General features: G+C 71.0%; 49 protein-coding genes and 1 other RNA gene (2 of these 50 only partly in view). 24 read left to right on the top strand and 26 right to left on the bottom strand.

The genetic code is table 11. From position 1 onward, the window contains the following. Both ABD844_RS10225 and ABD844_RS10220 read left to right on the top strand, forming a co-directional pair. Positions 1–1,722 carry the 3' portion of a M6 family metalloprotease domain-containing protein gene (locus ABD844_RS10225; protein ID WP_344875358.1) on the top strand. 372 nt of this gene lie to the left of the window's left edge, so only the last 1,722 of its 2,094 coding nucleotides appear in the window; its start codon lies off the left edge, out of view; its stop codon occupies positions 1,720–1,722. 70 nt (positions 1,723–1,792) lie between these two features. Next, positions 1,793–4,321: an NB-ARC domain-containing protein gene (locus ABD844_RS10220; RefSeq protein WP_344875356.1), complete on the top strand. Its 2,529-nt coding sequence runs from the start codon at positions 1,793–1,795 to the stop codon at positions 4,319–4,321. A 4-nt stretch (positions 4,322–4,325) separates the two neighbouring features. On the opposite strand, the gene ABD844_RS10215 is transcribed toward ABD844_RS10220, so the two are convergent. Then, positions 4,326–5,198 (bottom strand): hypothetical protein, encoded by an 873-nt coding sequence (locus ABD844_RS10215; protein WP_344875354.1) that lies wholly within the window; start codon positions 5,196–5,198, stop codon positions 4,326–4,328. 64 nt (positions 5,199–5,262) lie between these two features. On the opposite strand from ABD844_RS10215, the gene ABD844_RS10210 reads away from it, so the two are divergent. Next, on the top strand, positions 5,263–6,054 hold the full coding sequence (locus ABD844_RS10210; protein WP_344875352.1) for a tyrosine-protein phosphatase: 792 nt from the start codon (positions 5,263–5,265) through the stop codon (positions 6,052–6,054). 25 nt (positions 6,055–6,079) lie between these two features. Here ABD844_RS10210 and ABD844_RS10205 read toward each other — a convergent pair whose 3' ends face one another. Both ABD844_RS10205 and ABD844_RS10200 read right to left on the bottom strand, forming a co-directional pair. Further along, a complete protein-coding gene (locus tag ABD844_RS10205; RefSeq protein WP_344875350.1) occupies positions 6,080–7,120 on the bottom strand; it encodes a Gfo/Idh/MocA family oxidoreductase in 1,041 nt (346 codons plus the stop codon). Positions 7,121–7,163: 43 nt separating this feature from the next. Further along, on the bottom strand, positions 7,164–8,063 hold the full coding sequence (locus ABD844_RS10200) for a proteasome assembly chaperone family protein (protein ID WP_344875348.1): 900 nt from the start codon (positions 8,061–8,063) through the stop codon (positions 7,164–7,166). A 94-nt stretch (positions 8,064–8,157) separates the two neighbouring features. On the opposite strand from ABD844_RS10200, the gene ABD844_RS10195 reads away from it, so the two are divergent. Together ABD844_RS10195 and ABD844_RS10190 are read left to right on the top strand one after the other, a co-directional pair. After that, complete coding sequence (locus ABD844_RS10195; protein ID WP_344875346.1) at positions 8,158–8,550, top strand: ankyrin repeat domain-containing protein; 393 nt, start codon at positions 8,158–8,160, stop codon at positions 8,548–8,550. A gap of 209 nt (positions 8,551–8,759) precedes the next feature. Further along, entirely contained in the window at positions 8,760–9,626 is an 867-nt protein-coding gene (locus tag ABD844_RS10190) for a terpene synthase family protein (RefSeq protein WP_344875344.1), read from the top strand. Between the two features lie 13 nt (positions 9,627–9,639). On the opposite strand, the gene ABD844_RS10185 is transcribed toward ABD844_RS10190, so the two are convergent. Beyond that, complete coding sequence (locus ABD844_RS10185; protein WP_344875342.1) at positions 9,640–11,748, bottom strand: ATP-binding protein; 2,109 nt, start codon at positions 11,746–11,748, stop codon at positions 9,640–9,642. Positions 11,749–11,993: 245 nt separating this feature from the next. Here ABD844_RS10185 and ABD844_RS10180 point away from each other — a divergent pair, with 245 nt between their 5' ends. Further along, positions 11,994–12,443: a GNAT family N-acetyltransferase gene (locus ABD844_RS10180; protein ID WP_344875340.1), complete on the top strand. Its 450-nt coding sequence runs from the start codon at positions 11,994–11,996 to the stop codon at positions 12,441–12,443. A 22-nt stretch (positions 12,444–12,465) separates the two neighbouring features. Here the strand turns inward: ABD844_RS10180 and ABD844_RS10175 are convergent, their stop codons facing one another. Continuing rightward, positions 12,466–14,145 (bottom strand): glycerol-3-phosphate dehydrogenase/oxidase, encoded by a 1,680-nt coding sequence (locus ABD844_RS10175; protein ID WP_344875366.1) that lies wholly within the window; start codon positions 14,143–14,145, stop codon positions 12,466–12,468. Positions 14,146–14,244: 99 nt separating this feature from the next. Here ABD844_RS10175 and ABD844_RS10170 point away from each other — a divergent pair, with 99 nt between their 5' ends. Together ABD844_RS10170 and glpK are read left to right on the top strand one after the other, a co-directional pair. Then, positions 14,245–15,051, top strand: a complete 807-nt coding sequence (locus ABD844_RS10170) for an MIP/aquaporin family protein (RefSeq protein ID WP_344875338.1) — start codon at positions 14,245–14,247, stop codon at positions 15,049–15,051. A 55-nt stretch (positions 15,052–15,106) separates the two neighbouring features. Further along, entirely contained in the window at positions 15,107–16,618 is a 1,512-nt protein-coding gene (gene glpK / locus ABD844_RS10165; RefSeq protein ID WP_344875336.1) for a glycerol kinase GlpK, read from the top strand. Between the two features lie 35 nt (positions 16,619–16,653). On the opposite strand, the gene ABD844_RS10160 is transcribed toward glpK, so the two are convergent. From ABD844_RS10160 to ABD844_RS10145, 4 genes are all read right to left on the bottom strand, one after another. Further along, positions 16,654–17,502: an ABC transporter permease gene (locus ABD844_RS10160; protein WP_344875334.1), complete on the bottom strand. Its 849-nt coding sequence runs from the start codon at positions 17,500–17,502 to the stop codon at positions 16,654–16,656. After that, a complete protein-coding gene (locus ABD844_RS10155) occupies positions 17,499–20,228 on the bottom strand; it encodes an alpha/beta fold hydrolase (protein WP_344875332.1) in 2,730 nt (909 codons plus the stop codon). Before ABD844_RS10155 ends, ABD844_RS10160 begins: the two co-directional genes overlap by 4 nt. Positions 20,229–20,415: 187 nt before the next feature. Next, positions 20,416–20,865 carry a nuclear transport factor 2 family protein gene (locus ABD844_RS10150; RefSeq protein WP_344875330.1) on the bottom strand — a complete coding sequence of 150 codons (450 nt, stop codon included), beginning with the start codon at positions 20,863–20,865 and terminating at the stop codon, positions 20,416–20,418. A 128-nt stretch (positions 20,866–20,993) separates the two neighbouring features. Continuing rightward, positions 20,994–21,401: a PaaI family thioesterase gene (locus ABD844_RS10145; RefSeq protein ID WP_344875328.1), complete on the bottom strand. Its 408-nt coding sequence runs from the start codon at positions 21,399–21,401 to the stop codon at positions 20,994–20,996. Between the two features lie 160 nt (positions 21,402–21,561). Between ABD844_RS10145 and ABD844_RS10140 the strand changes: the two genes are divergently transcribed. The 3 genes from ABD844_RS10140 to ABD844_RS10130 all read left to right on the top strand — a co-directional run bounded on the left by ABD844_RS10140 (position 21,562) and on the right by ABD844_RS10130 (position 23,944). Continuing rightward, complete coding sequence (locus ABD844_RS10140) at positions 21,562–21,777, top strand: hypothetical protein (protein ID WP_344875326.1); 216 nt, start codon at positions 21,562–21,564, stop codon at positions 21,775–21,777. Between the two features lie 134 nt (positions 21,778–21,911). Next, positions 21,912–22,733, top strand: coding sequence for a class I SAM-dependent methyltransferase (locus ABD844_RS10135; protein ID WP_344875324.1), 822 nt, complete (start codon positions 21,912–21,914; stop codon positions 22,731–22,733). Between the two features lie 17 nt (positions 22,734–22,750). After that, entirely contained in the window at positions 22,751–23,944 is a 1,194-nt protein-coding gene (locus tag ABD844_RS10130; protein WP_344875322.1) for a hypothetical protein, read from the top strand. 27 nt (positions 23,945–23,971) lie between these two features. Here the strand turns inward: ABD844_RS10130 and ABD844_RS10125 are convergent, their stop codons facing one another. Next, a complete protein-coding gene (locus ABD844_RS10125) occupies positions 23,972–25,018 on the bottom strand; it encodes a copper resistance D family protein (protein WP_344875320.1) in 1,047 nt (348 codons plus the stop codon). Continuing rightward, a complete protein-coding gene (locus ABD844_RS10120; protein ID WP_344875318.1) occupies positions 25,015–25,686 on the bottom strand; it encodes a copper resistance CopC family protein in 672 nt (223 codons plus the stop codon). Before ABD844_RS10120 ends, ABD844_RS10125 begins: the two co-directional genes overlap by 4 nt. 51 nt (positions 25,687–25,737) lie before the next feature. Here ABD844_RS10120 and ABD844_RS10115 point away from each other — a divergent pair, with 51 nt between their 5' ends. After that, positions 25,738–26,508, top strand: a complete 771-nt coding sequence (locus ABD844_RS10115; RefSeq protein ID WP_344875316.1) for a class I SAM-dependent methyltransferase — start codon at positions 25,738–25,740, stop codon at positions 26,506–26,508. Here the strand turns inward: ABD844_RS10115 and ABD844_RS10110 are convergent. From ABD844_RS10110 to ABD844_RS10100, 3 genes are all read right to left on the bottom strand, one after another. Then, positions 26,465–27,454 carry an AurF N-oxygenase family protein gene (locus ABD844_RS10110; RefSeq protein WP_344875314.1) on the bottom strand — a complete coding sequence of 330 codons (990 nt, stop codon included), beginning with the start codon at positions 27,452–27,454 and terminating at the stop codon, positions 26,465–26,467. The genes ABD844_RS10115 and ABD844_RS10110 overlap by 44 nt on opposite strands. Before the next feature lie 67 nt (positions 27,455–27,521). Further along, positions 27,522–28,121 carry a TetR/AcrR family transcriptional regulator gene (locus ABD844_RS10105; RefSeq protein WP_344875312.1) on the bottom strand — a complete coding sequence of 200 codons (600 nt, stop codon included), beginning with the start codon at positions 28,119–28,121 and terminating at the stop codon, positions 27,522–27,524. Positions 28,122–28,291: 170 nt separating this feature from the next. Next, positions 28,292–29,629 carry a sensor histidine kinase gene (locus ABD844_RS10100; RefSeq protein WP_344875310.1) on the bottom strand — a complete coding sequence of 446 codons (1,338 nt, stop codon included), beginning with the start codon at positions 29,627–29,629 and terminating at the stop codon, positions 28,292–28,294. 146 nt (positions 29,630–29,775) lie between these two features. Here ABD844_RS10100 and ABD844_RS10095 point away from each other — a divergent pair, with 146 nt between their 5' ends. From ABD844_RS10095 to ABD844_RS10085, 3 genes are read left to right on the top strand one after another with little or no spacing between them, the layout of a single operon-like run. Next, the gene (locus ABD844_RS10095; RefSeq protein WP_344875308.1) at positions 29,776–30,942 is read left to right on the top strand and encodes an acyl-CoA dehydrogenase family protein; all 1,167 of its coding nucleotides are present in this window, start codon (positions 29,776–29,778) and stop codon (positions 30,940–30,942) included. Next, entirely contained in the window at positions 30,939–31,994 is a 1,056-nt protein-coding gene (locus ABD844_RS10090; RefSeq protein WP_344875306.1) for an acyl-CoA dehydrogenase family protein, read from the top strand. Before ABD844_RS10095 ends, ABD844_RS10090 begins: the two co-directional genes overlap by 4 nt. Next, positions 31,994–33,502, top strand: coding sequence for an AMP-binding protein (locus tag ABD844_RS10085; protein WP_344875304.1), 1,509 nt, complete (start codon positions 31,994–31,996; stop codon positions 33,500–33,502). Before ABD844_RS10090 ends, ABD844_RS10085 begins: the two co-directional genes overlap by 1 nt. Here ABD844_RS10085 and ABD844_RS10080 read toward each other — a convergent pair. The 4 genes from ABD844_RS10080 to ABD844_RS10065 all read right to left on the bottom strand — a co-directional run bounded on the left by ABD844_RS10080 (position 33,463) and on the right by ABD844_RS10065 (position 37,529). Then, complete coding sequence (locus tag ABD844_RS10080) at positions 33,463–34,584, bottom strand: C45 family autoproteolytic acyltransferase/hydrolase (protein WP_344875302.1); 1,122 nt, start codon at positions 34,582–34,584, stop codon at positions 33,463–33,465. The two genes, ABD844_RS10085 and ABD844_RS10080, sit on opposite strands and share 40 nt — an antisense overlap. A gap of 111 nt (positions 34,585–34,695) precedes the next feature. Further along, a complete protein-coding gene (locus ABD844_RS10075) occupies positions 34,696–35,649 on the bottom strand; it encodes a helix-turn-helix transcriptional regulator (RefSeq protein ID WP_344875300.1) in 954 nt (317 codons plus the stop codon). A 73-nt stretch (positions 35,650–35,722) separates the two neighbouring features. Further along, entirely contained in the window at positions 35,723–36,070 is a 348-nt protein-coding gene (locus tag ABD844_RS10070; RefSeq protein WP_344875298.1) for a VOC family protein, read from the bottom strand. A gap of 22 nt (positions 36,071–36,092) precedes the next feature. Beyond that, positions 36,093–37,529 carry an Nramp family divalent metal transporter gene (locus ABD844_RS10065; RefSeq protein ID WP_344875296.1) on the bottom strand — a complete coding sequence of 479 codons (1,437 nt, stop codon included), beginning with the start codon at positions 37,527–37,529 and terminating at the stop codon, positions 36,093–36,095. Between the two features lie 723 nt (positions 37,530–38,252). Here ABD844_RS10065 and ABD844_RS10060 point away from each other — a divergent pair. After that, a complete protein-coding gene (locus tag ABD844_RS10060; RefSeq protein WP_344875294.1) occupies positions 38,253–38,648 on the top strand; it encodes an SSI family serine proteinase inhibitor in 396 nt (131 codons plus the stop codon). A 440-nt stretch (positions 38,649–39,088) separates the two neighbouring features. On the opposite strand, the gene ABD844_RS10055 is transcribed toward ABD844_RS10060, so the two are convergent. From ABD844_RS10055 to ABD844_RS10045, 3 genes are all read right to left on the bottom strand, one after another. Further along, positions 39,089–40,186: a M20 family metallopeptidase gene (locus ABD844_RS10055; RefSeq protein ID WP_344875292.1), complete on the bottom strand. Its 1,098-nt coding sequence runs from the start codon at positions 40,184–40,186 to the stop codon at positions 39,089–39,091. A 49-nt stretch (positions 40,187–40,235) separates the two neighbouring features. Next, the gene (locus ABD844_RS10050) at positions 40,236–41,264 is read right to left on the bottom strand and encodes a dipeptidase (protein ID WP_344875290.1); all 1,029 of its coding nucleotides are present in this window, start codon (positions 41,262–41,264) and stop codon (positions 40,236–40,238) included. Positions 41,265–41,359: 95 nt separating this feature from the next. Beyond that, a complete protein-coding gene (locus tag ABD844_RS10045) occupies positions 41,360–42,820 on the bottom strand; it encodes a flavin-containing monooxygenase (protein ID WP_344875288.1) in 1,461 nt (486 codons plus the stop codon). A gap of 106 nt (positions 42,821–42,926) precedes the next feature. Between ABD844_RS10045 and ABD844_RS10040 the strand changes: the two genes are divergently transcribed. The 4 genes from ABD844_RS10040 (at position 42,927) to rnpB (ending at position 46,239) form a co-directional block, all read left to right on the top strand. Continuing rightward, complete coding sequence (locus tag ABD844_RS10040) at positions 42,927–43,727, top strand: Nif3-like dinuclear metal center hexameric protein (protein WP_344875286.1); 801 nt, start codon at positions 42,927–42,929, stop codon at positions 43,725–43,727. 2 nt (positions 43,728–43,729) lie between these two features. After that, positions 43,730–44,470: a zinc ribbon domain-containing protein gene (locus ABD844_RS10035; protein WP_344875284.1), complete on the top strand. Its 741-nt coding sequence runs from the start codon at positions 43,730–43,732 to the stop codon at positions 44,468–44,470. Beyond that, a complete protein-coding gene (locus ABD844_RS10030) occupies positions 44,467–45,765 on the top strand; it encodes a bifunctional RNase H/acid phosphatase (protein WP_344875282.1) in 1,299 nt (432 codons plus the stop codon). Before ABD844_RS10035 ends, ABD844_RS10030 begins: the two co-directional genes overlap by 4 nt. A gap of 79 nt (positions 45,766–45,844) precedes the next feature. Continuing rightward, positions 45,845–46,239: RNase P RNA component class A (gene rnpB / locus ABD844_RS10025), an RNA gene on the top strand. Between the two features lie 386 nt (positions 46,240–46,625). Here the strand turns inward: rnpB and ABD844_RS10020 are convergent. After that, complete coding sequence (locus ABD844_RS10020) at positions 46,626–47,918, bottom strand: serine hydrolase domain-containing protein (RefSeq protein ID WP_344875280.1); 1,293 nt, start codon at positions 47,916–47,918, stop codon at positions 46,626–46,628. Positions 47,919–48,116: 198 nt separating this feature from the next. Here ABD844_RS10020 and ABD844_RS10015 point away from each other — a divergent pair, with 198 nt between their 5' ends. The 3 genes from ABD844_RS10015 (at position 48,117) to ABD844_RS10005 (ending at position 50,485) form a co-directional block, all read left to right on the top strand. Then, positions 48,117–48,287, top strand: a complete 171-nt coding sequence (locus ABD844_RS10015; RefSeq protein ID WP_344875278.1) for a helix-turn-helix domain-containing protein — start codon at positions 48,117–48,119, stop codon at positions 48,285–48,287. A gap of 376 nt (positions 48,288–48,663) precedes the next feature. Further along, a complete protein-coding gene (locus tag ABD844_RS10010) occupies positions 48,664–49,728 on the top strand; it encodes a serine hydrolase domain-containing protein (RefSeq protein ID WP_344875276.1) in 1,065 nt (354 codons plus the stop codon). Positions 49,729–49,861: 133 nt separating this feature from the next. Beyond that, positions 49,862–50,485, top strand: a complete 624-nt coding sequence (locus ABD844_RS10005) for a dihydrofolate reductase family protein (RefSeq protein ID WP_344875274.1) — start codon at positions 49,862–49,864, stop codon at positions 50,483–50,485. On the opposite strand, the gene ABD844_RS10000 is transcribed toward ABD844_RS10005, so the two are convergent. The 4 genes from ABD844_RS10000 to ABD844_RS09985 form a co-directional block, all read right to left on the bottom strand. After that, positions 50,482–51,123 (bottom strand): class I SAM-dependent methyltransferase, encoded by a 642-nt coding sequence (locus ABD844_RS10000; protein ID WP_344875272.1) that lies wholly within the window; start codon positions 51,121–51,123, stop codon positions 50,482–50,484. The genes ABD844_RS10005 and ABD844_RS10000 overlap by 4 nt on opposite strands. 123 nt (positions 51,124–51,246) lie before the next feature. After that, on the bottom strand, positions 51,247–53,490 hold the full coding sequence (locus tag ABD844_RS09995; protein ID WP_344875270.1) for a SulP family inorganic anion transporter: 2,244 nt from the start codon (positions 53,488–53,490) through the stop codon (positions 51,247–51,249). A gap of 78 nt (positions 53,491–53,568) precedes the next feature. Further along, a complete protein-coding gene (locus ABD844_RS09990) occupies positions 53,569–55,377 on the bottom strand; it encodes a hypothetical protein (protein WP_344875268.1) in 1,809 nt (602 codons plus the stop codon). 184 nt (positions 55,378–55,561) lie between these two features. Then, the gene (locus ABD844_RS09985) at positions 55,562–56,110 is read right to left on the bottom strand and encodes a YbhB/YbcL family Raf kinase inhibitor-like protein (RefSeq protein ID WP_344875266.1); all 549 of its coding nucleotides are present in this window, start codon (positions 56,108–56,110) and stop codon (positions 55,562–55,564) included. Between the two features lie 978 nt (positions 56,111–57,088). Here ABD844_RS09985 and ABD844_RS09980 point away from each other — a divergent pair. Further along, positions 57,089–57,153 carry the beginning of a PH domain-containing protein gene (locus tag ABD844_RS09980; RefSeq protein WP_344875263.1) on the top strand. The gene runs 439 nt beyond the window's last position, so the window shows 65 of its 504 coding nt (coding positions 1–65); its start codon is at positions 57,089–57,091; its stop codon lies beyond the right edge, outside the window.

Genomic DNA, 57,153 nt, shown 5'->3' with positions numbered 1-57,153 from the left:
ACCCAGCCGCAGGGCTCGACGATCTACGCCAACCCCAGCGCCCAGGCCCACGACATCCCGCGCGACCAGGTCGCCAAGTTCTACCAGGACTTCCTCAACACCCCGAACGACCTCAACAAGGGGCACACCATCCACGAATACTGGATGGAGGACTCCGGCGGCCGGATCGGCGTGGATCTGACCGGGTTCGGCCCGTACACGATGCCGGGCAAGGACCACGAGTACGCGATGGAGTACCAGCGCGGGTCGTGCCCGGCCGGCGACGCGTGCAACAAGAACCTGCGGACCGACGGCAACAGCGCGTGGCTCGCCGCCGTCGGCCCCGACGTGGCCGCCCAGTACGACTTCGTCTTCTACCTCAGCGCCGGCCAGGACGAGTCGTCCACCTGGCAGGAGTTCGGGATGATGAAGTTCCCGACCAAGGAGTCGGTGCCCGACGAGTGGGGCCCACCCGACCCCGCGCTGCCCAACTGGTCGCCCACCCGCTACGTCGAGTGGAGCTCCTGGCAGGCCGGGTCCAACTTCTGGCCCAACGCCCGCTTCGGCGTCGACTCGGTGCAGGCCGAGAGCTCGGGAATGGCCGTCTACGCCCACGAGCTGAGCCACATCTTCGGCATCGCCGACAACTACAACAACCCGTACGGGGTGCCGCCACGCCGGGCGTACACCGGCATCTGGGAGATGCTCAGCCGCGGCAGCTTCAACGGACCGGGCGGCCCGCACTCGCGCTGGCTGATCCCGCCCACCGCGGGCGCGTCCATGGGCGCGCAGCACATGCTCCGCAACAAGATCAAGCTGAACATGGTGGACGAGCAGAACGTCCTGCGGCTCTCCCGCGAGGCGCTCGCCGAGTCGGGCCTGGTCACCGCGAAGGTGCTGGCCCGCGTGGTGCAGCCGGGCAAGAACGAGCTGTCCGGCATCAACATCACCATGAACGAGGACAAGAGCGGGTGCCAGGCCGACGACCCGCTGTGCGACGGCGGTCGCTACAACAACTACACGGTCGAGGTCGTGGACCGGATGGGCAGCGACTCCTTCACCCCCGACTCGGGCGTCCTGTTGGCCAAGACCAAAGACGTCGACAGCGCCCCGTTCGAGTGGGTGATCGACGCCAACCCGCAGGACATCGGCATGACCGACTACGTGCTGCCCGACGGGACCAAGGTGCCGATCACGATCGGCGACTACCGCCAGCTCTCCGACGCCCTCTTCCACGCCGGCGCCGACTCCGGCAGCGAGTACGAGTACGTCGACGAGGCCAACCGCCTGCACTTCTACATCACCGACCTGCACCGCAACCGTGACGGCGAGCTGTCGTACACGGTCGCGGTCCGCTCGCTGGACGGCGCGGGACCGCAGCGGCGCGGCGTCAAGGTGCTGCCGTCGGTCGGCGTGCCCGCCGGCGACAACCAGTCCACCTGCAAGTTCCCGCTGCTCAACACCGGCAGGGCGGCCCCGGCACAGGGTCAGCACCCGGAGGACGTCAGCGCGTACCTGAACTCCGACCTCTACCGGCTCAAGGCCGAGGTCGAGGGCGACGGCTGGACGGTCCGGCTGCCCAACGCGCTGGCCTCCGTCGCGTTCGGCAAGCAGGCGCTCGTGAGCGTCGACGCCGTACGCGCGGCCGGAGCCGACCGGCTGGCCCGGGTCAAGCTCACCGCCACCTCGGAGAGCGACCCGAGCAAGACGGTCACCGCCACGTGCCATGTGATCGGCCGTTGAACGAAAGATGGGGTACGGCTGGCGCAGGCCGTACCCCATCGGCTTGTATTACCCCCGAAGGGGGTTTGCTTTGACAGGGGACCGGCTGCCGGACAAACCACGACGACGCAGGAAGATGTCATGGGCCGCGCCCGTGTCGGCCGGTCTGGCGGCCGCCGCCGCGAGCGTGCTGGCGGCCTCGGTCGAGTGGGACCTCCCGCCGGTGGCCAAGATCGGCGTGACCGCGGCCGCGGCGGTCCTCGTGGGGTTGACCACCTGGGCGACCACCGAGTCACGCGGTGCCAAGCCCCAGCCCCGATTAGAGTCAGGCGCGCTCTCGCCCGACCACTGGCCGCCCGTCCCCGAGCACTTCACCGGCCGCGCCGAGGCGCTGGCCGAGCTGCGTGAGGTGTTCGCCGCCCGCAAGAAGTCCTCCGACCTGTCGCCGCCTCTCGTGGTCTCCGTGTACGGGCGCGGCGGCGTCGGCAAGTCGGCCCTCATGACCAGGTTCGGGCAGGAGGTCGCGAACTCGTTCCACGACGGCCGCCTCTACGCCGACCTGCGCGGCGGCGTGGACGCGCCCGTACGGCCCGAGGAGGTGCTGATCGGCTTCCTGCGTGCTCTCGACGTCCGGCTGACCACCGACCCCGGTGGTCTGGAGGAGCTGCGCAAGCTCTGGCTGACCTGGACCAAGGGCCGCCGGATCCTCATCGGCCTGGACAACGCCCACGACGCCCAGCAGGTCAAACCGCTCATCCCGGCCGAGCCCGGCTGCGCGGTGCTGGTGACCTCGCGCGCCCCGCTGTTCCTGAACGGCACCCACGACACGCGGCTCGGCGTGTTCAGCGAGGCGCACGGGGTGGAACTGGTGGCCCGGCTGGCGGGCGGCGCCAGGGTCGTGGACGACCTGGAGGCCACCAAGGAGGTCGTGCGGCTGTGCGACTACCTGCCGCTGGCGATCAACATCTGCGGCGGCCGGCTGGCCACCCGCGAGCAGTGGACGATGCGCGAGATGGCGGGCCGGCTGGCCGACACGCGCCGCCGGCTCGACCTGCTCGAGGTCGCGCCCACGGTGGACAAGAGCGTGCGCGCCTCCGTACAGCTCAGCTACGACGACTGCACCGGCATGCAACGCCGCCTGCTGCGCCTGCTCAGCGCGCTGACCGCGCCCGACGTGCCCGGCTGGGTGGCCGGCGAGCTGCTCGACATCTCCGGCCTCGACGGCGCCGACCAGCTCGAAGCGCTCATCGACGCCCAGCTCGCCGAGTGCTCTGGCACCGACCAGACCGGCGCCATGCGCTACCGGCTGCATGACCTGGTCAGGGTGTTCGCCGCCGAGCTGGCCGGCCAGGACGAGGAGGAGCGGCGCAGGGCCGCGATCGAGCGCGTCCTTTCCGGCTACCGCCGCCGCGCCGAGGAGGCCGCCCAGAACCGCTGGCCGCAGGACTGGAGCAGGGCCGGCCGCCCGTCGGTCAGGGGCGGGCAGGTCACGGCCGCCAACTGGCTCAACGCCGAGCGGCTCGCCCTCGTCGCCCTGATCCACCTGGCCTACCAGCTCAGGCTCTGGGAGCTGACCTGGGGGCTGGCTCGCGCGTTCTGCTCCTTGTGCCACTCGTTGCGGGCGTACTGGGCCGACTGGGCGGCCGTCGCCGACCTGGGCCGCGAGGCCGCCGCGCACAGCGGCGACCGCCGCTCGCTGGCCATCGCGCTGCTCGACAGCGCCGCCGTGCACGGCGGCCTGGGCCTGCGCGAGCGGGCGCTGGACGAGGCGGAACGCGCCCTGGAGACCTTCACCGAGCTGGGCGAGTCGTGGTGGGCGGCCAGGGCCATGCGCACCATCGGGATGACGCTGTTCAACGACGGCCACCTCGACCGGGCCCAGGACTACCTCGTCGGGGCCATCACCGCGTTCAAGGGCGAGGAGGACCTGTGGTGGATGGCCCGCACCCAGCGCAACCTGGCCGAGATGCGCATGGCCGAGCGGCGGCCCACGGAGGCCAGGGCGCTGCTGGAGGACTCCCTGGAGGTCTTCAAGCGGGAGGGCAACCGCTACTCCGAGGCCCAGACCCTGCGCGTCTACGGTGAGGTGCTGGCGGCCCAGGCGCGGGGCGAGCACCGGGCGGGCGACCACCGCAAGGCCGCGAACCTGTTCACCCGGGCCGGCTTCAGCCTCGACCGGGCGGCCGAGATGTTCAGGCAGCGCGGGGAGCTGTGGGAGGAGGCCCGCTGCCTGCGGGCGGCCGGCGAGGTGGGCGACCCGGACAACGGGCTGCGCGAGCTGGACTTCGTCCGGCGGGCCGAGGACATCCTGGTCGCGCTGGGCGACTCGTGGGGGGTGGCGCGCAGCGCGGTCTCGGCCGGACACGCGCTGGGCAGGCTCGGGCGGACCGAGGAGTCGGCGCAGGAGCTGCGGCGGGCCGTCCAGGAGTTCGAGGGCCTGGACGACCGGTGGTGGATGGCCAGGAGCCTGCGCTATCTCGGGCAGGCGCACCTGGACGCGGGCGGGCGCGCGGCGGCGGTGGAGCCGCTGGAGCAGGCCAGGGACATCTACCGCAGCCTCGGCAACGAGGCCGGCATGCGCAGGACCCTGGAGCTGCTCAAGCGCGCCGAGGTCGGCTGAGCGCTCACGTGAGCGGGGACCGCAGCAGCTCCCCTGCGGCCTGCCTGGCCTGCAGGATGCTCTCCTCGAACAACTTGCGTACGTGCGCCGCCTGGTCCGACAGCTCCCTGATGCGCTCGTGGGCCAGCTCGTCGCGCACGGTCTCGGCGAGGAGCTGCTGGTATTCGGGCGTCTTGGCGGCCAGCCTCTCGAGGCGCTGGTGGGCGTGGTAGACCTTGTCCGCCTTGAGCACCTGCTTGGCGTACTTCTCCAGGTGGCGTACGCGCTGGGACAACGACGTCCAGGCGGCGTCGAGCGCGCTCGTGTACGGCCTGAACGCGTCCTCCATGCCCGGCGGCAGCTCGCGCGGGATGAGCTTGCCGTGCTCGGCGTGCATCGACGACAACCGCCGCAGCCGCTGGGCGATCTGCCACAGCTCCTCGGGCAGTGACACCTGGTTCTCGATGCTGTCGATCAGCCCGGCCTTGTGCACCTTCGAGTTCATGATCGCGTCGACCGCGTTCTGCGCCCGGCGCAGCAGCATCTGACAGGGATGGTCGAGGTCCTCCGGCAGGATGTACTGCTCGGCGTGCGCCCGCGCCAGCCGTAGCCGCCGTTTCGCCGACCGGTGGCTGCCGTTGGAGGCCACCCAGCTGAGCAGGGTCATCAGGCCGAACCCCACGCCTATGAAGACCGCCATCCGCAGGCCCAGCAATGTGGAGGCGATCAGCAGGAAGGCCGGGAGGACGAGCAGCAGGGGAAGGTGGTGCGTGGTGTCCATTCGCGCGCCCGAGCGAACCATGCGGAGAACGTGCGGGCTCGACCGCAGCTCGGCCGAGATCTCCGGGTGCAGCGATGGATCGATCACCAGCCGGGGAGGCAGAGCTCGTGGATCCATACGTTCATGCTGCGTTATGAACCTCGAATTCGCTCATCTTTGGCGGACATATAGGGTCCTAATAATGAGCGAGCTGACGAGGTGGATCGATCTGGAAGGCGCCGTCAACGCGCGTGACCTGGGCGGACTGCCCACCCGTGACGGCGGGCACACGCTCCGCGGCCGGATCTTCCGCGCCGACAACCTGCAGAGCCTCACGCCCGGTGACGTGACCCGGCTGGTGGGCGAGCTGAACCTGCGGCACGTGGTGGACCTGCGTTCCACCACGGAGGTGTCCCTGGAAGGGCCGGGCCCGTTGACCCGGGTGCCCGAGGTGCGCCACCACCACCTGACGCTGTTCGCCGAGGGCGGCGGGAACACCGACGTCGAGGCCGACACCATCGACGGCGACCGGGTGCTCCCGTGGACCGGTCAGGCGCTGGACGAGGAGCTGCGGGTCACCGGGTTCTACTTCGGCTACCTGCGCGACCGGCCGGAGGCCGTGGTGGCGGCCCTGCGCGCGATGGCGCTGAACGACGGCGCGTCGATCGTGCACTGCGCGGCGGGCAAGGACCGTACCGGGGTGCTGTCGGCGCTGGCACTGGAGATCGCCGGGGTGACGCGGGAGGCCATCGTCGAGGACTACGTGGCCACGGGGGAGCGGCTGGAGCTGATACTCAAGCGGCTGCGCGGCAGCGCCACCTATCGCGACGACCTCGACTCGCGCCCGGCCGACGACCACATGCCCAGGGCGCGCTACTTGGAGCAGTTCCTCGGTGTGCTCGACGACCGCTTCGGCGGGCCGCCGGCCTGGCTGGCCGCGAACGGCTGGACCGACGCCGACACGGCCGCCATGCGCGCACGCCTGCGCGGGTGACCCAAGGGATCGGGAGTCCGGCCGTTCAGCTCAGGTGGACGACGATCCGCCGGCTCGCCGACAGGTGGGCCGCCTCGATGACGGTCAGCACGTCGATCGCGCTCCGCGCGTCGACCGGCGGCCGCCCGCCCTCGCGCAGGGCCGCCGCCACGCCCCGGTAGAAGTCCAGGTACGCCCCCGGCTCGGTACGCACGACCACCCGCTCGTCGTCCGTGCCCAGCACGCCCCAGCGCTCCTCCTCGTCGTCGCCGAACCCCGGCGAGCCGGGCGTCATCCCGGCCCGCAGCCGCTCCTCCTGCACGTCCATCCCGTACTTCACGAAGCCCGCCGCCGAGCCGAGCACCCGGAAGCGGGGCCCGCGCTCGGCGGCCACCGAGCTGACCCACAGGTGCGAACGCGCCCCTGAGTCGTGCGTGAGCGCGATGAACGTGTCGTCGTCGGCCGCCACGCCCTCCCGCCGGACGTCGCTCTCGCAGTAGACCTCGCGCACCGGGCCGAGCAGCCGCAACGCCTGGTCGACGAGGTGGCTGCCCAGGTCGTAGAGCAGGCCGCCGACCTCCTCCGGCCCGCCGGTCTCGCGCCAGCCGCCTTTGGGCACCGGTCGCCACCGTTCGAACCGCGACTCCAGGCGCAGCACCCGGCCCAGCCGGCCGTCCTCGGCCAGCCGCCGCAGGGTGCGGAAGTCGCCGTCCCAGCGCCGGTTGTGGAACACGGTCAGCATGAGGCCGCGCTCTTCGGCCAGGCGCAGCAGTTCGCGCCCCTCTTCGGCGGTCCTGGCCAGCGGCTTGTCCACGACGACGGGCAGGCCCCTGGTGAGCGCGGCGGTGGCCGTGGACACGTGGGTCCTGTTGGGCGAGGCGATCACGACGAGGTCGCAGCGCTCCCACAGGTCGCGTACGTCGCTCACCGCCGCGGCGCCGTAGCGGGCGACGATCTCGGCCTGACGGTCGGGGTTCCCGGTCACGACGGCCGCCAGGGACAGACCGGGGGTGGCGTGGATCAGCGGGGCGTGGAAGTAGGCCCCCGCCGGGCCGTAGCCGACCAGCCCGACCCGGATGTCGCTCATCGGCTCAGGCTGTCGGCTGTCCGATGGTCCCTCGGGCGCGGCGCTACTCGTCGTCACGCTCGGCCAGGAAGCGCTCGAACTGCGCGGCCAGCTCGTCGCCGGTCGGCATCGGTATCGGCTCGGCCATGAGGTTCTCGCGCTCCGAGCCTCCGGCGAAGGCGTCGTACTGCTGCTCGAGCCCGTTGATGGCGGTGGACAGCTCGGCGGAGGCGCGGATCTGGTCCTCGATCTCCGTCGTCGTACGCCGGGCCGCCTCGCGCAGCCCGTCCATCGGGAACACCAGCCCCGTCCCCCGCGTCACGGCCTCCAGGCCCGTCACGGCGGCGGTCGGGTACTCGGCCTGCGCCAGGTAGTGCGGGACGTGGATGGCGTAGCCGAGCGCGTCGTGGCCCTTGGCCCCGAGGCGCAGCTCCAGCAGCCCCGCCACGCTGCCGGGCACCTGGACCCGCCCGAAGGCGCTGGTCTGCGCGTTGATCAGCTCGGGCCTGCTGGCGTGCATCGTGACGCCGAGCGGCCGGGTGTGCGGGACCGCCATCGGGATGCCGTGCAGGGTCACCAGCTTGCTCACCCGCAGCCGTCGCACCAGATCGGCCACGGCCTTGGTGAACAACTCCCACTCCCGGTCCGGCTCCGGTCCGCTCATCAGCAGGAACTCGGTGCCCGTCGAGTCTTTGGCGGCGTGCACGGCCAGCTCGGGGCTCTCACACTCCACCCACCGGTCGGTGTCGAACGTCATGATGGGACGCCGCGACCGATAGTCGAGCAGCCGGTCCACGTCAAACGTCGCCACGACCCGGTGCTCCAGCTCGGCCAGCAGGTGGCCCAGCGCAAGGCGTCCGGCGCTGCCCGCATCGACGAAACCATCGAAGTGGTACAGCAACACCGGATCGGGCAGCTCGGGCGAGTCGTCTGCGAGCTCGTAGAGATCCTTCGGGTCGAACACGGTTGGACAGCCTTTCCCTAGGTACTCTCTCCAGAACCTACGACGCATCTGAACGATTCCGTGCAGGGCACCCTATCGAGGCACAATGGGGCACATGGACGGGGAGCACGAGCTGGAGGAGTTCGCCACCAGGATGTTCGACCTGGCCAGGGCGGGCGAGACCGAGACCTTGCGGGCATATGTCGAGGCCGGGGTGCCGGCCGACCTGACCAACGGCAAAGGTGACACTTTGCTGATGCTGGCGGCCTATTACGGTCACGCCGAGACGGTCCGCATGCTTGTCACATGCGGCGCGGACCCCAACCGGGCCAACGACCGTGGGCAGACACCGCTCGCGGGCGCGGTGTTCAAGAAGGAGTCTGCCGTGGTCAGGACGCTGCTGGACGGCGGTGCCGACCCGGACGCCGGTCAGCCCTCGGCCCTTGACACGGCGCGGATGTTCGCGAATGCCCAGTTCATTCAATGGTTCACGCAAAATACTTCATAGTATGAAATAAGCATTAAAGCGGTCAGAGTTGCCTAGTGTGGCGTTTCGAACACTCCATCGTCATGCTGGGGGACGTGGCTACTTCTGCGCATTCCTTCAGTAGGCGACCGCTCCACATCCCTCCGCTGCCATGTCCGTTCCCGAGTGAGATCAACGTTCATGCCTCGGAGGTCGACGCGGAGAGCCACGCCTGGCTGGCCGCCTCAAAAATGCTCAACGACGCCGAGACGATCGAGCACTTCCGGCGCTCCAAGATCGGCCTGCTCGCGGCGCGGACCAACCCGACCGTGCCGCGCGACAGCCTCCGACTGATCAACGACTGGTACAACTGGCTCTTCGCCTTCGACGACGCGTTCTGCGAGAGCGAGTTGGTGGGGCACCGGGCCTCCGCGCTGGCCCGCGCCCTGCCGCCGCTCCTCGAGATCCTCGACGGGCGCCGCGTGCCGGACGCCGCCGACGCGTTCGGGCTCGCACTCACCGAACTCCTCCACCGGATCTCCGAGTACGCCACCCCCGCCCAGGTGGACCGATGGCGGATCACGGTGAAGGAATACCTCTTCGCCCAGATCTGGGAGGCGGCCAACCGCGAAGTGGACCTCATCCCCACCCCCGACGACTACGTGCTCATGCGCCGCATCACCGGGGCCACCTACACCTGTTTCGCCCTCATCGACGTGGGCGGTGGCTACCGGCTCGAGGCCGAGGAGTGGCACCACCCCGACGTGCGCACGCTGTCGGACCTGGCGTGCGACCTCATCGGCTGGGACAACGACCTCCTGTCGTACGCCAAGGAGCGCGACAGGGACAAAGCCCGGCACAACCTCGTCACGGTGCTGGAAACCCACAAGAACCTCGTGCTGCAGGACGCGCTGAGCGAGGTCTCCGAGATGCACAACGCCACCGTCGCCGCCTTCCTCGAACGGCGCGCGGCACTGGAGCAGTGGGCCTCGCTCCCGGTCCGCAAGTATGTCCGCGGCCTCGAACACTGGGTGCGCGGCCACATCGCCTTCTCCCTCGGCAGCGCGCGCTACGTGCACGCCTGGCCCGACGGGACGCAGTGGCCGAAGGCCGTCTAGGCGGTCGCCGGGGTCAGGTCTCGTCGGGGGCGTCCGGGTCGTCGAGCGCGAGCCCGGACGCCTCGTCGAGGTCGAGCGTGGCGCCCTCTTCGAGCGCGTTCTTGTAGGCCACCTCGCCCATCCGGTCGCGGCAGTCGCGTACGCACGCGTTGTGCTCGTCGGTCATCCACGGCGCACCGAGCCGCGGCAGGCCGGCCGTCTTCCAGTTTTGCTGCAGCGCCCCGAGCAAGAGGGCGGCCACCGGTAAACGGTCGGTCATCACGAAGATGCGCGCCGCGGTCTCCAGCGCCAGCAGGGTGCCGAGCGTGTCGTGGAAGTGCCGTTTGATCCGCAGCGCCTCTCTGACGTTCTGCAGCGCCTCCTCGGTGCGGCCGGTCGCCAGCCTGGTGCCCGCCAGCACCCACTGGGCGTGCGAGCTGAGCCACAGCTCCCCGCGCTCCCTGCACACTTGCAGGCAGTCGTGCAGCAGCGACTCGGCCTCGTACAGCTCGCCCTGCGTCTGCAGCACGATCGACAGCTCCACGATCGCGGGCAGCAGGCCGGGGTTGAGCTCCTTGTTGTCGGTGTTGAACTCGATCGCCACGCCCAGCAGCGCGCTGGCCTTCTGCAGGTCGCCCTGGAGCAGCGCCGCCGTGCCCTGCATCTTGGAGGCCAGGATGACCGCCCTGGAGTCGCCCACCCGGACGGCCTCGGTGCTGCACTTCTCGGCGGCGTGCAGTGCCCCGGCGCTGTCGCCCTGGGCGCTCTTGACGTAGGAGAGCACCCACAGCGCCTTGCAGCGCTCCTTGCTCACGGCGGGGTTGGCCTCCAGCGCCCGCTCCAGGTAGAGGCGCCCCTCGCGGGCGAAACCACAGCACACCCACATGAACCACAACGACGACAGCAGCGTCAGCGCGAGCACCGACTTGCCCAGCGACCTGAGCGCGTGCTCCAGCGCCTGCCGGACGTTGTCGTGCTCCTGCCGCATGCGGACGAACCAGTAGATCTGCCGCGGCCCCGACCAGGCGTCCTCGCCGCGCTGGGCCAGGCTCAGGTAGTACTCCAGGTGGCGCTGGCGCATCTGCTCGGTCTGCCCGAGCTTGTCCAGCCACTCCTCGCCGTATTCGGCCAGGGTGTCGATCAGCTTGTAGCGTACGCCGGCGTGGTTGCTCCTGATCAGCAGGATCGACTTCTCCACCAGGCCGGTGACCAGGTCGGTGATGTCTTCCGACGGCAGGCGGCCGTCGGAGCAGACGAAGCGGGCCGCGTCGAGCTCGAAGTCGCCCGCGAACACCGACAGCCGCGCCCACAGCAGCCGCTCGGCCGGCTCGCACAGCTCGTGGCTCCACCCGATGGCCGCGCGCAGCGTCTGGTGACGGGGCAGCGCCGTGCGGCTGGCCCCGGACAGCAGGCTGAACCGGTCGGCCAGCAGCCCGAGGATCTGGTCCACCGACAGGGCCCGCAGCCGCACCGCGGCCAGCTCGATCGCCAGCGGGATGCCGTCGAGCCTGCGGCACAGCTCGGCCACGGAGCCGATGTTGTTCTCGTCGAGCACGAAGTCGGGCACGCTCGCCCCGGCCCTGGCCGCGAAGAGCTGCACCGACTCGTTGGTGAACAGGCTCTCGGCCGGATCGTCGCCGGGCACCTGCAACGGCGGCACCGGCACGACGTGCTCGTAGGGCAGGTGCAGCGACTGGCGGCTGGTGGCCAGCACCTTCAGGTTGGGCGCGGCCTCCAGCAGCTCGTGGATCAGCTCGGCGCAGCCCTGCACCAGGTGCTCGCACGTGTCGATGATGAGCAGCATGTCGCGCTCGCCCACCCACTCGGACAACGACTCCGACTCCGCTCGCGACGACTGGTCGGCGATGCCGAGCGCGGAGGCGATGGTGTGCTTGACCATGCCCGAGTCTTGGAGCCGGGCCAGGTCGGCGAACCAGACGCCGTCGGGGTAGTGGGCCCGCACCTGGTGGGCCAGGCGCAGCACGGTGCGCGACTTTCCCACGCCGCCGATGCCGGTGACGGTCACCAGGCGTGACTCGTTGAGGTGTCGTTTGAGGTTGGCGAGGAGACGCGTGCGGCCGACGAAGCTCGTCAGCTCCGCCGGCAGATTGCCTTCTCGCCGCCAGCCTGTCGGGGTGGCCATGCGCAGCCTCACGGGGGATAGGCGACACCTGCTCTGGCATCGTACCGCCGTCGTCGTTGCCTGTCCCCGGACCCGCGAACACGCTCGGTATTGGTTTGTCCGACTCGGTAGCATGTCCGTCGTGGAAGATTTCCTCACCGAGCAGACCGCCGACGACACCGACCTGGGCTGGGGCGACTGGCGCGCCGACGACTCCGACGCCTTCCATCTCGACAACCGGCCCCCGCACTGGGGCTGACCCGTCCATGAGCGCGCACACCCTGCGCCCCGCCACCCCCGGCGACTACGACGCCATCGCCGCCGTGCTCGACGACTGGTGGGGGCGTCCGGTCAGCCTCGCCCTGCCCCGGCTCTTCCTCGACCACTTCCACCGGACGAGCCTGATCGCCGAGGGCCCCGACGGGCTGGCGGGCTTCCTGATCGGCTTCCCCTCGCCGTCCCTGGCCGACGAGGCGTACATCCATTTCGTCGGGGTGAGCCCGGGTGCGCGGCAGGGCGGGCTGGCCCGCACCCTGTACGAGCGCTTCTTCGACCTCGCCCGCGCCGACGGCCGCCGTGTCGTCAGGGCCGTCACCGCGCCGGTCAACGAGACCTCCATCGCCTTCCACCGCCGCCTGGGCTTCACGGTCGGCGACCCGGTGCCCGGCTACAACGGGCCGGGCACGAGCCTGGTCACGTTCGCCCGCGAGCTGTGACGCGTCCCTTCCCTGGGGGCGGTCAGGTGGCGGCGAGGTCGTGGCCCGACGTCCTGGCCCGGGCCAGGGCCGCCCGCTCGGCCTCCACCAGGCCGCGGCAGCGGGAGATCTCCCCCTCCACCCGCGCCTCGTCCCAGCCCAGCACGTCCGCCATGAGCCGGGCGACCAGCGGCACTGCCCGGTGGGCCAGTTCGTTCGACTCGATGAGCAGGCGGGTCCTGCGCGCGATGACGTCTTCGGCGTGCAGCGCCCCCTCGTGGGTGACGGCATAGCACACCTCGGCCCTGAGCCACGGCCCCGGCGCCAGCAGCGGCTCGCCCAGCGACGGGTCACGGCGTACCAGCTCCAGCACCTCCAGGGCCAGGTTGCCGTAGCGCCGGACGAGGTAGGCCACGGTGTCGTCGTCGAGGTCGTGGTCCTCGGCGATGCGGCGTACCGACCGCTCCAGCGCGGGCAGCCCGTCGGCGCCCACGAGCGGCAGCCGATCGGTGACCGACTCCGGCACGTCGTAGCCCTCCAGCGCGGCGTCGACCACGTCCTTGGCCATGATCCGGTACGTCGTGAACTTCCCGCCCGCGATCATGGCCAGCCCGGGGACCGGCACGTCCACCACGTGCTCGCGCGACAGTTTCGTGGTGGCGGAGCCCTCGTCGGCGGCCACCAGCGGACGCAGTCCCACGTACAGGCCCACGACGTCGTCGCGGGTCAGCGGCCTGGCCAGCACCGAGTTGGCGTGTTCGAGCAGGTAGTCGACGTCCTCGCCGGTGGCCGTGGGCTCGGCGCGGTCGCCGTCCCAGTCGGTGTCGGTGGTGCCGACGATCCAGCGGCGCCTGGTCCACGGGATGATGAACAGCACGCTCTTCTCGGTACGGATGATCATGCCGGTCCGCGAGTCGATGGCCTCGCCGGGCACGATGACGTGCACGCCCTTCGACATGCGTACGCGAAAGCCCGGCTCGGCCGCGCCCGGCAGCGCCGAGACCGGGCCGGTCCACACGCCCGCGCACACCACCACGGCGTCGGCGGCGACGTCCACCTCGCGGCCGCTCTCCTCGTCGCGTACGCGCGCGCCGACCACCCGTTCGCCGCGCTCGTCCCGCGACATCGCCACGGCGCGGGCCCTGGTCGCGATCACGGCCCCGTGCGCGGCGGCCGTACGGGCGAGCGTGAGCGTGAAACGGGCGTCGTCCACCTGGGCGTCGTAGTAGATCATCGCGCCGGTCAGCACGTCGGCACGCAGGCCCGGCGCCACCCGGTGGGCCTCCTTGACCGACAGGTTGCGGTGCCTGGGCATCGGCCGGCGCATGCCCTTCAGCGCGTCGTACAGGGTCAGACCGGCCGCCACGTACGGCTGCTCGACCACCTTGCGGCGCAGCGGATACAGGAACGTGACGGGCCTGACCAGATGCGGGGCCAGCCGCGAGACCAGCAGGTCGCGCTCCTTCAGCGCCTCCCTGACGAGCTTGAAGTCGAACTGCTCCAGATAGCGCAGCCCGCCGTGGATCAGCTTGCTCGACCGGCTCGACGTGCCCGACGCCAGGTCGCGGCTCTCGACCAGGGCCACCCGCAGCCCGCGTGAGGCGGCGTCGAGCGCGGCCCCGGCGCCCGTGACGCCCCCGCCGACGACCAGCACGTCGAAGGTCTGCTCGCCGAGCCGGTCGATGGTCCGCCGCCGGTCCCGCGCGTCGAGCCCACCGGTCATCCCCACGGCACATTCCTCACTTTCGGTGACGCTCTGCGCACGATTCGTATGCATTCCCCGTAATGCGGGAAGGCACACAACAGCGCAAGGAGGTGGCAGGTGGCCCGATCGCCCGGCCGGAGACGGCTGACCGGCGAGCTGGTCGCGGAGTTCGCCGGGACCATGGTGCTCATCCTGTTCGGCGCGGGGGTCGTCGCACAGGTGGTGGCCGGCGGGCTGGGCGACCACGACAGCATCGCCTGGGCGTGGGGGATCGGGGTGGCGCTCGGCGTCTACGTCGCGGGACGCACCACGGGGGCGCACCTCAACCCCGCCGTCTCGCTGGGGTTCGCGCTGTTCCGCGGCTTCCCGTGGCGCAAGGTCCTGCCGTACGCCGCCGCGCAGACCGCCGGGGCCTTCGTCGCCGCCCTCATCGTGCGCTGGAATTACACCGAGGTGCTGCACCTGGCCGACCCCGGGCACACGATCAAGACGCAGATCGTCTTCTCGACCCTGCCGGGCAACGGCACCCTGCCGGTGGACATGTGGGGCGGCCTGCGCGACCAGATCATCGGCACCGCGATCCTGCTCTTCGTCATCTTCGCCCTGTCCGACGTGGCCAACATGGCGCCGAGCGCGAACATGGGGCCGGTCGTCATCGGGCTGCTCGTCGTCGGGATCGGCATGTCGTTCGGCACCGACGCCGGCTACGCCATCAACCCGGCGCGCGACTTCGGGCCGCGCCTGGCCAGTTTCCTCACGGGCTACCACGGCGCGTGGCGCGACCAGTACGGCGACCTGTACTTCTGGGTCCCCGTCGTCGGCCCGCTGGTCGGCGGCGCGCTCGGGGCCGGGCTGTACCAGGCGAGCATCGCCCGCCACCTGCCGCAGGGCCAGGACCGCGACACCGTGAAGCCGTCCGACTGAGTGACGCCCGAGCAGACCGCCGGGCCCTGCACCACGCCGAGGAGAACACAACGCCATGCCTGACTTCGTCGGCGCCGTCGACCAGGGCACCACCAGCACCCGCTTCATGATCTTCGATCACGACGGTGCCGAGGTCGCTAAGTTCCAGCTCGAACACGAGCAGATCCTGCCCAGGGCCGGTTGGGTCGAGCACGACCCGATCGAGATCTGGACCAGGACCGCCGCCGTCATCGAGACCACCCTCCAGCGCGCCGGGCTGCACACCACCGACCTCGCCGCGCTCGGGGTGACGAACCAGCGCGAGACCACGGTGGTGTGGAACCCGCGTACCGGGCGCCCGTATTACAACGCGATCGTCTGGCAGGACACCCGTACCGACCGCATCGCCGCCGCCCTCGAACAGGACGAGCGCGGCCAGATCATCCGCGACCGGACGGGGCTGCGGCCCGACGCGTACTTCTCCGGCGGCAAGCTCCAGTGGATCCTGGAGAACGTGGACGGCGTGCGCGAGGCCGTCGACCGGGGCGAGGCCGTCTTCGGCACCGCCGACACCTGGACCGTGTGGAACCTCACCGGCGGCGTCGACGGCGGCGCGCACGTCACCGACGTGACCAACGCCAGCCGTACGATGCTCATGGACCTCGACACGCTCGACTGGGACGACGAGCTGCTGTCGTTCTTCGGCATCCCGCGCGCGATGCTGCCCGAGATCCGGCCCTCCGCCGACCCCACCGGCTACGGCGGCACGTTGCGGTCCGGTCCGGCTGGCGGGGAGGTGCCCATCACCGCCGTCCTCGGCGACCAGCAGGCGGCCACCGTCGGCCAGGTCTGCTTCTCGCCCGGCGAGGCCAAGAACACCTACGGCACCGGCAACTTCCTGCTGCTCAACACCGGCACCGACCGCGTCCGCTCGCGGAGCGGGCTGCTCACCACCGTGGCCTACCAGTTCGGCGACCAGCCCGCGGTGTTCGCGCTGGAGGGCTCGATCGCGGTGACCGGCTCGGCCGTGCAGTGGCTGCGCGACCAGCTCCACCTCATCACCTCGGCGGCCGAGAGCGAGACGCTGGCCCGGCGGGTGCGCGACTCGGGAGGCGTGTACTTCGTGCCGGCCTTCTCGGGGCTGTTCGCGCCGTACTGGCGAGCCGACGCCCGCGGCGCCATCGTCGGCCTGTCGCGCTACAACAACGAGGCCCACCTCGCCCGGGCCACCCTGGAGGCCATCTGCTACCAGAGCCGCGACGTGGTCGAGGCCATGCAGGAGGACTCGGGGGTGGTCCTCGACGTCCTGAAGGTGGACGGCGGCGTCACGGCGAACGACCTGTGCATGCAGCTCCAGTCGGACATCCTCGGCGTGCCGGTCAGCCGCCCGGTGGTCGCCGAGACGACGGCGCTCGGGGCCGCATACGCCGCAGGGCTGGCGGTGGGCCACTGGAACGACACCGACGAGCTGCGCTCGCACTGGGCGGAGGACCGGCGGTGGGAGCCGACGTGGAGCGAGGAGGAGCGGGCCCGGGGGTACGCCGGTTGGAAGAAGGCCGTCACCAAGGCCGTCGACTGGACCACCTGACCGCTCACCCCCAGGAGCCGGCTGGGGGTGAGCGGTCAGCTCACCACGTCCTTGCGGCGGAAGCGGCGGAACGCGATCGCGATGAGGATCGCCGCGTACGTGATCGACACCGACGCGCCCTTCACCATCCCGCTCCAGTCCAGCTCGGGTGCCAGGGCGTCCAGCCAGGCGGTGTTCCAGAACGTGGGCAGGAACTCGCGCAACACGCCCAGAGCCTCGACCGCCTGGAGGATGGTGCACACGATCCACAGCCCGACCGCACCTCCCACGGCCCCCAGCGGGGAGTCGGTCATGGTGGAGATGAGGAAGGCCAGGGCGGCGACCACGAGCTGGCTGACCAGCGCGTACCCGATGACGATCCCGAACCGGGGCAGCACGTCGAGCGCCGGGATGGTCTCACCCGTGCCGGGCACCTGGATGTCGTCCCAGCCGAACGCCAGCGTGCCGGCGAGCAGCGCCATCAGTGGCAGGCAGATCACCGCCGCCGCCGAGTAGCCGAGCGCCACGATCAGCTTCTGCCGCAGCAGCCGATCCCGGGGGACCGGCGCCGCCAGCAGGTAACGCAGCGACGACCAGTTGGCCTCGCTGGCCACGGTGTCGCCGCAGAACAGCGCCACCGCGACCACCAGCAGGAAACTGGCCGACACCGAGAGCGCGAACGCGGCGAAGTTCAGGCCGCTCTCCGTGGCCAGGTCGGAGATGCGCAGCGCCGACTGCGTCTGCCCGCTCGACTGCGGCCCGAACTGGAACGCGATCACCAGGACCCACGGCAACGCCAGCAGCAGGGCGAACATGGCCAGCGTCCGCCGCCGCTTGAACTGGCGGACGATCTCCACCCGCAACGGCAGCGTACGGTGCGGCGCGTAGCCGGTCGCGGCGGTCATGCCTTGTCTCCGATGAGGTCGAGGAACACGTCTTCCAGGCGCGGCCCGTGCCCGTTGGCCGGCTTGGCCGAGCCGAGCAGCAGCGACACGGGACCGGCCGAGACCAGGCGTCCGCGCCGCATGACCACGACGTGGCTGCAGGTCTGCTCCACCTCGGCCAGCATGTGGCTGGAAACGATCACGGTACGGCCGTCGCGCGCGTAGCGCTTGAGCACCTCGCGCATCTCCCGGATCTGGGGCGGGTCGAGACCGTTCGTGGGCTCGTCGAGCACGAGCAGGTCCGGCAGGCCGAGCATGGCCTGGGCGATGGCCAGCCGCTGGCGCATGCCCTGCGAGTACGTTCGCACGGCCCGCTCCAGTGCCTTGCCCAGGTTCGCGATCTCCAGCGCCTCGTCGAAGTGCGCGTCGGCCACCGGACGGCCGGTGGCGGCCCAGTACAGTTCGATGTTGTCGCGCCCCGACAGGTGCGGCAGGAAGCCGGGCCCCTCGACGAACGACCCCAGCCTGGACAACACGGGCGCGCCCGGGGTCACGCGCTCGCCGAAGATGCGGATCTCGCCCGCGTCCGGCTGGATGAGGCCCATCATCATGCGCATCGTGGTGGTCTTGCCCGCGCCGTTGGGCCCGAGCAGGCCCAGCACCTGGCCCGGCTCGACGCGGAACGACAGGTCGTCGACGGCCAGTTCGCCGTTGCGGTACGCCTTCGTCAGCCCGCTGATCTCCAACGGCGTCTCCGGACCGCTCACCGCACCTGGACCGGCGCCGCCGGTCGCGACGGGAACGGCGTCGAGAGCGGTGTCGAGCGGGGCGTTGAGCGGGGTGTCGAGCGGGGTGGATTCCGGCAGGCGGCCGGGCCCCTGCGCGTCCGGGGCGAGCGCCGCCTTGCGGAGGCGGGAACGCGTCGACGTACGTCCCGTGGCCAGCAGCACGCCCGCGACGACCACCGCCGCCAGCGGCATCGCCCACACCCACCACGCGACCCCGGTCGGAGCGGCGGCCAGCGTACGGACCGTGGGGACCGCGAGCGCCGGGGAGGCGAGCGAGACCTGGTACGCGGCCGGTTCGGCGGGCGTCGCGAACCCCATGTCGGTCGTCGTCACCACCAGGCGGAGCCGGTGCCCCACGGCGAAGCGATGGTCCACGGCGGGCAGGGTGATCGTGGCCTGCGCGCTGCCCGCGCCCTCGGGAATCGTCACCCGTACGGGTGCCACCAGCCCGGCGGGCAGGGTGGGCGGCTGGGCGTTGTCGGCGACGTCGTACAGCTTCGCGAACAGCGTCGCCTCACCCTTGCCCGTCACCTTCACCGTGACGGTCGGGCTGCCGGTGAGCTGGAGCGGGGCCGTGAGCGGCGGCGACTCGAACGCGGCGCTCTGGCCCGGCATGTCGATCGAGACGCCGCCCGTGGTCTGGCCGCCCAGCAGGCCGCCGATGCCGGGCACGGTCGAGATCGAGGCCGGTGCGCCGCCGGGCGGGTTGACGATGCTCTGCTCGGGGCCGTTCAGCTCGACGGTCGTCGTGTCGGTGCCCGCCAGCCCGGGGTAGGCGGCGGCCTCCGGGTGGAGCCGGATGCGCTGCCGGGTGCCGGGGTCGCGTCCGCCGTCACGCGTCACCGTGAACGCGTTCACCGGCGGCGCCGACTCCTCGCTCTTCAGGTAACGGGCGAACCAGGCGGCGGACTGGTCGAAGAGCCAGTCGACCTCGCCGTTGCCGCCGTCGTGCCCGCCGTCGAACCAGGCCAGGCTCACCGGCGTACCGGTGGCGGCGATGGCCCTGGCGTTGGCGTCGGCGTGGCTGAGCGGGAACAACGAGTCGCGCTGGCCCTGGAGGAGCAGCGTCGGGGCCTTGATCTGGCCGGCGACGGTGATCGGGCTCGACTTCCGCAACAGCGCGACGGCCTCGGGCGTGGCCCGGCCGTCCGTGGCGACCTGCTGGTAGACGTCGCAGATCGCGGGCAGGAACCGGCCGCACCGCGCCTGCTCGGGCGTCAGGGGACCGGCGGCCTCCCGCCGGCCCAGCAGCGACGTGGCGTCCAGCGACACGCCCTGGCCGAAGAAGATCCCGGCCCACATCCGCTTGAACACCCCGCTCGCGGCAGCAGCACCCTCCCCGGCCGTCGACGGCGGAGCGGGAGTCGCCTGCGAAGTGGTGGCCGTGGGGGCAGCGGCCTGGGCGGCGGCGTTGGGGAACAGCGCGTCGGCCAGGTCGGACCAGGTGATCTGGGGGACGATCGCGTCCACCCGCTGGTCGTAGGCCGCCGTCATCAGCGCGATGGCGCCGCCGTACGAGCCGCCCGCGATGCCGACGCGCGGGTCACCGGTGGCGTCGAGCTGGACCTCGGGACGCTTGGCCAGCCAGTCGATGAGCTGCTTGACGTCCTTGACCTCGTAGTCGGGCGAATTGAGCGCGATCTCCCCGGTCGACTGTCCGAACCCGCGCGCCGACCAGGTCATCACCGCATAGCCCTGCTGGGCGAGGCGGACCGCCTGGTCCCGCATGCTCTGCTTGCTGCCGCCGAAGCCGTGCGCGAGCAACACGACAGGGGCCTTCCCTCCATCGGGTGGCGGGAAGAACGTCGTATCGAGCTCGACACGCTGGTCGTCGGCTGGTCCGTCGACGACGGTTATCTTCTGGTCCTGGCCCCGCACCTCGGGAGTGGACGGCCACACGAGCCATGTCGCCACCCCGATGAGGGCGAGCGCCGCTACCAGGGCGGCCACACGCTTCATGCGGAGAGCCTACTTTCCGCACCCTGAGAGATCCCTGAGACGGAGCCGCACCGGGACCTGCTGAAAGGCGCATCTCGGCGGCGAATCGGTCGATCATCCACCATTCGCCCCGAAACCTCCCTCGAAACGCTCCCCACCACTGAGCGGGTCACCTGGTGCGGCCCGTTCGGGGATCGGCGCTGTTCGGCTATGACGTGATGGAGTCGTCGGAGAGCGCGCGGGCCACGGTGAGGCTGTCTTCGTAGATGTGGTAGCGGGTGATCTGGCCGTCTTCGACCGTGAGGTGCAGGGCGAACGGCGACGTGTACGACCTGCCGGTGGCCTTGACCGTCTGGACGAGGTCGCCGAGCACCACGGCGTCACCGCCGTCGACCAGGATCCGCGTCACCGACGTGCCGTTCAGCTCCGGCACGTGGTACGCGGTCAGCATGCGGAAGTGCTCCGCCGCGTCGCGGCGGCTCGAACGGGGCTTGATCCACGGCACCGACGGGTGCCCTTCTTCCGGCCAGTTGAAGCGCCAGTCGCTCTGCTCGGCGAACAACTCGGCGATCCTCTCGAAATCGCCCTCGCCTATCCGGCGCAGCAACTCCTGCACGATGTCACGAGTCGTCGCGGTCGCCTTCGCGTTCGTGGTCATGGTGTTCGCGTCCTTGAGGTCCGTTCAGCGGTAGTGGTTGCAGTCTCCTGTGGCGTGCGGGTCTCGGCGATTACCTCTCAGGTAAGGACGACGCTGATCGTGGCCGGGAGGGAGGCCGGTGGGGTGGGTCAGGAGAGGAGCGCGTAGACGGTGGTGGCGTGGGCCGCCGCTTCGGTGGCGCCTTCGGCGGTGAGGGTGATCTCGGTGAAGGCCAGGGAGCGGCCCAGCTTCGTGATACGGACGTCGAGCAGGACGTCTTTGCCCATCACGGGTCGCTGGAAGGTGGTGGACTGCTGAACCGTGGTCATCGGGACGAACCCGCCGCGCGCCGCCGAGATGGCGACGACCGTGGCCGTGTCGGCGGCTGCCATCATGGCCTGCCCCGACAGGCCGCCGCCCTCCCTGGCCAGCTCGTCGGACCAGGGCAGTCGTACGATCGCGTGGCGGTCGCCCACCTCCTCCACGCGCAGGTCGAGCTGTTTGATCCAGGGGGCGAAGTATTCCTGGAGGATCGCCTCTGCGTCTTCTGGAGTCACCGGGCCATCATGCACGCTGGACCGTGTGTGCGGGATGGCCTGTCGCCCCTGATCGGTTCGCACGTGACGCCGCGGCCGACGGCGGCCCCTCTGGCCGGGGCCGGGGAGAAGTCATGATCTGGCGAGGAACTTCGGCGGGGTTGCGGCCGTCATGTCCAATATGAGGGATGAGGCGCAGAACGATCGGTTCCGGCATCTGCCGGAGCAGGCAGACCCGGCAACGTGGCGGTCCGGTGTGGATGAGGCGCCGTTGCCGCAGGTGATCGCCGAGCCGGCGGAGGTGGGGGACACCGGCCTGCGCTGGGTGGCGCCCGAGCTCGAAGCGGCACGGGAGATCAGCGACGCGATCGTACGGCGCCGGGGCTCTGGTGACTGAACGGAACATGCGGACGGCTCCCCCGCAAAGTCCACGCCGTCTGCCACGCCTGCGCCCCGCTGACCACCCGGCACCCAGGGCCGCCGGGGAAATACCCGTGCGCGGGTCGCCCCCGCCTGTCTACGATCATGCTCATGGACGACTACCTGCAGGTCAACAGGGCCAACTGGAACGCCCGCGTCCCCATCCACATCACCAGCGACTTCTACGACGTCGAGGGGTTCAAGGCGGGCAGGAACGCGCTGCGCCCGTTCGAGCTCGACGAGGTGGGCGAGGTGTCCGGCCGCAGCCTGGTGCATCTGCAGTGCCACTTCGGCCTCGACACGCTGTCCTGGGCGCGGCTCGGCGCCCAGGTGACCGGGCTCGACTTCTCCGAGGCCGCCATCGGGCACGCGAGGACGATCGCGGCGGAGTGCGGCATTCCGGCGAGGTTCGTGACGGCCGACGTCAATGACGCGCCCGAGGCGCTCGGTGAGACGTACGACATCGTCTACACGGGCATCGGGGCCCTGATCTGGCTGCCCGACCTTACCCGCTGGGCCGAGACGGTGGCCGCCCTGCTCAAACCGGGCGGGTTCCTCTATATCGCTGAATTTCACCCGTTCGCCGAGACGCTCGACGACGAGACCGGCACCAAGATCACCTACGACTACTTCGAGCGCGGCCCGCACGTCTGGGAGTACCCGTACACCTACACCGGCTCCGAGGTGCTCGAACACCAGACCTCCGTGGAGTTCCGGCACGGCCTCGGTGAGATCGTCAGCGCGGTCACGGCGGCCGGGCTGCGCGTGGAGTTCCTGCACGAGCACGAGCACACGTTGTTCCGCCGCTTCGCCACGCTCGTCGAGTCGGACAGCAGGACCTACCGCAAGCCCGGCGACGAGCCCAGGATCCCCCTCATGTTCTCCCTCCGAGCCTCAGCCGGTGATGGGGGGAATCCTGCGGCAGGCCGATGACCGTAAGATTCTCTGCCGTGAAGGCTCCAGCATCGTTCAAGAAGGCCGCCGCGTGGGCCCTGCCCTACTGGACCCGCGGTGAGGCGGGCCGCGAGACGCCGCAAGACCTGTTCAGGGTGCTCTACTTCGGCTGGCTGGCGGCGTTCACGCTCAAGGTGCTCGGCTCGGCCTGGGACGTCTCGTGGCACTTCAAGTGGCTGCGCGACGACCTGGCCCCGCCGCACCTGCTCAACTCCGCCGGTACGGCGCTCGCCGTCGCCCTGACCGTGATCCACGGCTACACTGGCTACGGCGTCGACAAGGCCGCGCTGCGGCTCATCCAGTGGGGCACCGGCATCTTCCTCGTCGCGGTGCCGCTCGACCTGATCAACCACCGCGTCAACGGGCTCGACATCACCTCGTGGAGCCCGTCCCACATCATGCTCTACGTCGGAACGCTCTTCATGATCGCGGGTGTGGTCCGCGGCTGGTTCATGGGCGCGCCTCCGGGCCGGGAGCGGGTGGTGGTGCTGGGGGCGTTCCTGGCGTTCTTCCTGGAGAACGTGCACTTCCCCGAGCAGCACCAGGAGTACGGCATCCTGTCACTCGGCGCCTGGGACAACCACGCCACCTACGCCGAGCAGATCCTGCTCCAGTTCGCGGCCGACCAGATGGGACGCCCGATCGACCGGATCATGATGGCCGGATTCACCCTGCCCGTGCCCGACTTCCTCTACCCGGTCTACGCCGTGGTCGCCGGGCTGTCGGTGCTGGTGGCGGCCAGGCTGCTGATCGGCCGGTTCGGCGCGGCCACGCTCGTCGCCGCCGGTTACGTGGGGTTCAGGGCGGCGATGTGGCCGCTGCTGACCTTCACCGGGTTCCCGCCGTCCGCGGTGCCGTTCTTCCTGGTGGTCGCCGGGCTGCTGGTCGACCTGGCCTTCCTGGTACGGATGCCGCTGCTGCGAGCGGTGCTCGGCGCGGCGGTCGTCACGGCCGTGGCCTACGGGACGCTGGCGGCGCAGAGCGCGGTCATGGGCCCGGTGTACGGCGCGATCAAGGGCCAGGAGGGGCTGCTCGGGGCGCCTCCCCTGGCCACGTCGTCGGCCGGGTGGGCCGGGCTCGGGCTGCTCGCCGCCTGGCTGGCGATCGAGCTGGTCGTGGGCAGGCGGCAGCTCCGGCCCCGAACGATCGAGCCCTCCGTGCCGCCCGTGACCGCCCCCGCCACGCCCTGACCACCCCGCGCCGACCCCGGCAAGGGCTCAGGCGATCGAGGCGCGGGTGATCGCCACCGCCACGCCGTACGCCAGCCCCATCACGCCCACCTCGGCCGCCGCCCAGCCCACCAGGGCGGTGGCCCGCCCTGCGCGGACGGCGGGCAGCAACCTGAACCGGATGTGGGCCGCCAGCGGCACCAGCAGCGCCACCAGCGAGGCCTTCACCACGACCAGCACCCCGTAGTGGCTGGTCACGATCGCGTCGGGCAGTGTCACGCCGGGCGTGAGCGCCATCGTGCCCAGCCCCGTGACGAGCCCCGACAGCGCCACCAGGAGCAGGCACACGGTGGCGATCCTGGAGAACCTCGGCAGCGCCAGGGCCAGCAGGTCGCGGTGCGGGGCCAGGAAGACGGCCGTGGCCAGCAGCCCGCCGGTCCACGCCGCGGCGCCCATGACGTGGATCTCCATGGAGATCATGATCGGGTCGTGCCAGACGGAGTTCACCGCGTGCCCGGTGACCGGGATCGGCAGCAGCCCGAACAGCGCCACGATCACCCGCAGCTCGGCCGGAACCTTCTCGCCGAACCGCACCGCCATCAGCCCGATCCCGGCCGCCGCCAGCGCGCAGGCCGCGCTGAACAGCAGCCCCTGCCCGGTGCCGACGGTCTCGACGTAACCGGCGATCATCCCGAACGTGGGCACGGCGCCGGGATTGAGCTCGGCGGTCTGGAAGACGATCGTGAGCAGCGCGCAGACCGCCCACGCCCAGGCGGCGACCACGGCCAGCGGGCGCACCCTGCGCATGACCGGCTCGGTACGCTCGGGCGCGTCGAAGCCGAGCAGCTTGGGCAGCAGGCTGAGCCCGACCACGGCCACGGCGGCCAGGTCGAGCAGCACCCGGACGACCGGGAGCCCGATCGAGACGACCGCCCCGGGCATCGGGATGCCGGGCACGGACTCCTGGGCGGTGAGGGAGCTCGCGGCCACGGCGGCGACGACCGCGCACACCCCGAACGCGCCCGCCATGAGCCGCCCGCCGCCGCGCCGCGGCCCTCGCCGTTCCCGGGGGAGTGCGGGAGCGGCGACGCTCACGCGCGCCTCTCCTCGGCAGGACCGGAGCCCGCGCCCTCGGCCGCGCCGACGGAGGCGGAGGCGGAGGCGGAGGCAGGGGCAGAGGCGGTCGTCGAGCGGCGGAGGGCGACGGCGGTGCCCGCCGCCAGGACCAGCAGCGCCGCCACGATCCACACCACGGCCATCCCGGCCCCGCCGTTGGCGGCCGCCTCGGCGGCCTCCGCACTGGAGCCGCCTGCCGTCGTCCCGCCAGTGACCTCGCCCGTGACCTCGCCAGTGACCTCGGACGGGGCCCCGGACGAGATCCCTGACGTGGCCCCGGACGCACTGGCGGCCAGCCGGAAGCCGATCTTCCCGGTGACCGGGTGCCCGTCGGACGACAGGATCCGGTAGCCCACCACGTACGACCCCCCGGCGGGCAGCGGCTTCACCTTCACCGACACCCGCTCGGCCGCCACCACGGCGCTCCCGTCGGCGTACGAGGACCCGTCGGCCCCCGTCACGCCCACCTGCGCGTATCCCTGGCGCACCGCCTGGTCGAAGACGAGCGTCACCTGCGCGGGCGAGGCCGTCAGCGTGGCTCCTTCGGCCGGGTCGCTGCCGATCAGCACGTTGTGCGCCTGGGCCGGGGAGCACACCACCCCCGCCGCGGCGCAGGCGAGCAGCAGGACCGTGAGTAGCCGCCTCACAGATCAGAACCTTCCATCGAACAACTCTCGAACCCGTATATGGTCCCACCCATGAAGGACCTGTTCGGCGGCGCGGCACCCTACTACGCGAAATACCGCACCCGGTACGCCGACCCGGCGATCGAGCACCTGGCGGCGACGTTCGGCGCGGACAGCGTGGTCCTCGACCTGGGCTGCGGGCCGGGGACGGTGGCGATCCCGCTGGCGGCGCGGGTTCGCGAGGTGCTGGCCGTCGACCCGGAGGCGGAGATGCTGGCCGAGGGTCGCCGCCTGGCCGGGCGGGCGGCGAACATCCGCTGGCTGCGGGGCGACTCGAGGACGCTGCGCGAGCTGCCGGCGTTCGGGCACGTCGTGATGGGCAGGTCGTTCCACTGGATGGACCGGCGGGCGGTGCTGGCGGAGCTGGACGGGCTGCTGCCGCCCGGCGGCGTGGTCGCGCTGGTGGGCCCGCCGCGCCGCGTGGCGGAGGAGCCGTGGGAGCCCGCCATGCGGCGGGTACGCGACGAGTTCGAGGTCAACACCTTCACCGCGGCCAACACCTACCAGGCCACCGGCGTGCACTACGAGGAGGTGCTGGCCGGCTCGCCGTTCGGCGTCCTCGACCGGGTCCGCTACGAGCAGCGCCACACGTACGGGCTGGAGGCCGTGATCGGCCTGCAGCTCTCCTACTCCTACACCGCGCCCGCCCGCCTCGGCGACCGGCTGCCCGCCTTCACCGAGGCGGCCAGGCGGGAGCTGCTCGCGCTCAACCCCGCGGGCACGTGGGAGCTGGTGTCGGTCACCGAGGTGCTGACGGCGCGGCGTCCGCCCAGATCCCCATGATCTTCCACAGCCGCCGGGTGAGCCGGTTGACCAGCCCGATCTCCGCGCACAGCTCGCGCGTCCTGCCCACCGAGTCGCGCAGGTCCCGCCTGGCGGCGGGGTTGAGCAGGTAGACCTCGGCCACCACGTTCGTGGGGATGCGGAAGCGCCGGATCATCGGGCCGGGCGGCGCGAGCATGATCCGGGCCATCACGCCGAGGATGACGGGCGCGATCAGGCCCAGCACGAGACGCCGGTACGCGGGCATGCGCGGCACCCGGTCACGCAGGTAGTGCCGGGCGAAGGAGATGTGCCTGGCCTCCTCCGCGACGTGGATGCGCATGATCGTCTCCTCCAGCGGGTGGTGCACCCGGCCCTCCCTGAGGAACTTGCGCTGGACGTGGTCGATCGGGTCCTCGCCGCCCAGGACGAACACGAAGAACAGTTCGGTCGAGACCAGCGGGATCCAGGGCGCAACCTGGGCGATCAGCGACAGCGGGCCGGGCATGCCGCGGATCGGCATCCCCGTACGGTTCACGAACTCCTGGAACATCATCCCGTGATGTCCCTCTTCGATGGTCTCGTGGTAGACGTACCGGAACTCCGGGGAGCCGTTCGGGAGCCGGTAGGCGTAGTTGAGCAGGCCGCGCTTGAGCAGGTTCTCGAACTGCAGCCCGATCTTCATGGCCGTGGCCACCCGCCACAGCCCGATCCGCGCGCGGACCTCGGGCGAGCGGCCGCGGTACCAGGGGTGGCCGCCCAGCCGGTCGATCTCGGGCAGCTCCCAGCGCGGGTCGACGGGGTCCACGAGGAACTCGGGGTCGTCCCAAGGGATGTCGCGGTAGGGCTCCCAGTGCTTGTCCACCGACGCCTTCGAGAGGCGTTCGATGACCGCCCGGTACGCGCTCCTGCTCGCGACCCGCTCGTCGTGTTCACCGGCGGCGGCAGAGCTCGGTGCGGATGTCATCGCGTGCGCTCCTCTCCCTCGCCCAGCAATTGTACGAAGCATCCAATAGCGCTGGGAAGGGACAGGGTCACAGCTTTTCCGCGGGCACCCCCAGCTCGATCGCCGCCGCCGTACGGATCAGCGTGTTGACCTTGCGCCGTGACAACACCTTGGGGTGCGCGTGCGTCTGCACGGCCAGCCCGTCGATGAGCGCGAACAGCCGCCACGTCGTCCCGTCGGGATCGGCGCACGCGAACTCGCCGCAGTCGACCCCGGCCTCGATGATCCCGCGCATCAGCGTGCGGCCCCTGGCGTCGATCCGCCGCGAGGTCTCCTCCAGCTCGCTGCTGCGCATCGCCTCCGACCAGGCGTCGATCCACAGCCGCCAGCCCTCGGTGGGAATCGCGGGGGAGCAGAGCCGCAGCAGGGAGCGCAGGCGCTCCAGCGGCGTGCCCGAGGAGCGCTCCACGGTGGCCAGCGCGTTGAGGTGCAGACGGGCGGCGTAGCCGAAGGCCTGCGCGAGCAGCCGCTCCTTGGTCTCGAAGTGGTAGAAGAGCAGCGCTTGGCTCACCCCGGCGGCCCTGGCGATGTCCAGGGTCCTGGTGTGGCCGAATCCCTGCTCCGCGATCACCTCGCAGGCCGTCTTCAGCAAATCCTCGCGCCGTAATCGGCTGAAACCAGTTGTCACAGCGGGAGACTCTAATTTCTGATCACTAGTATTTTGTAGGACAAAACGGGCACCGGCTGTGCCGGCGGAGGGGGTTCGGGCACGGTCAGATTCTCTCGTTCACCGACAGTCACGTTGATCATGGTAACCGCAGGCACTGATGCCTGTCGGTAGGGGTCCGGAAATCCGCCTCACTCTTCCCTTACCGGCATCCGTAGGACGAAACGGGCGCCAGTTTTGGAGTCCTCGATCCGCAACGTGCCCTGATGGAAGGCGGCGATCTCGCGGGCGATCGACAGGCCGAGCCCGGTGCCGCCGGCGTCGCGGTTACGCGCCGCGTCCAGCCTGGTGAAACGCCTGAAGACGGCCTCGCGGTACGCGGGCGCGATGCCGGCCCCGTCGTCGAGCACCTCCAGCACCGCGTCATGGTCGCGCCGCACGGTCACCGCGATGGTGTTCTCGGCGTGCCGTTCGGCGTTGTCCAGCAGGTTCGTCAGCAGGCGGGCCAGCCTGAGCCGGTCGCCGCTGACCACCACGCCGGGCTGGAGCGAGGTGATGACCGGCTTGGAGCGCGGCCGGGTGGTCTCGGAGGCGACGAGTTCGGCCAGGTTCACCGGCTCCAACCGGCCAGGCTCGCCCGCGTCGAGCCGGGCCAGCGCGAGCAGGTCGGTGACGATGTTCTGCAGCCGGTCGAGGCTGCTCAGCAGCTTGCTCCCGGCCTCGCGCCAGTCGGTCTCGCCGGGGGAGATCAGGGCCTCCTCCAACTCTGCGCGCATGGCGGTGATCGGGCTGCGCAGGTCGTGGGAGGCGTCGGAGGAGAAGCGGCGCTGCTGCTCCAGCGCCTCCTCCAGGCGGGTGAGCGTCTGGTTCGCGGTCTGGGCCAGCGCCCTGATCTCGTCGGCGTTCTCGGGCACGGGCACCCGCAGCTTGATGTCGCTCGCGGTGATCTCGGCCAGGCGCTCGGTGATGCGGTTCACGGGTGCCAGCGTCTTGGCCACCACGCGGGAGACGCCGAACCAGGTCAGCGCCACCAGCCCCATGGACGTCCCGGCGAGGATGGCGATCGCGGCGGGGCTGATGTACCAGGGTGGTTCCGGGTCGAAGGCGTAGACGTACCAGTCGCCGTTCGTCATGTCCACGCGGAAGGAGACCACCGTCTGGCATTCGCCCTCGAACTCCGGACGCCCGCAGAGCCTCCCGGTGCTGCTCACCTGGTCGGGGGCGGGGATCAGGCGGCTCAGGCGCGGCGACCTGGTCAGGTTCGGGGTCGAGGAGACCACCCGGCCGCTCGCGTCCACCACCTGCAGTCCGTTCAGTTCCATGCTCACCTGAGAGGGCAGGCGGTGGTCCTGGATCTGATGGGCGAGGCGGAGGGCGGAACCGATGATCTCCCGCGTACGGATGTCCATGATCGTGCTGCGCGCCGACCACAGCAGCAGGCCGGAGGCGGCGAGGCAGAGGACCGCCATGGCGACGCTGGCCAGCAGCGCCAGCCGCGCGCGCAGGGAACGGCCCACCCGTGTGATCACGCTAATCAGGTGACCACACGGGACGCTCTCTCCCCGAATCAGCGGAGATTCCCCGACAAAGCAGGCTAAAGCCCGCCAGTTTGCTGCCCTATGCGGGCCGCGGCGACCTGATTAGAGTAAGTGAACACTGATGCCGAGGAGTCGATGTGAACCTTGCGGATTATCGACGTGCGGCCAGGGCCTGGCTGCAGGAGCACGCTCCGTCCGACGATCACCCGGAGACCGGCGGGATCGCCCGCGCCAAGGACTTCATGGCCCGGCTCCACGACGCCGGCTACTCCGGCATCACGTGGCCGAAACAGTGGGGCGGGCAGGGGCTGACCCAGGCGGAGGAGCGCGTGTTCGCCGAGGAGGCCCGCGACCACACCCTCCCCACGTACGTCTTCTCGATCGGCCTCGGCATGACCGGGCCCACCATCGCCGAGCGGGGCACCGACGCCCAGCGCGAACGGTTCCTGCGGCCGCTGCTGCGCGGCGAGGAGATCTGGTGCCAGCTCTTCTCCGAGCCCGGCGCCGGCAGCGACGTCGCCAGCCTGCAGACCGGGGCCGTGCGCGACGGCGACCACTGGGTCGTCAACGGCCAGAAGGTGTGGACCTCGGTCGCCCAGCACGCCGACTGGGGGCTGCTGCTGGCCCGTACCGACGTGGAGGTGCCCAAGCACAAAGGGCTGACCATGTTCGTGGTCGACATGCACCACCCCGGCGTCACGGTCAGGCCGCTGAAGGACATGTCCGGCAGGGCCAACTTCAACGAGGTCTTCTTCGACGACGTGACCGTCCCCGACGAGCACCGCGTGGGCGAGGTGAACGACGGCTGGAGCGTGGCCGTCACGACGCTGCTGCACGAGCGGCTGTCGATCTCGGCGGGCGTCGGCATGAGCGGGCAGCGGGAGAACCCGGCCTCGCTTGAGGCGTTGCGCCAGGTCGTCGACACCGGCGACCCGCTGGTCCGCGACCAGCTCGTCGAGCTGCACCTCCGCAGCAGGGCGCTGGAGCTGTTCAACGAGCGGCTGGCCCAGGAGACCAGGGCCGGGCTCTTCCCCGGCGCGCGGGGCAGCGCCGCCAAGCTGCTGCTCGCCGAGCTGACCCTGTTCCAGGCCGACCTGGCCACCCGGCTCGTCGGACCCGAGGCCGCGCTGGCCGGGCATCCGCTCGCCCGCGCGATCTCGACGGCCCTCGGGCTGGCGCTCGGCGGCGGCACCAACGAGATCATGCGCAACATCATCGGCGACCGCGTGCTCGGCCTGCCGCCGGAGCCGCGCGTGGACAAGACCGTGCCGTTCAAGGACCTGAAGGTGGGGACGCAGGCGTGAAGCTCGTACTCAGCCAGGAACAGCGGGAGCTGCGCGAGGCCGTACGCGCCTTCCTGAACGCCACCTCGCCCCTGCCCAAGGCCCGCGAGGGCTACGACCCGCAGGTGTACGCCCGCCTCAACGGCGAGCTGGGCCTGTCCGGGCTGATCGTCCCCGAGGAGTACGGCGGCGCGGGCGCGGGCCTGTCCGAGCTGGCGGTCGCCCTGGAGGAGACCGGCGCGGCCCTGCTGCCCGGTCCCTTCCTGGCCACCGCGTTCGCGGCGATCGCGCTGACCACGCCGGCCCCGGTGTCGGCCGCGGTGCCGGTTTCCGTGTCCGACAAGGAGTTGATGACCGGCATCGCCGAGGGCCGCGTCGCGGCCACGCTCGACCGGACCGAGGTCACCCACGACGGCACGGGCGTGAGCGGTCGCCTCGCCCAGGTGCTCTCCGGCATGGACGCCGACGTGCTGGTCGTGCCCGCGCGCACCGGTGACGGCGTGCGCCTGGCGGCCGTCGAGCTGTCCGGGCCCGGCGTGACCCGTACGGCGCTGGAGACGCTCGACCTCACTCGCGGCCAGGCCGAGGTGGTGCTCGACCACGCGCCCGCCCGGCTGCTCGGCCCTCTGTCCGAGACCGGCGTCGGCGAGCGGCTCTGCGTGGCGCTGGCCGCCGAGCAGCTCGGCGTCATGCGGGCCGCCCTCGACGCCATCGTGGCCTACGCCAAGATCCGCGTCGCCTTCGGCCGCTACATCGGCTCCTACCAGGGCGTCAAGCACAAGCTCGCCGACATGCACGGCAAGCTCGAACAGGCCGAGTCCATCGTCAGGTACGCCGCCTGGGCCGCCGACGAGTCGCCCGCCGAGCTGCCCGAGGCCGCCGCGCTCGCCCAGGCGTACGTGGGCCGCGCCTGCTTCGAGGTCTGCCGCGACCACCTGCTGCTGTACGGCGGCATCGGCTACACGTGGGAGCACGACGCCCACCTGTTCTACAAGCGGGCCAAGGCCGACGAGGTGCTGCTGGGCCCGCCGCGGATCCACCGTGCCCGACTCGCGCGACTGCTGGAGCTGTGATGGACATCAGCGGACTACCGGGCTTCTACGCCATCGCCGCCGCCGACCCCGGACGCCTGGCCGTGATCGACACCGACGGCACCCGTACGACGTACGGCGACCTGCTCGCCCGCGTCAACCAGGTCTCCCACGGGCTGCGCGCCCGTGGGCTCGGCACCGGGGCCGTCGTCGCGGGCGTGCTGCCCAACGGCATCGACGCCCTGGTCATGGTCATGGCGACCGGGCAGATCGGCCTCTACTACGTGCCGATCAACTGGCATCTGACGCCCTCCGAGGTGGCGTACATCCTCGACGACTGCGACGCGGAAGTGGTCGTCACCGACGCCGGGCACACCGTGCCGGGAGGGGAGATCGGCACCGCCGGGCTGGCGGCCGGGCAACCCACGGACGCCCCCGCCGACCGTACGGCGGGCGCCGTCATGTGGTACACCTCCGGTACCACCGGCTTCCCCAAGGGCGTGCAGCGCCCCCTGGCCGGGGCCGAGCCCGAGGCGATCGTGCCGCTGCACGCGTGGTTCGTCGGCGAGGTCGTCGACCTCAGGCCGGGCGACGAGATCCACCTGGTGACCTCGCCGATGTACCACTCGGCGCCGTGCGCGCACGTCCAGTTCGCGCTGCACCTCGGTCACACGGTGGTGATCACGCCCAGGTTCGACCCGGTGAACATCCTGGAGCTGATCGAGCGCCACCGGGTGTCCAACGCGATGATGGTGCCGACCATGTTCCACCGGATGCTGCAGCTCCCGCCGGACGTCCGGGCCAGGTACGACGTCTCCAGCCTGCGCCAGGTCATCCACACCGCCGCCGCCTGCCCGGTCGCGGTCAAGCGGCAGATCATGGAGTGGTGGGGCCCGGTGCTGTACGAGTACTACGGCTCCACCGAGTCCACGATCGCCTTCGCCGTCAAGCCGCACGACTGGCTGGCCAGGCCGGGCACCGTCGGCCGGCCCGCGCCCACGTTCGAGGCCAGGATCTGCGACGAGTCCGGCGCGGAGCTGCCACCCGGCGAGCCCGGAACGATCTACGTCAAGTCGAGCCTGGGCACCTTCGAGTACCGCAAGGACCCCGGCAAGACGGCCGCCAGCATGATGGGGGAGTGGTACACGCCGGGCGACATCGGCTTCCTCGACGAGGACGGCTACCTGTTCCTGTGCGACCGGCGCACCGACCTGATCGTCTCAGGCGGGGTGAACATCTACCCCGCCGAGATCGAGGCCGCCCTGCTGGAGCATCCCGCGGTGGCCGACGTGGCGGTGATAGGGGCGCCCGACGCGGAGTGGGGCCACAGCGTGGTCGCCCTCGTGCAGCCCGCCGAGGGCGTCACGCCCGGCCCCGTGCTCACCGCCGAGTTGCTGGAGCACTGCGAACCGCGCATCGCCAGGTTCAAGCGGCCGAAGCTGATCGAGTACCGGGCCGCGCTGCCGCGTACCCCGACCGGCAAGCTGTCGCGCTCGAAGGTCCGCCAAGACTACCTGGCGGAGGCGGGGAACACCAGCTCCTCGCTGTAACGTCCGCCGTCGCCCAGGTAGAAGCGGGTGGACAGGGTGCGATCGGCGGTGTCGAAGACCGTGCTCCACAACGTGCGGAACGGCACCGCCGCCTCCTCGGGCTGCTGGACGGCGCGCAGACTGTCGCGTATGTCCTGGGACGACATCGTGACGCCCTTGCTGCGCTCGTACAGCGTGCGCAGCCGGGAGTAGGAGGCGAAGCTGCCCGGGGTGTCCTCCGGCAGGTTCATCGGGTCGCGGTGGCGGTGCAGCAGGTGGTTGGTGACGCAGAGCGGGCCGTCGCCGAACTCGATGACGTGCTCCTTGCCGTCCCTGCCCCGCTCCCACACGAACGCCTGCCCGTTCGCGTCGGCCACCAGGTAGTGCAGGGGCATGCCGAAGTCGTAGTGCTTGGCGCCCAGCAGCGCCTGCTTGGCCTGCTCCACGTTCTCGCAGGTGTCGACCAGGAAGCGGGGCAGTTGCGCGCTGTCCAGCCCGACCTGCGGCGACATGTCCTCCGGCGGCGCGGCGCTCTCGAAGTCGGCCACCAGCAGCGCGACGGCCAGCCCGGCGGAGTTGATGCCATCCATGCAGCCGTCGAGTGCCGACATCGTGATCACCGTGGACGCGAGGCCCTCGTCGGGCACCGTCGTGATCACGTAGGGGCGGGCGGCCATGGGCAGCTCGCCCGGCCGGGGCTCGCCGCCCATGATCTCGCTTGTGGTGGTGGGGAAGAAGTCGTAGTTACGGCCCACCCGGCCGTGGCCGTCGGTGGCGGCCGACGGCGGGATCCACATCGCGGAGCAGCCGTAGCCGGTGGGGACGAAGTTCAGGCCGTCGAGGGCCAGCTCGTCCTGGTCGGGGTCGAGACCGAGGGCCTGCGCGGCGCCGTCCATGCGGGCGTGGTGCTGCGGCCAGTGCCGTTCGAACCAGGTCCGGCGGGCCCGGTTAACGACCGGGTCGCCCTGGGCGGGCGCCCAGCCCAGGCGGCGGGCCTCCTGCGTGAGTGCCTTGCCGATCTCGTACTGGCTGCCGGCGAGGGTGAGATGGGTGACGAGCTGGAAGTCGGCCTTGCTGCCGGCCACGTGGGTCATGTTCTTCATGCCCCGAGCCTGGCCGGAGGCGCTGACCGGGCCCTTACCGGCCACTGACCGACCGCGGGTGACGCTCTGACCGGGCTTACCGCCCTGCCCCTTTATCGCCTCGCTGCCCGGCTATCGTCCCGCTGCCCGGCGGTAGCGCTCCGACAGCCGGAGCACGTGCTCGGCCAGCTCGGGCGGGTCGAGCACCTCGAAGTCCACGCCGATGAACCCGATCCACACCGCCATCCCGTTCAGATCGTCGCCGCCCAGGTGGGCCAGGCAGGTGTGCTCGTCCACCGGCTCGACCTCCAGGCTCAGCGGCAGTGCCCGGACCTGCTCGGCCGGGGCGTGCAGCAGCACCCTCGCGCGGTAACGCCACATGGCGGTGCTGACGGCCCGCTCCACGTACGCGGCCACGTCGCCGCCGCCGGGCAGCTCGCGCGGGGTGAACCGGGGACCCGCCGGGGTGCGCGGGCTCATCCGGTCCACCCGGAACATGCGCCAGTCGTTCCGGCCGAGGTCGTAGCAGACCAGGTACCAGCGCCCGCGCCGGTGCACCAGCCGGTACGGCTCCACGTCGCGCCTGCTCCGCTCGCCCTCGTGGGCGGTGTAGTCGAAGCGCAGACGCTCGTGGTCGCGGGCCGCGTTCGCGATCGTGGTCAGCACGTCGGGAGGGACCGCGGGCGCCTCGCCGGGGATCTGGATCGTGTAGGTGTTGAGTGCGTTCACCCGCCGCCGCAGCCGTGACGGGAGCACCTGCTCCAGCTTGGCCAGGGCGCGTACCGAGGACTCCTCGATGCCCTCCACACCGCCGCCGGCCGCGCGGCCGAGGCCCACCGCGACCGCCACGGCCTCCTCGTCGTCGAGCAGCAGCGGCGGCAGCGCGGCCCCGGCGCCCAGCCGGTAGCCGCCCGCGACGCCCGGCGTGGCGTGCACCGGGTAGCCGAGCGAGCGCAGGCGTTCGACGTCGTTGCGGATCGTCCTGGTCGAGACACCGAGCCGGCTCGACAGCTCGGGCCCCGACCAGTCGCGGTGCGCCTGGAGCAGGGACAGCAGCTTGAGCAAGCGGGCCGAGGTGTCCAGCATGCCCATCATTGTGCCTGCTAACGCGGCAGGTCCGCTTCCGCGTTGATGACCGGCCTGCCGCCGTTCCCGCCTGTCAGGAGAGGTCCTCGGGGAGGTCGTACGCGGTCTCATGGCGGGGCTCGTACAGGGCCAGGCGCCCGCCGCCCGGCAGGTTGAGCGCGGTCAGCGCGCCCCAGGGCTGCTCGCTGACCGGCGCGACGAACTCCACGCCCCGCTCCCGCAACTCGGCCATGGTGCGGTCGATGTCGTCGCACATGAGGTAGAGCTCGTGGATGTCCGCGCCGTCCGTGGGATGCACGGCGACCTCCGCGGGAGGCAGCTTGAAGATCAGCCTGCCGCCTCCCGCGTCGACGTTCGGGCAGCCGAGCACGTCACGGAGGAAGGCCTGGTCGGCCTCCGCGTCCCGGCTGAAAATGATCACATGGGCTCCGTTGATCACCCATTCACGATACGCCGAACAACTTCTGAGCCTGCTGAATGACGACGATCACGGTCAGCGTGCCGAAGAACGCCACCGACCAGATCAGCGCCCCCAGCCGGTACGAGCGCACCCTGATGGCCTCCGGCAGCGACCGCCGGTTGAGAATGATCAGCAGGATCGAGTACACGAACATCATCACGGCCGCGAAGCACGCCGAGAACACCAGCAGGATGAGCGGCTGGTCCAGGCCCGCCAGCAGGATCCCGGTGCCGACCAGCGCCATCGCCCACACCACGAAGAAGTAGACGCGGTTCACCGAGACCGGCTTGTCACGCAGGTAGACCGTCTTGATCGTGTCGGAGGCCAGCCGCGAGGTGTAGTCGACGATCCCCATGGCCGACGCGAACAGGGCCAGCGCCCCGATCACCCAGAACAGCAGCCCGAACCAGGTGCCGACCGTGTCCTGCAGCACCCGCCCCTCGGCCTCCAGGAACGCGATGCTGTTCTCCAGCCCAGGGCGGCCGAACACCGTCGAATAGGCCAGCATCGACATGAGCGCGATCGTCACGAACGACACCATCGCGAACGTCCACGCCTGCTCGACGTTCGCGAAGCGCCACCACTGCCTCCACCGCGCCAGGTTCTCCTTGGTCGGCGAGAACTGGAAGCCGGTCGACGAGACCGCCTCCTCGTGACCGGTGACCGGGCTGACCAGGCGCGGCACGTACTGGCCCATGCCGAAGCCCTTGTCGCGGATCCAGTTGCTCTGGCACAGGTTCTGGCCGCCGCCCGCTCCGGCGTACGCGATGGCGCCCATCAGCACCGCGAAGTCGAGCGGCGGCACCGGGAACCCGGCATTCACGGTCAGGCCCTTGCCCAGCTCCGCCCAGCTCTCGGCGCTGATCGCGACCAGGATCGCGACCACCACCAGCGCCGCCACGAGGGCGATCTTCACGAAGATCACCCGTTCCAGCATGGTGTAGATCACCGGGGCCAGCGTCAGGCCGAGCGCGATCACGATCAGCATGCCGATCGCGATCCACCGTACGGAGCCCTCGCCGGAGCCGGTCAGGTACGTCACCATCGTGGCGGACGTGGTCACCCAGCCCGGCCAGAGGTTCGAGCACAGCGTCATCACGACGAAGACCAGACCCCAGTGTTTCCACATGCGGCTGAACCCGGTCAACGCCGTCTCGCCGGTGGCCAGCGTGTAACGCTCGATCTCCATGTTCAGGAACCACTGGGTGATGATGCCGATCGCGGCTCCCCAGATGAAGATCAGGCCGACCTGTGAGGCGATGTACGGCCAGAGGATGAACTCGCCCGACGCCAGCCCGACACCGGCGCCGACCAGGCCGGGGCCGACGATGCGCCAGGTCGATCGGGGCGGTTCTGGAAGGTCGCGGACGGCGACGGACGGTAGGACTCGCGCAGGAACGGTGGGGGTGAACTCCGCCATGCGGATCTCCTTGTTCGGCTTTCCTTTCCGCCACATTACAGAGACCCGAAATGCCGGTGGAATAGCCGGTCAACCACCAGTCCACATTCCCATGCCCGTGAAATCCCCTGTCGATCAACGAGCAACGCGTCGGCCATCAACTCCCCTCCCGGGAAGAGGACGCGCCAGCCAGCCAGCCCTCCCGCCTCCGGAGGTACAGGGCCGCGCCGGTCAGCCAGTCCTCCTGCCTCCCGGAGGTGCAGGGCCGCGCCGGTTCGGTCGGTCAGTCCCCTGCCTCCGGGGGAGGGCGCAGGGCCGCGTCGGTCGGTTAGTCCTCCTGCCTCCTAGGTCGGTCAGTCCCCTGTCTCCCAGGGAGGGCGCCCGGCCATGCGCCGGTCAGTCAGTCCTCCTACCTCTCGGAGGTGCAGGGCCGCGCCGGTCGGTCAGTCCTCTGCCTCCGGGGGAGGGCGCAGGGCCGCGTCGGTCGGTCAGTCGCCTGGTGTACGGTCGCGCTGGTCGGTCGGTCCCGCCGCCGCCCCGGCCACCCGGCGCCCCGTGCCTGCATCCACGCTCGCCGTTGCCGGAGACCGTCTCACAGGTCCATGACCTGCATGGACACCTCTCCGTATCTTCGCGATCACCATGAGCTGGCAGCGCCACTCATGGTGGCGGGAGATTCACTACCTGTAGTCATGGTGAGTGCGCGTTCCGGCCCCGGAATGCCCGCTGACCAGGGAGGTTCTCATGCCGCTCGTCTTGACCGTCGTACGCAGGCTGGTCGCGCTCGGACTGTGCACGGCCGCGGCCCTCGCCCTGCCGTTCACCGCGCGGCCCGCCAATGCCGCGGCGGGAGCGGTGCTCATCATCACCGTCACTCCCCAGGCGGGCGGGGCGTACTCGATGCGCTTGACGTGCGACCCGGACGGCGGCGTCCACCCACGCCCGCGCGAGGCGTGCGCCGTGCTGCGCAGGGTGGACGGAGACGTCGAGGCCCTGAACGTCAATCCCGGACCGTGCCCGCTGATCCACGACCCGGTGGACGTGAGGGTGCACGGCCACTGGTACGACCGGCCGGTGTCGTACGTCGCCGAGTTCGTCAACCGCTGCGCACTGGACCGCAAACTCGGCCCCGTCATCTGACCACCACCCACCACGCACAACCTGCCGCCCAGCGCGTTGACCCTCACTCACCAACCCACTACCTGCCGTCCAGCGCGTTGACCCCCACCCACCAACCCACCACCTGTCGCCCAGCGCGCTGACCACTACCCACCACCCACCGCGTGCCACCCAGCGCACGCTGACCGCCGCCCGCTGTCTGCCGCCCCCAAGTGCCGCCCATAGGGCGCTGACCGCCGCCCGCCGCTCCCGAGTGTCGCCTGCCGAGCGCTGACCGCCGCCCATCGGGCGCCGACCACCGACCGCGCGACGCCCTGCCTGCCCCGCTCTTCCACCTTCCCCGAGCAGGGCACGCTCGCTCACGCCTGCCCGGCCCTGTCCCCAGGCCGGGCAGGCGTGCTTTACCCGCACATGGTCCCGGCACATGGTCCCGGCACACGGTCCCCGCCAACGGCCCTCGACTACCGGACAGCCTCGATCAGTGCGCGTAGCAGAGCCGTGCGGCCGGGCAGCTCGGACACGATGACGTGCTCGTGGTCCGCATGCGCCCCACCCCCCACGGCCCCCAGGCCGTCGAGTGTCGGGCAGCCGACCCCGGCCGTGAAGTTGCCGTCGGAGGCCCCGCCCACCGAGGCCGACGTCAGCGGCCCCAGCCCGAGCCCCGCCGCCAGCTCCTGCGCCAGCTCGAAGAGCCGGGCCGACATGGACGTCTCCAGCGGCGGCCGGTTGGGCCCGCCCAGGATCTCCAGGCGGGTGCCCGGCACGACCGGGCGCAGCGCGTGCATCGCCGCGTCGACCCGTTCCTGCTCGGCCAGCTCGGCCACCCGTACGTCGACCCCCACGGACGCCATCGCGGGCACCGTGTTGAGCGTCGAGCCACCCGACAGGACCGTCGGCGTGACGGTGGTCGCGCCCGCCCCGATGGCGGCGACGGCCAGGATCTGGTGAGCCAGCTCGATCCCGGCGTTGGCCCCCTTCTCCGGCTCCAGCCCCGCGTGCGCGGCCTTGCCGTGCACGTTGACCGTGTAGAGCGAGGTGCCCTTGCGGCCGGTCTTCAGCGCCCCGCCGTCGGCGCTGGCCTCCATGACGAAGGCGGCGGCCGGCCCGCGCGCGGTCTCCTGGATCAGCCGCGCCGAGGTGATCGAGCCCACCTCCTCGTCGCCGGTGACCAGCAGCGTGACGCCGTCGAGGGAGTCGAGCCCCGCCAGCGCGTGGAACGTCTGCACCAGCCCGGCCTTCATGTCGAACACCCCCGGCCCCCGCGCCACCCCGTCGACCACGGACCACGGATGCGTGGCGAGGGTGCCGATCGGCCAGACGGTGTCGTGGTGCCCGAGCAGCAGCACCCTGGGGGCGCCGAACGACCAGCGCAGGTGCGTGACGCCGTCGATCACCAGGAACTCCGGCCCGGTGCCGAGGTGGCGGGCCCCCACCGCGGCCACCACCTTCGCGCTGCGGGCGACGGCCTCCAGGTCACTGGAGAAGGACTCGCACAGCACCAGCTCCTCGAGGTCGCCGAGCATGCGGGCCGTCGCCTGAACGCTGTCGTCGTGGGTCATGACGCGAGCCCTCCAAGAAGAGTGGTGCCCGCCGACGTACGGAGAACGGTCACGCCAGCAACTCCCCGAAGAAGCGGTGCACATTGCCGCCGATGATCTGCATGACGTGTTTCTCGGGCAGCCCGCGGGCCAGCAGCCCTTCGGTCACCAGGGGCAGCCCGGCGGGCCCCTCCAGCCCCGGCACGGCCTGCCTGGGATCGACGCCCCTGGTGTGGACGTCTTCGCAGCACGGCGGCGTCAGATCGTCCATCACCTCGCGGATGAAGTCGGGGCCGAGGCCCACGTGGTCGACGCCCGCGACCGAGACGATGTGCTCGATGTGGTCGAGCAGGCGGTCGAGCGTCATGTCCGCCTGCCGCTCGGCGAGGAAGGGGGCGAAGAAGTTGACGCAGATCACGCCCCCGGTGGCGGCCACGCCGCGGAGCTGGTCGTCGGTGAGGTTGCGGTGGTGGTCACGCAGGGCGCGGGCGGCCGAATGGGTGGCCATGACGGGCCTGGTGGCCAGCTCCAGCACGTGCGCGACGCCGGAGGCGCCCAGGTGGGAGACGTCGAAGACGATGCCGAGCCGCTCCATCTCCCGCAGCGCGGCCACGCCGTGGGAGGTGAGCCCGCTGCCGGTGGCGTCTTCGCCGCTGCCGTCGGCCAGCGGGGTGCGGCCGAAGTGGGCGAGGGAGGCCACCCGCACGCCCAGCCGGTGCATGGTCGGGATCAGCTCGACGTTGGTGTCGAGGCCCGGCATGCTCTCCAGCGCCAGCACCAGCGCGATCCTGCCGTCGTCGAGCGCCCGGTCGATGTCACCGGCGTCGAGACAGATCCGTACGCGGTCGGCGTTCGCCTCGGCCAGCACGTGCGCGCACTCGATCATGCGCAACGTCTGCCGCAGCGCGCCCTCGGGCAGGTGCTGATCGTCGATGAAGACGGGCAGCACCTGCAGATCGACGCCCCCGTCGAGCAACTGCGGCAGCCATCTCTCCCGGAAGAACGTGCCCCACTGCCGCGGCGGACGCGCGGAGACCGCCATGAGCAGATCGTTGTGGGTGTCGGCCACGATCGCGCGCCGGTGCAGGGGATGCGTCATGCCTGGACGTTATCGCGAGGCCAGGACCTGCTCCAATGCGTCCTGGGTTCGATCTTTTCCGTACGACCGGAGTCGGATGCGCCGGGCGGCCGGTCCTACCCGGATCCGACGGCCCGGTAGGCCGGGCGCGGTGGCAGGGCCGTGAGCCTGCGGTAGAGCGTCGCGGGCCCCGGCCAGTTGTTCGTCACGCGGCCGTCGGCCGTCTTGTACCAGCTCCGGCAGCCCGCGCCCCACACCATCCCGGCCATCGACGCGTCCAGCCGCCTGCGCCAGGCCGCCATCACCTCGGGACGCACCTCGATCGGCCCGGCTCCTGCCAGGTACGGCAGGCACGACATGACGTGGTTCACCTGGCACTCGATCATGAACACGATCGAGTTGTGCCCGAGGTTGGTGTTGGGCCCGTACAGCAGGAAGAGGTTCGGGAACCCCGGCACCGAGATGCCCAGGTACGCCTCCGCGCCGTTCTTCCACCGCTCCCGCAGCGATCGCCCCCCGAGCCCCACGACCTCCATCGGGACCAGGAACTCGGTGCTCATGAAGCCGGTGGCGCAGACGATCGTGCCGACCTCGTACGAGCCCTCGTCGGTCTCGACCCCCTTCGCCGTGACCCGCGTGATCCGGTCGGTCACCAGTGACACGTTCGGCCTGGTCAGCGCCGGGTAGAAGGCGCTGTCGATGACGACCCTCTTGCAGCCCGGCGGATAACCGGGCGTGAGCCTGGCGCGCAGCCCGGGGTCGGGCACCTGGTCGCGCAGGTGCCGCAGCGCCCGCCGCCTCAGCAGCCCCTCGCTCCACCCGCGGGCGAGCGCCGGGTAGAGCGCGCCCTCGGCGTAGCGGAAGATCCACTCGCGGTAGGCCCGCTGCAACCCGGGGACGAACCGGAACGCGAGCCTGGCCGGCCGCCCGAACGCGGCGTCCGGCTTGGGGATGACCCAGTTGGGCGTGCGCTGGAAGACGTACAGGTGCTCGGCCCGCTCCGCGACGCGCGGGATGAGCTGGGCCGCCGACGAGCCGTTCCCGATCACGGCGACGCGCCTGCCGGTGAGGTCGTGACCGTGGTTCCAGCGGGCCGAATGGAACGAGACCCCCTCGAACTCCGCCATGCCCGGGATGTCCGGCAGGCTGGGCCGGTTGAGCTGGCCGACCCCCATGACGACCACGTCGAACGCCTCCGTGCGCGCCTCGCCGCCGCCGTCGGGGGAGGCGCTGGTGACCTGCCACTTCGCCCCGTCGAAGACCGCACGCCGCACTTCCGTCCGGAACCTGATCTTCCCTGTCACGTCGTACTTCTCAGCGCAATGCTTGAGATAGCCCAAGATCTCGGGCTGCTCGGGATAACGCCTCGTCCAGCTCGCGTACCTCTCGAACGAGTACGAGTACAGATGCGAGGGGATGTCGCACCCCGCCCCCGGGTAGCTGTTGTCGCGCCACGTGCCCCCGAGGTCGTCCGCCTTCTCGAAGACGGTGTACGACCGGATCCCGGCGCGTTCGAGCCGGATCGCCATGCACAGCCCGCCGAACCCCGCCCCGACGATCGCGACGCTTGGTGCCATGCCGTCCTCCCGCAGGCAGAAGTCAGGATCTACTTACGGTACGCCGGGCCGCGTTCCGAGGACACCCCGCCGACTCGCGTACCGGTAGTCTGCGCAGGTGGCTGCTGTGACGTTGACTGACGTGATCGAGGTGCTCGAGGCGGCCTACCCGCCCGCCCGGGCCGAGTCGTGGGACGCGGTGGGGCTGGTCAGCGGCGATCCGGCCCAGCCGGTGCGGCGGGTGCTGTTCGCGGTCGACCCGGTCGCCGTCGTGGCCGAGGAGGCCCTCGAATGGGGCGCCGACCTGATCGTCACCCACCACCCCCTCTACCTGCGCGGCACCACCACCGTGGCCGCCACCACGCCGAAGGGCCGCCTGGTCCACAACCTCATCAAGAACGACGTCGCCCTCTACACCGCCCACACCAACGCCGACGTGGCCAATCCGGGCGTGTCCGACGCCCTGGCCAGGGCGGTGGGCCTGGTGGGCGACCTGGTGCCGCTCCAGCCGTTCCCCGACGACCCGTGGCGCGGGCTGGGCCGCATCGGCGACCTGCCGGAGGCGACGACGTTGGGGGAGTTCGCGGCGCGCGTGACCGAGGGGCTGCCGCGCACGTCCTCGGGGATCCGGGTGGCCGGAGACCTGTCCAGGCCGGTCACGCGCGTCGCGGTGAGCGGCGGGGCCGGCGACTCCCTCCTCGACACGGCCAAGGCGGCGGGCGTCGACGCGTTCCTCACGGCCGATCTGCGGCATCATCCGGCCAGCGAGTTCGTGGAGTCGGGCGGGCCCGCGCTGGTCGACGCCGCGCACTGGGCGACCGAATGGCCCTGGCTCGACAGCGCGGCGTCGATCCTGCGCGCCAGTGGCGTTACCGTTGAGACGCGTGTCTCCGCCACGGTCACCGATGCTTGGACAAGAGGATATTGATCATGAAAGCAGCCCCTGAGGCCCAGAAGCGACTGCTCGACCTGGCAGAGCTCGACTCCGTGATTGATCGGCTGGCGCACCGCCGCCGCACCCTGCCCGAGCTGGCCGAGATCGACGAGCGTTCGAAGTCGTACGCCAAGCTGGCCACACAGGTGATCGAGGTTGAGACCGAGGCGGGCGACCTCGCACGCGAGCAGTCGAAGGCCGAGAACGACGTCGACGCGGTGCGCACGCGCGCCGAGCGCGACCAGAAGCGCCTCGACTCCGGCGCGGTGACCTCGCCGCGCGACCTGGCGAGCCTCCAGTCCGAGATCGCCTCGCTGAACAAGCGGCAGGGTGACCTGGAGGAGGTCGTGCTGGAGATCATGGAACGCAGGGAGGCCGCCGACACCAAGGTCACCGACCTGGTGGCCAAGCGCGACGAGGTCCGTTCCGTGTTGTCCACGGCGGAGGGGCGCCGCGACGCCGCGCTCGGCGAGATCGACACGGAGGCCGCCGAGGTCCAGGGCCGCCGCACCGAGGTCGCCGGGGAGATCCCCGCCGACCTGCTCAAGCTCTACGAGAAGCTCAGGGAGCAGTACGGCGTGGGCGCCGCCATGCTGCGCGGCGGACGGTGCCAGGGCTGCAAGGTCGCCCTGTCCATCGCCGAGACGAACGCCATCAAGGGCGCTCCCCACGACGAGGTGTGGCGGTGTGAGGAGTGCCGGCGCATCCTCGTACGTACCGCAGAGTCGGGCCTGTGACCTCCTACGTCATCGAGGCCGACGGCGGCTCGCGCGGCAACCCCGGCCCGGCCGGCTACGGCGCGGTCGTCAAGGACGCCTCCGACGGCCAGGTGCTGGCGGAGGCGGCCGAGGCGATCGGCGTCACCACCAACAACGTCGCCGAGTACCGCGGCCTGATCGCCGGCCTCCGGGCCGTGCTCGACCTGGCCGGTGACGGGGCGAGGGTGGCCGTACGGATGGACTCGAAGCTGGTCGTCGAGCAGATGGCGGGCCGCTGGAAGGTCAAGCACGAGGGGTTGCGCCCGCTGGCCGCCGAGGCCGGGTCGCTGGTCAGGCGGCTGCGGGTGACGGAGTGGACCTGGATCCCCCGCGAACGCAACCAGCACGCCGACCGCCTCGCCAACGAGGCCATGGACGCCGCCGCCAAGGGCCTGCCCTGGAAGGCGGGCGGCCCGGTCGGTTCCGCAGGGGCCGGGGAGCCCGGCGGGGCCGCCGCCAAGGCGAGCACCCGCAAGAGATCGGCCGCCCAGCAGACAGACCTCCTCGACGCGGGCGACATCTCCGCCCCCACCGCCTCCGTCGCCACAGCCCAGCAGACGGGCACCGGCACGCGGGCGGGCACGCGGGAGGGCTCAGGCGCGGGCCTGGGCACCCGGACGGGCTCGGGCACGGGCACCGGCTGGGCCCCGCCCACCCGCGTAGCCACGTCGTTGCTGCTGCTCAGGCACGGCGAGACCGAGCTGTCCCTCGAACGCCGCTTCTCCGGCCGCGGCGAGGCCGAGCTCACGCCCAACGGCCTGGCCCAGGCGTCGGCGGCGGCCGCGAGGCTGTCGCGAGACCCGTACCGGCTCGACGTGATCGTCACCTCGCCCCTCACCCGCGCCCGCCAGACCGCGCAGGCGGTCGCCGAGCAGACGGGCCTCGAGGCGGAGGTGTGGGACGACCTCAGAGAGGCCGACTTCGGCGCCTGGGAGGGCCACACGTTCACGGAGGTGCAGCGCCGCTGGCCCGCCGAGCTGGCCGCCTGGCTCGCCGACCCCGAGGCGGCCCCGCCGGGCGGCGAGAGCTTTGCCACGGCCGCCCGCCGCGTGCGGGCGGCCAGGGAGCGGCTCGTGGAGCGCTACGAGGGCAAGACCGTGCTCGCCGTCTCCCACGTGACGCCGATCAAGCTCATCCTCAGCGACGCCCTGCTGGCGCCGCTGGAGGCGCTCTATCGCATGCACCTCGACCTGGCGTGCCTGTCGCTGATCGAGTACTACGCTGACGGCCCCTCCGTCGTGAAGTCCTTCAACGACACCTCACACCTACGCTGACCGCTCCGCCCGTGCCGCCTGCCGCCCGGGAACCCCACCGTGCGGAGGAACGGCGTAGAATTTGATAACCTCCTCCAGACGAGTCGGCCGGGCGACCGCGTCGGGCCCACGGGCCCGCCGAGGAAGGTCCGGGCTCCACAGGGCAGGGTGGTCGGTAACACCGACCCGGGGTGACCCGCGGGAAAGTGCCACAGAGAGCAGACCGCCGTCAGACCCGGCCGGGCCTGACGGTAAGGGTGAAAGGGTGGTGTAAGAGACCACCAGCGCCCACGGTGACGTGGGCGGCTCGGTAAACCCCACCCGGAGCAAGGTCAAGAAGGAACACCCTTCGGGGCGTTCCGCGCGCGACGTTCGAGGGCTGCCCGCCCGAGCCGCGCGGGTAGACCGCTCGAGGCCGCCGGCAACGGCGGTCCTAGATGGATGGTCGCCCCTTCACACGAAGGACAGAACCCGGCCTACAGGCCGACTCGTCACCCATCCCTGGTGTCCATCAGGAAACAGTCGCCTGATGATCAGGCGACTGCTCTCGTATCATCAATTTGTCAACAGAGCCGATCTCGGACGCCCCCCGCAGGACCCCTGCCGTGTAGCAGCCGCCCAGCCTCCTGAACCGGGTCGCGCGACGTTACCGAAGAGACCTCGCTCGCGAGAGGCGCAGACGGGCGATGTGCGAGCGGATACGTGAGGAGGTCTTCGGTTGTGCCTGCTCGGTGTCCACGCCTCTTGGGCCGGCCACGCCGCGCTCAATGAGCTTGGCGTGGCCTACTTCGCGCTCTACCTGATGCACGACCGCAACGGGTCCCCGCCTTCAAGGTGGGCGGGCCCAAGGTGCCCGGCCCTGTCTACTCAGCCCTGTCTACTCAGCCCGACTTGGCCTCGTCAGCTGACCCGGCCTGCCCGCCGCAGAGCGCCGCCTTGACGAGCCCGTCCAGCATTTTCGGATACGTGGCCATGTCGAATGCGGCGTCGCCGGCGGTCAGCGAGGCGGTCAGGGTCTTGCTGCCGTCGGGCGTGCTGTACATCAGCGCCGCGTAGCCCCCCGGAGGGTTGCCATTGTGGTTGAGAACGGTGCCGCAGGTCGGGCCCAGGTCCTGCACGAACATCCCGAGGCCGTAGCGGCCGTAGAGGGGGTCGCTCTTCGGGTGCGGCTTGCGCATCTCGGCCAGCAGCTTGGCCGGCAGGAGCTTGCCGCCGTTCAGCGCGGAGAAGAACGTGTGGAGATCCTGGGTGCTCGAGATCATGTCACCGGCGCCGGCCACCAGGGAGAGGTTCTGGCGGGAGACGTCGGCCACCTTCCACTGGCCGGCGTCCTGGTAGCGGAAGTAACCGTGGGCGTACGGAGCGGGTAGCTGCGTCCGGTTGCCCGGCACCACGGTGCCCCGCAGCCCGAGCGGCCCCACGATCCGACGCTTCAGCTCCGCGTCGAACGAGCGGCTGGTGACCTTCTCGATCAGCAGCCTGGCCAGCGTGTAGTTGGTGTTGGAGTAGCTCCAGTCCGTCCCCGGCGCGAACTTCGCCGGCTTGGACAACGCAAACCGCACCAGTTCCTCCGGCCGGTACGAGTGGAACCGGTTGTCCAGCCACTCCTTGCCCGTCGCGGGGAGCCCCGGCACCCACGTCCCGTCGAGGTCGAGATCGCCGGTGTAGTTGAACAATCCGCTAGTGTGCTGCAGCAGCATCCGCACCGTGATCCGCCGGTCCAGTCCGAGCTTGGGCAGGTAGTCGGCCACCGGGGTGCCCAGCCCGATCTTGCCCTCGGCCACCAGTTGCAGCACCACGGTCGCGTGGAAGGTCTTGGTGACGCTGCCCACCCAGAAATGCCCGTTCGTCGGCGGCTTCGCGCTCGCGCCCAGCTTGCGCTGCCCGGCGCTGCCGACCCACTCGCCCCGCTCATCGTGGACGCGCACCTGTACCCCGAGGAAACCGGCATCGACGAATGTCTGGATGGCCTTCTGCAGGTCCGGGCGATCCTGCCCGGCGGCGGCCTTCGACACGGCCGCACGGCTGTCCGCGGTGGCCACACCCGCTGTGGCCACCGCGGGTGTGGCCACTCCGGCCAGCAGCGCTGCCGCCAGCGCCGTGACCGCCGCGCGCCGGACGGCCCGCGGCCTCCGGACCCTGTTGCTCTTGATGGTACGGAGAGATTGCCCCATGGCCATTCCTCGCTTCGCGATAGTACGTGTTTTGTGCAGCTCGAAAGCTACGTTGCATTCAGGGCCGCGTCAATCCGAAAAGGGGCATTCTCCCAGGTAGGCGGCGATAAATTGATGCAATGACGCTGCACTCGAAAGCAACACAATGTTGCAATGAATGGCGCCTAAGGCAACACTGGTGGCAGGCCGGGAGGACGATTGCCCCAGCGGGACCGCCGGCGCATCGCGGCCGGACTCGCCGACGGACTCTTCCACCGCGAGAACGCAAGGCGGCTCGACCGGCCGACCTCGACGATCACCCGGGAGCTCGCACGCAACGGTGTCCCCACCGGCACCCGGCCCCAGCAGGTGCACCAAGCCGCAGCCTGAAGGTCAGCCCGACCCTTTACTCGCGCGCCTGCGCCAGATCACAACCACCCGGTACGTGGCGACGACTTTCTTGGACGCCGCCGGCCCGCCGGTGGCTGACGTCGTACAGCACGTGTTACGGACCAGCCGCCCCCGAAGCTGCCAGGGAGGGAATCGAATGATCCTCACCGGACCAGAGATCAAGGCCGCTGTCGCGCATCCAGGACGTTCATGCTCTCGCCCGTCCGGCCGCTGCGCGTCTGCTGTCCGCCACCGCGGTCGCGCCGGCCAAGCTCGACCACGAGATCGCCTGACACGATCACCGTACGCCCGCGGCCCTTCGGCGCGCTTACTGCGCTGGCCACAACGCACTGGCCCAGGCCACGGGGAAGGCACCATGGCAGACACCCACGACTCGATCACCCATCTGTTGGAGAACGGGGTGCGAGAGCGGGTGTTCCCCGGCGCGGTCTGGGCGATCGGCGACGCCGACACCGTCCTCGACAACGGCGCCTGCGGGACGACGGCCCCCGACCAGGCGGCGATGTGCCCCGACACGGTCTTCGACGTCGCCAGCCTCACCAAGATCCTTGCCGTGTGGGCGGTCATCGGCACCCTGTGGCACGATCAGCAGCTCCCCCTGGACGACCCTCTCGCCACCTTTTGGCCTGAGGCCGCCGGCTATCCGCTCGGCCACGTCACCGCCCGCCAGCTCCTCACCCACACCGCCGGCGTCCCGCTGCGGGCGAACCTGCGGGCGCTCTACGGCACCGACCCTCAGGCCATCAGGGAAGGCGTTCTCCGCGAGGGACTGCACCGCCCGCCTGGCGAGGCTGTCGAGTACACCGACCGCGCCGCCCTGATCTTGGGGTTCCTCGCCGAGCACCTCGCCGCCGCCCCGCTGGACCAACTCGCTGCCGAGCGGATTTGGCATCCCCTCGCGATGACCGGCACCAGGTTCGGCCCGCTACCGGCCCAGGACCGGCCCCGGTGCGCGCCGACCGAATTCGACCCTGACAGCGGCGTCCACCTCCAAGGCATCGCCCACGACTACTCCGCTCGCCTGCTCGGCGGTGTGTGCGGCATCGCCGGCGTCTTCTCCGTCCTGCATGACCTGGCCATACTCCTGCGGCATCTCCTCCCTCCAGGCCCGGATCCCGGGCGCGTGGGGTTCGGGCCCGCTTGGGTGGCAGAGTCGCTGCGCATCCACACCGGAGACCTCACACCGGCGCGCGGCATTCTTTGGCACCCCGCCCCCGGCACCAGCACTCACGATGACGTCCATGTCCACTACGGCTTCACCGGTACGGCCATGTGGCTGTCACCGAAACAGAATCGATGGGCTGTCCTGCTCACCAACAAGCTCTACTTCAGCCGCGACCGCAACCCGCTGATGGCCATCCGTAACGCCTTCTGCACTCTCGTCTTCGGCTGCCCCGGGGAGGGCACGGTGGAGCCATGAGTGAGCAGCTCACCGAGGGGCCCGAGACGGCTACCGGATCGAGGTGCTCACACCCATGGAGCCGCGATGAGTTCCGGGCGCAGGGCCGGTCTGCATCGGTGGCGGACACACCCGACCGAACGGGAGCACCACGATGCGGATCACGTTGACCACCTTCCTGACGCTGGACGGGGTCATGCAGGCTCCCGGCAAGCCCACTGAGGACACCAGCGGCGGGTTCCGGCACGGCGGCTGGCAGTTCCACTACGCCGACGAGGAGCTGATGACCTACACCACCAAGTGGTTCGCCGAGGCGGACGCGTTCCTCCTCGGCCGGAGGACGTACGAGATCTTCGCGGACTACTGGCCGACCGTCACCGATCCGGGCAACGTGGTCGCGAGCCGGCTCAACGCCCTCCCCAAGTACGTCGTCTCCGCGACGCTCGACCGGGCCGAATGGCACGACACGACGCTCATCTCGTCCGACGTCCTCGGGAAGGTCGCCGAGCTGAAGGCCCGCCCCGGCCGGGAGCTGCAGGTCCACGGCAGCGGTGTGCTCGCGCGGTCGCTGCTCGATCACGGGCTGGTCGACGAGCTGCGGCTGTGGACGTACCCGGTCGTGCTGGGTGAGGGCAAGCGGCTGTTCGAGCCGGGCCGGGTGGCGACGGCGATGAGCCTGGTGGAGTCGAGGCCGACGGGCAGTGGCTGCGTGCTCAGCGTCTACCGGCCGGCGGGCGAGCCCTCGCACGGCGACTTCACCCGGCAAGGCCAGGACTAACGGGTCAGGCGGGCCCGTCCGAGCACGTGTGACAGCGCAGGGACGGGCGGCTCAGGGGCGAACGTGAAGCGGTCGACCTCGGACACGGCGAACCCGGCCCGCTCGATCGCCCTCAGCGTGTCGCGGTTGGGCCGGCAGCCTCCCGCCAGCCGCCGCCACAGCGGGACGATCACGTCCTCCAGCAGGCCCAGGGCCGGGTTGGGCGAGCGTACGTGCTCGTAGAAGCACAGCTCGCCGTCGTCCGCGAGCACCCGTGCGATCTCGGCCAGCGCCCGCGGCTGCGACGGCACCGAGCACAGCACCAGCGACACCACCGCCGCGTCGAACGAGGCTCCGTCGGCGGGCAGCGCCTCGGCATGGCCGGGCACCACCGACACCGGGACCGGCGCGCCCCCCGCCGCCTTCGCGGCCAGCGCGCGCAGCGTGTCGTCCGGCTCCACGGCGACGACCTCGGTGACCGTGGCCGGGTAGTGGGCGAAGTTCCGGCCGTTCCCGGCCCCGACCTCGATCACCTTCCCCGTGAGCCCGGCCAGCAGGCGACGGCGGTGTTCGTACGCGCCGCGCTGGTCGGCCAGCTTGGACGCCCGTTCGTAGGCCGCCGCGAACCGGGGATGCTGGAAGTCTGAGAGCTGTGCCATCGGGGTCCCTCCGAAGTGTCGTCCTTCCAGGATGCCGCCGTCCGGCCCTCGTGGGGCATTCTCGGGTCACCTTTTCGACGGCCTGCACGACCGTCTCGCCGCATGCGGCGGGGGACGGCGGGCTCACTCCTCGCCGATGGCCACCCGGCGGTCGAAGGTTCGCACGGAAGGGGTGGCGCGCAGCGGCGGCACCATGTGCACGCGCGCCGAGCCGATGTCGAAGAACAGCCCCACCAGCTCCAGCTTGCCCGCCCGGATCTGCTCGTCGACCTTCCGGTACGTCCGCAGGTTCTCGAGCTGCTGCTGCACGTTCACCCGGCACAGCACGTCCAGCGCGCCGGGGTGCAGCCGGTCGCCCTCGGTCTCGATGAACGTGGCCAGGCTGTGGTCCCCGTGCCGCAACCACCGCCGCAGCCCCGGCAGGCTGCCCGCCTGCACCCCGCCGCTCAGCACACCCGCCATCGCGCCGCAGCCCGAGTGCCCGCACACCGTGATCGTGTGCACGCCCAGCACCTGGGTCGCGTACTCGATCGCGGCCACCACCGAGTCGTCGCGCGGCTCGGAGCCCTTGCGCGGCACCAGGTTGCCGATGTTGCGCACCGTGAACAGGTCGCCTGGACCGCTGGCCGTGATCAGGCTGGGCACGATCCTGGAGTCGGCGCACGTGATGAACAGGTGCGAGGGCTGCTGCTTGCGCGCCAGCTCGGTGAAGATCGGCCGGACGAGCGGCGCCGTACGCCGGTGGTATTCGCGCGCCCCCGCCGTGAGCAGGCACTCCGCCTGCCCGGCCGCGCCGTCGGGCGACAGTACGGACGGCGTCTCGTCACGGCGCCGGTGCGACCACGGCAGCCACCAGCGGTCGGGCGCCCTGAGCGGCGACTTCATGGGGAACGTACGCGCCCCGCTGGCCGCCAGCGCGTACCACTCGTCGTGCAGTTCGTCGATGTCGACGCTGCCGCCCATGCGCTCGTGGTCCAGCCGCCAGGAGTGGAGGGCCTCGAAGGCGCCGTTGTCCATGAAGTCGATGTTCAGGTCGAGGTCGACGGCCGTGCCCGCGGGGATCGTCCGCAGCTCGTGCGTCAGCCGCGGCACCCCCAGGAACGTCAGCGACCCCGAGATCGTCACGTGCAACCGGCCATCGCGGTCCTCGCGCTTGAGCACCGTCACCCAGGTCAGGCGGCGCAGCGCCAGCAACGCCGCCAGGGCCAGCCCCGCCAGCACCCCCTCGGCCAGCCCGAGCAGGATCACCGCGACCATCGTCACCACGTACACCGGCACCTCGCCGTGCCCGTGCACCTTCCTGACGTGGCCCAGGTTCACCATCTGCACGCCGATGAACACCAGCAACGCCGCCAGCGCCTCCAGCGGGATCAGCGTGATCATCCAGCCGAACCCCATCGCGAACACCAGCACCCACACCCCGTGCAGGATCGTCGACCAGCGGGTACGCGCCCCCGCCTGCACGTTCGCGGTGCTTCGCACGATCACCCCGGCCACGGGGAGGCCGCCGAGCGCGCCGGTGACCATGTTGGCCACGCCCTGGCCGGTCAGCTCCTGGTCGAGGTCGGCCCGGCGACCGCCGTGCATGCCGTCGATGGCCACCGAGCAGAGCAGCGACTCGCACCCGGCCAGCAGCGCCACCAGCAGCACCGCGGCCACGACCAGATGCCAGTCACCCTGCGGCAGCACCGGGAACGCCCAGTCGGTGAACCCCGCGGACAGGTCCACCCGCGTGACGTCCCAGCCGAACGCCCACGCCGTGACCGCCGCCACCGCCAGCGCGGCCAGCGGCGCCGGCACCGCCTTGACCCGCTTCGGCAGCCGCGTCCACAGCGCCAGCACGGTGATCGTGAGCACGCCCACGGCCACCTTGTGCCCGTGCAGGTTGGCGATCTGGCCGGGCAGCTCCAGCAGGTTGGCCACGGCCGAACGCTGCGAGCTGCCGCCCAGGACGATGTGGAGCTGGGCCAGTGCGATGATCACGCCGACGGCCGCCAGCATGCCGTGGATGACCGCGGGAGACACCGCCAGCGCCGCCCTGGCCGCCTTGAACACCCCCAGCACGAGCTGCACGGCCCCCGCCAGCAGGGTGATCATGCAGGTGGCCCGCCACCCGTACGTGTGCACGAGATCCACGACCACCAGTGACAGACCGGCGGCGGGGCCGCTCACCTGCACGGCCGAACCGCCCAGGGCGCCCGCCACGATCCCGCCCACCACGGCGGCGATCACTCCGGCGGCGAGGGGCGCTCCGGAGGCCATCGCGATGCCCAGGGAGAGGGGCACCGCGACGAGGAAAACCACGAGCGAGGCGGGCACATCATGCCGGAGGGTGCTCAGCCAGCTACTCTGCGTGTCGCGGAACATGGACCAAACCCTATTGGCCCCTCGACCCCGCTATACGGGGGCGTCACGCGGGTTTTACGGATTAATGGGTACTAAAGATCACCGGTAGTAGTCGTGCGGATAATCCGGGTCGGAGGCCCGCCGATGGCTGCCCCGGCCGTCGTTGTCCGCCTGCGGCTGCTGCCCGTCGTACGCGGGGGGCCAAGTCGCCTGCGCGCCGCTGCCGCCGCTGGGCGACGGTGACGGTGATGGGGGCTCGGGCCAGCCTGCGGCGGCAGGGCTGGTGGTGACGTCGCCCGTCTCGTACGCGCCCGCCGTGAACGGGGACGCCGCGGGCGCGGGGGCCGACAGCGCGTCGTAGTTGGACACAGTCCGCCCTGGCACGGTCGGGGTGCCGGTGGCGGGGGAGGGGCCGGTGAGCGGGTCGGTGTCGTCGGCCACGGCCCAGCCAGAGCGCACCTCGTACGAGGCGGGGTAGGACGACGTGCTCGCGGCGGGCTGCTCGAAGGCGGGCCAGGAGCTCGCCGGGCCGTACGGGGGGGTGGCGGGCGTGGAGGGGGCGGGGTCGTCGAAGATGTCGGGCGAGGCCGCCGCCCAGGAGCCGGACGTGGTCGCCGCGGACGAAGGGGTGCCGGGCTGGCCGGGCCAGGTGGTGTCGAGGGGGTCGCCAGAGCCGGAACCGGTGCCGGAGCCGTAGGCGGGGAACGGGTCGCTCGTCGGGGCCCCGTGCAGGGGCGAGGTGGGGACCGCCGGGAAGCTGCCGCTGGAGGTGGGGCTGACCGCGGGGAAGGAACCGCTGCCGGTCGCGGCCGGGGTGGCGGGGTAGGAGTCGCCACTCGCGCCGTACGAGCCGCCGCCGGTCCTGCCGGACGAGGAACCCGTGCCCGAGGAGTAGGAGCCACCGCCCGTGGCGGGGAAGGCCCCGCTGCCGCCGGCCGGGTGGCTGTTGGACGACACGCCGCCGGTGGTGGTGGACGCCGCGTTGTTGGACGCCGTGTTGCCGGCCGCGGCGTTGCCGGACGCGGTGCTGGTGGACGCCGTCCTGCCGGACGCGGTGCCGCCGGACGCCACGGGGGCGGGGCGCGTGGCGGGGGTCGGCTCGGGGCGCGTGGGCGCGGGCACCGGCTGGGCGCCAGGGGCGAGGATGCTCATCACGTCGGTCGGGGCCGCGAACGTCATGGTCCGCTGGTCGGCCATGCCGGCCTGCGAGGGGGTGGCGCGCTTGTGCGGCTCGACCAGGTCGGCGAGACCGGCCGCGGGAGCGGGCTGACGCTGGGGGAGTGGCGCCTGGACCGTGGTGGCGTTGGGGTCGGCGACGGACGCGGTCGCGGGCTGCGGCTTGGCCTTGCGTCCGGAGCGGGTGGCCGGGCGCTCGGTCTTGCGCTCGGACGCGGCGGCGGCCGGCCGCTCAGCCGGACGTTCGCGCTCTGCGGGACGTTCGCGTTCGGTGGGACGCTCCCGCTCGGTGGGACGCTCCCGCTCAGTGGGACGCTCCCGCTCGACCGGACGGGACGCGCCCTTCCTGGCCGCCACGGTGCCGCCGGCGCCGAAGCCGCCCTCCTCCGCGTCGCTGCGGATGTTGGCCCAGAACGTCTCGTCGTCGTCGTCATCGTTGCTCGAGTTGCCCCACTCGTCGACGCCCCGGCGCCCCCGCTGACCGGTGCGCACCGGTTTCGGCTTCGGCTCGTCTATGGGGCTGAAGTCGGGGCTGAAGTTGGCCATCCGAGGCTCGTGCGCCGCGAACTGGTCTGTGGAACGCGTCTGGGTCTGCTCCTCCTTCTCGGCCATCTCCTTCAGCCGTTCCGGAGGGAGCGAACTCTCCCTGCGGTTCATCGAACGCATGCCCAGTGCCACGACGACGAGCACGAGGAGCACGACAGCGACCAAGCTCGCTACGACCGCGATCATTGCACCACCCTCAAGGCCATGGCCTCCCTCTTGCACCGATGAGATCGCGCGGCCATCGACGCGATCTGCCCCCTTTGATCACCAGTGCCTAACGATTGGATCTGATTGTGTCGGACCACTATGAGAGTTGTCACACCCTACGTGAAGAATTGGTACACCGGCACTACATGTCGTGTTGGTCCGCTCACCCGGTGGTCACCACCGTGAGCCGGCCGCGGGCGATGGTCATGTCCGCGATCTCTTTCAGGACCTCGGAGAGCTCGGCGCTCTTCGCGGGGTCGACCTTGCCGTTCAGCGTGTAGACGGTGAACCGGTAGCTGGCCCCAGGTTCGCAGGGGGGCTCGTAGCCCACCTTTCCGCTGGTCACCTTCGCCTGGCCGGTCCCTTCCGGGGGCTCGGCGGAGGCGTTGGGGCCCAGCTCGGTCGTGGTCGCCGGGATGTTGAAGAGCACCCAGTGCACGGCCGGAATCGATGACGTGTGGCTGTCGACCACGATGGCGATCGACTTGGCCTCGGACAGAGGCTGACTCGACCAGCGCAGCGGCGGGCTGCCCTGGTCGCCGCGGCAGGAGTATTCGCGGGGCAGCGGTTTGCCCTCGGCCAGCTCGGGACTCGCGACGTTGACCTCCGCGAGGTCCTTCGCCTGGGACCTGCCGACGAAGCCGAGGGCGGCACAACCCGACAAGCTGAACGCGACGGACACCGCCGTCACGGTGACGGCGATGCGTCGCACGAGTGATGCCGTGTTACACAGCCCCATGCCGGACGATGCTACGCGGCTCTCGGCGATGCGCAGACCGTTTCTCGATGGTCGGTGGTCGGTAAAGGATCCGAAAACCGCCGGAATGACGGCATCCGGGTAGTGAAGTTGGACACAACGGTGGCCTCCGAGATGCTCTGCGTACCCGGATCCGGCCGTACCGAGGCGGGTTCCGCGGCCTGCGGGTACGCCGCGGATGGGGATGGGCGGGGGGCTGATGCGTTCCACTCCGACAAAACGGATATCGGTTTCGGACGAGCCCACGCCACAAAATCCAGGTGCGCCAGATCGGTGGTGACGCTAATAGGAGCGCGGGGCGGTGAGATGTCCGGTTTCCTGCCGTGGGATGGCGGGATGCGGGTCGCGAGATGGCGGCACCCCGTGAAAGGCACGACCGTGTGCGATGAGGGCGTGTGACGACGGTGTGCAGGGGTGGTGTGCAGGGACGATCTGCCGCGACGACGTTGTGTGACGATGCTGTGCGACGACGTTGTGTGATGGAGGGGACGTGGACGGCGGCTGCCACGTTGCGTGAGGCGCTCGCGCTGTGGTGCGGTCACGCGCGCTGGCCGGGCCTGGCTGGCACGAACGTGGCGCCGCCGACGTGGCCAAGCTCGACAGCCTGCGACTGGCCGCCACCGAGCATGGCACCGGGTCCTCTGAACGATCGGCCGACACGCCGGGACGCCCCGCCGATATTTGCCGTGCCGGATGCCGTGCCGGATGCCGTGCTGGGATGTTGGGCCGGATTTACCGTGCCGGTCCTGCGCCACTCCTGCGCCACTTCTGTGCCTGGCCTGCGCCACTCCTGCGCCACTTCTGTGCCTGGCCTGCGCCACTCCTGCGTCTGGTTCTGTGCCGGTCCGTGCTGCCGGGCCGGTTCGCCGTCTCTTGGGCAGATCGATTGCCGGGTTCGCACCATAAGCTGACCCTGTGACGTCATCTGGCCCCTTGCGCGATCCAGCGAACCGCGTCTCGCCCAAGGCCGTCCGGCTGTGGTTGCTGGAGTCGCTGGT

This window comes from Nonomuraea antimicrobica (assembly GCF_039536965.1).
In the GTDB taxonomy this organism is placed as follows: Bacteria; Actinomycetota; Actinomycetes; order Streptosporangiales; family Streptosporangiaceae; genus Nonomuraea; species Nonomuraea antimicrobica.
Note: the sequence above shows the minus strand (reverse complement) of the source record. Positions and strands in the feature narration are given on the sequence as shown.

Coding starts and splice junctions, on each gene's coding strand:
- ABD844_RS10175 (WP_344875366.1), bottom strand. CDS start 14,145: ATGACCGGTGGGCTCGACGCGCGGGACCGGCGGCGGACCATCGACCGG.
- ABD844_RS10060 (WP_344875294.1), top strand. CDS start 38,253: ATGCCGCTCGTCTTGACCGTCGTACGCAGGCTGGTCGCGCTCGGACTG.
- ABD844_RS10085 (WP_344875304.1), top strand. CDS start 31,994: ATGGACATCAGCGGACTACCGGGCTTCTACGCCATCGCCGCCGCCGAC.
- ABD844_RS10210 (WP_344875352.1), top strand. CDS start 5,263: ATGAGCGAGCTGACGAGGTGGATCGATCTGGAAGGCGCCGTCAACGCG.
- ABD844_RS10190 (WP_344875344.1), top strand. CDS start 8,760: ATGCTCAACGACGCCGAGACGATCGAGCACTTCCGGCGCTCCAAGATC.
- ABD844_RS10185 (WP_344875342.1), bottom strand. CDS start 11,748: ATGGCCACCCCGACAGGCTGGCGGCGAGAAGGCAATCTGCCGGCGGAG.
- ABD844_RS10080 (WP_344875302.1), bottom strand. CDS start 34,584: ATGAAGAACATGACCCACGTGGCCGGCAGCAAGGCCGACTTCCAGCTC.
- ABD844_RS10045 (WP_344875288.1), bottom strand. CDS start 42,820: ATGGCACCAAGCGTCGCGATCGTCGGGGCGGGGTTCGGCGGGCTGTGC.
- ABD844_RS10005 (WP_344875274.1), top strand. CDS start 49,862: ATGCGGATCACGTTGACCACCTTCCTGACGCTGGACGGGGTCATGCAG.
- ABD844_RS10205 (WP_344875350.1), bottom strand. CDS start 7,120: ATGAGCGACATCCGGGTCGGGCTGGTCGGCTACGGCCCGGCGGGGGCC.
- ABD844_RS10055 (WP_344875292.1), bottom strand. CDS start 40,186: ATGACCCACGACGACAGCGTTCAGGCGACGGCCCGCATGCTCGGCGAC.
- ABD844_RS10180 (WP_344875340.1), top strand. CDS start 11,994: ATGAGCGCGCACACCCTGCGCCCCGCCACCCCCGGCGACTACGACGCC.
- ABD844_RS10075 (WP_344875300.1), bottom strand. CDS start 35,649: ATGCTGGACACCTCGGCCCGCTTGCTCAAGCTGCTGTCCCTGCTCCAG.
- ABD844_RS10215 (WP_344875354.1), bottom strand. CDS start 5,198: ATGGATCCACGAGCTCTGCCTCCCCGGCTGGTGATCGATCCATCGCTG.
- ABD844_RS10150 (WP_344875330.1), bottom strand. CDS start 20,865: ATGACCACGAACGCGAAGGCGACCGCGACGACTCGTGACATCGTGCAG.
- ABD844_RS10035 (WP_344875284.1), top strand. CDS start 43,730: ATGAAAGCAGCCCCTGAGGCCCAGAAGCGACTGCTCGACCTGGCAGAG.
- ABD844_RS10010 (WP_344875276.1), top strand. CDS start 48,664: ATGGCAGACACCCACGACTCGATCACCCATCTGTTGGAGAACGGGGTG.
- ABD844_RS10110 (WP_344875314.1), bottom strand. CDS start 27,454: ATGACATCCGCACCGAGCTCTGCCGCCGCCGGTGAACACGACGAGCGG.
- ABD844_RS10115 (WP_344875316.1), top strand. CDS start 25,738: ATGAAGGACCTGTTCGGCGGCGCGGCACCCTACTACGCGAAATACCGC.
- ABD844_RS10160 (WP_344875334.1), bottom strand. CDS start 17,502: ATGACCGCCGCGACCGGCTACGCGCCGCACCGTACGCTGCCGTTGCGG.
- glpK (WP_344875336.1), top strand. CDS start 15,107: ATGCCTGACTTCGTCGGCGCCGTCGACCAGGGCACCACCAGCACCCGC.
- ABD844_RS10155 (WP_344875332.1), bottom strand. CDS start 20,228: ATGAAGCGTGTGGCCGCCCTGGTAGCGGCGCTCGCCCTCATCGGGGTG.
- ABD844_RS10065 (WP_344875296.1), bottom strand. CDS start 37,529: ATGGCGGAGTTCACCCCCACCGTTCCTGCGCGAGTCCTACCGTCCGTC.
- ABD844_RS10195 (WP_344875346.1), top strand. CDS start 8,158: ATGGACGGGGAGCACGAGCTGGAGGAGTTCGCCACCAGGATGTTCGAC.
- ABD844_RS10050 (WP_344875290.1), bottom strand. CDS start 41,264: ATGACGCATCCCCTGCACCGGCGCGCGATCGTGGCCGACACCCACAAC.
- ABD844_RS10020 (WP_344875280.1), bottom strand. CDS start 47,918: ATGGGGCAATCTCTCCGTACCATCAAGAGCAACAGGGTCCGGAGGCCG.
- ABD844_RS09995 (WP_344875270.1), bottom strand. CDS start 53,490: ATGTTCCGCGACACGCAGAGTAGCTGGCTGAGCACCCTCCGGCATGAT.
- ABD844_RS10135 (WP_344875324.1), top strand. CDS start 21,912: ATGGACGACTACCTGCAGGTCAACAGGGCCAACTGGAACGCCCGCGTC.
- ABD844_RS09990 (WP_344875268.1), bottom strand. CDS start 55,377: ATGATCGCGGTCGTAGCGAGCTTGGTCGCTGTCGTGCTCCTCGTGCTC.
- ABD844_RS10000 (WP_344875272.1), bottom strand. CDS start 51,123: ATGGCACAGCTCTCAGACTTCCAGCATCCCCGGTTCGCGGCGGCCTAC.
- ABD844_RS10140 (WP_344875326.1), top strand. CDS start 21,562: ATGAGGGATGAGGCGCAGAACGATCGGTTCCGGCATCTGCCGGAGCAG.